Here is a 40,678-nt window from a genome sequence, read left to right as displayed (position 1 = left end):
TGAGCTTATGAGTTAGTCATAAAAAAGGCCATCCTATCTAGGGTGGCCTTTTTTTATTGGGATAGTGAAGCACGTTCAAAAATAGAATTAGACCTAGCGTGTATTAATGAATTGGCTATATGTGTGACAGATATAATTATTTGTTAGATAGCATATTGTAATCTACGGCATAGCTTGTTATATTATCGCTGCACTTAACGCTAGCAGTTATTTTAGATTGCGTCAGTGCAAAATCAGGTAAAATTAATAATTTTACCGTCAAGGGCTTGCATTCTATGCTAAATATTGTATAATGCTGTCCTTTACACCCATAGGCGATTGGCTCAATTGGTAGAGCATCGGTCTCCAAAACCGAGGGTTGTAGGTTCGAGTCCTACATCGCCTGCCATCTTCTTATCACATCTTTGTTGTACCCCACCATCTCCGAAGCGAGTTCTTTATGAGCAATGATCAAGATAACCTCGAGACTAAGTTATCTGATGCCAAGGCGGTTGCTGGTGGAATGCTGTCTAAAAATAAGCATGTTTCAGCTAGCGGTACTACTGCTGTTGAAGTGGCTAAGACTGGCTCAATAAAAGATTTGATTTTGTGGCTACTTGCCGCAGCTGTATTAATCGGTGCGACTCTAGTAAATCAATACTTACCAGGCTATTGGCAACCTGCCAATGATGTCTGGGTACGTATTGGTATTATTGTCGTACTTGTTGTATTTGCATTAGTCTGTTTGGCGTTAACGCATCAAGGCCGTGCTTTTAAAATATTATTAAAAGACGCTGCCGTTGAGCTTCGCCGAGTGACATGGCCAGGTAAAGATGAAACCTTTCAATACACATGGCAAGTAATTGTCGTGATTGCGATTGCCGGTTTCTTTATTTGGTTATTGGATAACTTTTTTAATTGGTTCGTTGGTATCTTTATCGGTTAATAGCACGTATTAGTGACTATTAGCGAGACATTTACTTTTAACGACTTATTTATAATGATCAGGAGCGTGATATGCGTTGGTATATTGTCCAAGCGTTTTCAGGATATGAAAAACAAGTACAACGTTCATTAACTGATCGTATTAACCGTAGTGACTTTGCTGAGTCATTCGGTGATGTATTGGTTCCTACTGAAGAAGTCGTCGAAATGAAAGACGGCAAAAAACGTAAGAGTGAGCGTAAGTTCTTTCCTGGATATGTATTGATCCAGATGGAGATGAACGATAATACTTGGCACATCGTAAAAGACTGTCCTCGTATTATGGGCTTCATCGGTGGTACGCCTGAGATGCCTGCACCGATTACGCAAGTAGAAGCTGATCGCATTTTAAACCGTTTGAACCAGACTGAAACCGACCCACGTCCTAAGACTCTATTTGAGCCGGGCGAAGAGTTGTTGGTTATCGATGGTCCATTTACTGACTTTAAAGGGTTGGTAGAAAAAGTGGATTATGAGAAGTCTAAACTACATCTAACGGTAAACGTATTTAATCGACCTACACAGGTTGAGCTTGAATTTAGTAAAGTTGAAAAACTAGACTAAATCAGCAAAAAATTCATCAACCGGGGAGCTGTTAGTCAATTAGGTATATACCACGTTGATTTGGCGCTATTACCCATTTAGGAGAGTATCATGGCTAAGAAGATTGATGGTTACATCAAACTGCAAGTGCCTGCAGGCAAAGCAAATCCTTCACCACCTATTGGTCCAGCTTTGGGTCAAAAAGGCGTGAACATCATGGCGTTCTGTAAAGAATTTAACGCTGCGACCTCAGGCCAAGAGCCAGGTCTACCGATCCCAACTGAGATCACAGTATACAGCGACAAATCTTTTACCTTCATCATGAAGTCACCACCAGCTGCATACTTACTACGTAAGGCTGCTGGTATTGCTAAAGGTTCAGGTACACCGAACACTGCTAAAGTTGGTAAAGTTGACCGTGCACAACTAGAAGACATCGTTAAGACTAAGAATGCAGACTTAACTGCAGCTGATCTTGACGCTGCTGTCCGTACCATCGCTGGTACTGCACGTTCAATGGGTATTACCGTGGAGGGTGTATAATGTCTAAGCTAACCAAACGTCAAAAAGAAATTCAAAGCCGTATTGATAACGAAAAACAGTACACTATTGAAGAAGCGGTTCAAATCCTAAACGATTTGCCAGCGCTAAAATTCAAAGAGTCTATCGATATCGCAGTAAACTTGGGCGTTGACCCACGTAAATCTGATCAAGTAGTTCGTGGTGCAACTAACCTACCTGCGGGTACTGGTAAAACCAAACGCGTTGCTGTATTTGCTCAAGGCGCTGCTGCCGAAGCCGCTAAAGAAGCTGGTGCAGACATCGTTGGTTTTGAAGACCTAGCAGAGCAAATCAAAGCCGGTAACATGGACTTTGATGTTGTTATCGCAGCTCCAGATGCAATGCGTGTTGTTGGTCAGTTAGGTACTATCCTAGGTCCACGTGGTCTAATGCCTAACCCTAAAGTTGGTACAGTAACGCCAAACGTTGCTGAAGCTGTGACTAATGCGAAAGCTGGTCAGGCTCAGTACCGTGTTGATAAAGCTGGTATCATCCATGCAACTATCGGCCAAGTTGGTTTCACTGCTGATCAAATCGAGCAAAACGCGCAAGCGATTCTTTCTGATCTAAAGCGTGCTAAGCCTGCTACTTCTAAAGGTACTTTCATTAAGAAAATTACCTTGTCTAGCACGATGGGTCCAGGTCTAACGATCGACGCTGTTCCTTATCGTACTGCTAAATAATTAAAGTTTTTATCTTCAAATATCTTGAATGATAAACACAAACAGTTTTTAAAGAATTAGGTCAGCGTAGTATTTGCTACGCTGTCTAAGACCGTAGGTAGAGAGTAGTTTAGAGTCATAATTAGCGATCTTCGGATAGTTGCTTATGATAATAAGTCACTTTTGTTAATCGACGACAGATGAAAATCTTAGTTGTCCTACGCAGACGGTGGCCCACACAGTTTAAGACACGAGCGAATAGGGCGATAAGGTTATTTATAGCCTTCAAACTATTACTCAACGTCATTCTGATAACGGTGCCGTAATCAGTCGTTACCAGTAGATGCTTTTTTTATTAATTGAATCCACTGGTAATGTGTCGTATCAAGTCAGTCTTAGCTTACAGTTTGAGCGCATAAAAACCTTGTTTTTGGCACTTTTATTATAAGTCGATTGATAAGATTAAAGGAGTCAACTTATGGCATTAACGCTAGAACAAAAACAACAAGTTGTGGCTGAAGTGTCTGAAGTTGCTGCTAATGCTTACTCAGCAGTAGCTGCCGAATATCACGGTATTGGTGTTGCACAGCTTACTAAGCTGCGCGAACAAGCTCGTGATAAAGGTGTCGTTTTAAAAGTGGTAAAAAATACACTAGCAAAACGCGCTTTTGAAGGCACTAAGTTTGAGAGCATGTCAGACCGTATGACTGGTCCACTACTTTTGGCTTTCTCTATGGAAGATTTGGGATCTGCTGCTCGAGTCGTTTTCGACTTCAGCAAAGATAACAAAGCTTTAGAGACCAAATTAGTATCAGTCGGTGGTGAAGTTTATGGTCCAGAAGAGCTAGAGCGCGTATCGAAGCTACCAACTCGCGACGAAGCAATCTCTATCTTGATGGCTACTATGAATGCACCAGTGACCAAGCTTGTCCAGACTATGAACGCTGTTCCTGGCAAGTTCGTTCGCACTGTAGCGGCAATCAAAGACGCAAAAGAAGCTGCTTAATTGCTTGTTTTAACGTAACTTTAACATCGCTAATTTTGGTTGCACTTTATTGTCACATTAGGCAAGCAATCAAGGCGATATTAGAATCAATTAATTTTTATCAGATAACGGAGAGTTCTCATGGCACTATCTAAAGATGACGTGTTAAATGCAATCGCTGAAATGTCAGTAATGGATATCGTTGAGTTAATCAGCGACATGGAAGAAAAATTCGGCGTAACAGCTGCTGTTGCTGCTGCACCTGCTGCTGCTGGTCCTGCTGCTGCTGCTGCTGAAGAAAAAGACGAGTTTGACGTAGTTCTTGCCAGCTTTGGCGAGAAGAAAGTTGGCGTAATTAAAGCCGTACGTGAAGCTACTGGTCTTGGCCTAAAAGAAGCGAAAGATTTGGTTGAAAGCGCTCCAGCTCCAATCAAAGAAGGCGCATCTAAAGCTGAAGCTGAAGAGTTGAAAAAGAAACTTGAAGAAGCTGGTGCAACTGTTGAACTAAAATAAGTTTAACACTGTACGAAAAAAAGCTGGTAATGCCTTGCATTACCAGCTTTTTTTTACTATAATTCGTAGCTTGACCTTTTGTGTCTGCCAACATACGTATGCAACATCACGGTGGATACCCATCAAAAGGACAGACGATATACATGCAAGCACACATGCCAGTTTTTGAAATCAGTTAATATGAGCTAAACGTCTGTAGATGTTTGGCATTTTTTTGTGTCTGCATGCTTTCCTATCAACACTATAGTTTATACTGATTCTAAAAGTTATAGTTACCCCGATTATTAATCCTGAAAAAAGCGGTATTCTTAAAAAAGCTGTTGATCATAAGTTGCCTACTTGGTGTGGCATGACTGTCGATATTCAGTCTCATAGACAGTTTGTATGTGTAGGGAACATAGTTCGGTAATAAGTAGTCTAGATGGCAGGTGGTATGGATGCCATCTTAATAGACATTATTTCCCAGCAATGTATTTGTAAAGTAAGCCTGATAGGCAATGCGTTATAGATTATATAATATTGAATTTTTTGGTTGCAACAGTCATATAGACTGATTCACTTACCATGAATCTAGCAAGCAACGACGAGATTAAGTGAAGTGTGCTAGGTAAGCACTGAAGAGTAAAGTAGTAATTGACAGAAAAGACATGAACTGAACACGAAAACCCGTTTTATATTATCGTTTACGTCGCCACGTTTGTATCGTATTTATGCATACTGGCCACGCTTTTAATTTGTTTCCACGTTTACTGTAAGGACTCTCGATGGCATATTCTTATACTGAAAAAAAGCGTATTCGCAAAAGTTTTGCTGAATTGCCCACTGTAATGGACATTCCCTATTTACTGTCTATTCAAGTAGATTCTTACGAGCAATTTTTGCAAGAGCACAAAAAGCCGAAAGCTCGTGAGAATACTGGTTTGCAAGCTGCGTATTCCTCTATTTTCCCAATTGAGAGTCACTCTGGTAACGCAGAGCTACAATTTGTTGAGTACTATTTAGGCACGCCTGAATTTGATGAGCGTGAGTGTATCTTACGTGGTTCAACGTTTGCTGCGCCTATGCGTGTCAAAATCCGTTTGATCATCAAAGACAAAGACAGCAAAGACAAAGATAGCAAAGCTGCTATCAAAGATATCCGTGAGCAAAGCGTTTACATGGGTGAGATGCCTTTGATGACGGCTAACGGTACTTTCATTATCAATGGTACTGAGCGTGTTATCGTATCTCAGCTACATCGTTCACCTGGTGTGTTCTTTGACCATGATAAAGGTAAGTCGCATTCAAGTGGTAAAGTGCTTTATAACGCACGTATTATCCCTTACCGTGGTTCATGGTTAGACTTTGAATTTGATGCAAAAGATTTAGTATTTGCTCGTATTGACCGTCGTCGTAAACTACTTGCGTCAATCATCCTACGCGCACTTGGTCTAACAACTTCTGAAATCTTAGATTTATTCTTTGATAAAGTTGCTGTTTATAAAGGCGAAGAGCAGTTTGAGATTGATTTAGTTGCTGATCGTCTACGTGGCGAAATGGCTCAGTTTGATATCGTATCACCTGAAGGTGACGTTATCGTCGAGCAGGGCAAACGCATCAACGCACGCCGTATCCGTCAGCTTGAAGAAGCAGGTATGACGAAGATTGCTGTGCCTGATGAGTATTTATATGAGCGTATCTTAGCAGAAGACATCGTTGTTAATGACGAAATCATCGCTAAAGCAAACACGCCAATCGACCATGAATTATTGGTTAAATTGAGCGCGTTTGAAGCCAGTGAATCTATCAAAGAATTCAGCATTCTATTCACCAATGATATCGACCAAGGTAGTTATATTGCCGATACGCTACGTGCTGATAGTACCTCAAGCCGTGAAGAAGCGTTGATCGAAATTTATAAAGTAATGCGTCCAGGTGAGCCACCAACGGTCGAAACTGCTGAAAAACTGTTTGAAAGCATGTTCTTTAACGCAGATCGTTATGACTTATCAAATGTCGGTCGTATGAAGTTCAACCGTCGTCTTGGTTTAGAATTTGACAATACTGATGATCCTGATATCCAGCGCGAACGCAGTGTATTAACCAACGATGATATCGTTAACGTTCTAAAAGAACTTATCGAGATTCGTAATGGTCGCGGCGATGTCGATGATATTGACCATCTTGGTAACCGTCGTATTCGTTCAGTAGGCGAAATGGCAGAAAACCAATTCCGTGTTGGTCTAGTACGTGTTGAGCGTGCCGTAAAAGAGCGCTTAAGCTCAGCGGAATCAGACAACCTGTCACCACAAGATTTGATTAACTCTAAGCCAGTAGCGGCTGCGGTTAAAGAATTCTTTGGTTCAAGCCAGTTGTCACAGTTTATGGATCAGAACAACCCGTTGTCTGAAGTTACCCATAAGCGCCGTGTATCAGCGTTAGGACCTGGTGGTCTAACTCGTGAACGTGCAGGCTTTGAAGTACGTGACGTACATGATACGCATTATGGCCGTGTATGTCCTATTGAGACTCCTGAAGGTCCAAACATTGGTCTGATCAACTCACTAGCAACATTTGCTAAAACCAACAGCTTTGGCTTCTTAGAAACGCCTTATCGCCGTGTGGTTGATGGTAAAGTTACTGACGTTATTGAGTATCTGTCAGCAATCGAAGAAGTAGGTACTGTCATTGCACAGGCCGATTCTCCGATGACTGAAGATGGCGCGTTATCTGACGAGATGGTCAGTGTGCGTAGCTATGGTGAATTCGTTCGTATGCCGCCAGAAAAAGTGACGCATATGGATGTGTCGCCAAGTCAGGTAGTATCGGTTGCAGCAGGTCTGATTCCGTTCCTAGAGCATGATGATGCTAACCGTGCCTTGATGGGCTCGAACATGCAGCGTCAGGCTGTTCCTACGCTACGTGCTGATAAGCCGTTAGTAGGTACTGGTATGGAGCGTCACGTTGCTCGTGACTCTGGCGTTTGTGTTATCGCTAAGCGTGGCGGTGTGATTGAAGATGTTGATGCATCACGTATCGTTGTTCGTGTAAACGAAGACGAGATGACTGCTGGTGAAGCGGGTATCGATATCTATAACTTGATCAAATACACGCGCTCTAACCAAAACACTTGTATCAACCAACGTATCATCGTTAACCAAGGTGACGAGATTGCTTTGGGTGATATCTTGGCTGATGGTCCATCAACGGATCTTGGTGAGCTAGCACTAGGCCAGAACATCCGCATCGCATTTATGCCGTGGAATGGTTACAACTTCGAAGATTCAATCTTGCTATCTGAGAAAGTAGTTAAAGAAGATCGCTTCACTACTATTCATATCCAAGAATTGACTTGTGTGGCTCGTGATACCAAGCTAGGTACAGAAGAAATCACTGCTGATATTCCAAACGTTGGTGAAGCAGCATTATCAAGTCTTGATGAAGCAGGTATCGTTTATATCGGTGCTGAAGTTGACGCTGGTGATATTCTAGTTGGTAAAGTAACGCCAAAAGGTGAAACACAACTAACGCCAGAAGAGAAACTACTACGGGCTATCTTTGGCGAAAAAGCGGCTGATGTGAAAGACACTTCACTACGCGTACCGACTTCAAGTAAAGGTACGGTTATTGATGTACAGGTCTTCACCCGTGATGGCGTTGAAAAAGACGCACGCGCAAGAGCGATTGAAAAATCGCAGCTTGATAGCTATCGCAAAGATTTGAAAGAAGAGCTACGTATCTTTGAAGAAGCAGCACGTGGTCGTATTGGTAATCTATTAGATGGCCAAAAAGTCAGCGGCGGTGCTGGTCTAAAAGCTGGTACGGTTATGGCATTGGCTGATATGAAAGATATGAGCCTTGAGACATTGCTTGATATCCAACCAGTAGAAGAAGAAATCTCTGAGCGTCTAACGCAAATCGCTGATTACTTGGTTGATAAGCAAAAAGACATCGATGTGAAGTTTGCTGAGAAAAAACGCAAATTGACTGCTGGCGATGACTTACAACATGGTGTACAAAAAATCGTTAAAGTATATCTAGCGGTTAAGCGTCGTATTCAGCCTGGTGATAAGATGGCTGGTCGTCATGGTAACAAAGGTGTTGTATCGCGCATCATGCCAGTTGAAGACATGCCTTATGATGAAAATGGTAATACCGTTGACATCGTATTGAACCCACTTGGTGTACCATCTCGTATGAACATCGGTCAGGTTCTAGAGACACATTTGGGTATGGCAGCGAAAGGGTTGGGCGAGAAGATTGACGGTATGCTCAAATCTCAAGCAGCAATCAAAGAGCTACGTGACTTCTTGGACAAAATCTATAACCAAGTAGGCGGTGAGCAAGTTGATCTTGATAGCTTGAGTGATGATGACATCATGGCGCTAGCAGGCAACTTACGTGGCGGTGTACCGATGGGCACAGCAGTATTTGACGGCGCAAGAGAAAGCCAAGTTAAAGACTTGCTCGAGCTTGCTGGTATGGATCGCGATGGTCAGCAGACGTTATATGATGGTCGTACAGGTCAGAAGTTTGACCGTAAAGTAACTGTCGGCTACATGTACATGCTCAAGCTTAACCATTTGGTTGATGACAAAATGCATGCGCGTTCAACAGGTTCTTATTCTCTAGTGACGCAGCAGCCATTGGGTGGTAAAGCTCAGTTTGGTGGTCAGCGCTTCGGTGAGATGGAAGTATGGGCACTAGAAGCATACGGCGCGACTTACACGTTGCAAGAAATGCTAACGGTGAAGTCGGATGACGTTGAAGGCCGTACTCGTATGTACAAAAACATCGTTGATGGTGAGCAGTATATGGATCCAGGCATGCCTGAGTCGTTTAACGTACTGACCAAAGAAATCAAATCACTGGGTATTAATATTGAGTTAAAACAAAGCAACTAGCCCGTTGTTTAACTTAGTTGTCCACTAAAGGCAGTCTGCTTTATTGCTGCTGCTTTTAGTGATTTGTCTCAACCCTATTCATTGCCTTCATTCATCTTATCTGCGTCAATGGTACGCTGTCAGATGATTATAAAGATAACGGAGAAGCAACTTGAAAGATTTACTCGATATCATGCAAAGCCCTACCGGTAACGGTAACCAAGAGTTTGATAGCATTCAAATTACTTTAGCCTCACCTGACGTCATCAAGTCATGGTCGCACGGCGAAGTCAAAAAGCCTGAAACCATCAACTATCGCACGTTCAAGCCTGAGCGTGATGGTCTTTTTTGTGCCAAAATCTTTGGCCCAGTAAAAGACTTCGAATGTTTGTGTGGTAAATATAAGCGCCGTAAGTTCCAAGGCGTTATCTGCGAAAAATGTGGTGTTGAAGTTACCACTGCTAAAGTCCGTCGTGACCGCATGGGTCATATCGACCTAGCCAGTCCTGTGGCACATATTTGGTTCCTAAAATCATTACCAAGCCGCATCGGTCTATTGCTAGACATGACGCTACGTGATATCGAGCGCGTTCTATATTTTGAAAGCTATATCGTTACTGAGCCTGGTCTAACTAGCTTAGAAAAGTACCAGTTGCTTGATGATGAAGATTATTACAAAGCGCTTGAAGAGTTTGGTGATGAGTTCACAGCCAAGATGGGTGCTGAAGCAGTTCAAGACCTATTAAAAGATATCGATATCGATCTCGAAATTGATGAGCTACGTGAAGCGATTCCACAAACTGGTTCTGAGACTAAGCTTAAGAAAATGTCTAAGCGTCTCAAATTATTAGAAGCATTCCGTGATTCTAATAACAAGCCTGAGTGGATGGTAATGAACATCTTACCAGTACTACCACCAGATTTGCGTCCTCTAGTACCGCTAGAAGGCGGCCGTTTTGCGACGTCAGATCTAAACGATCTATATCGCCGCGTGATCAACCGTAACAACCGTCTTAAGCGTCTGCTTGAGCTAAGCGCCCCTGATATCATCGTACGTAACGAAAAGCGTATGTTGCAAGAGTCAGTAGATGCGTTGCTTGATAACGGTCGTCGCGGTCGTGCCATCACTGGTAGTAACAAACGTCCATTGAAATCTTTGGCAGATATGATCAAAGGTAAGCAAGGTCGTTTCCGTCAGAACTTACTTGGTAAGCGTGTCGATTACTCTGGTCGTTCGGTTATCGTTGTAGGTCCAACACTACGTCTACATCAGTGTGGTCTACCTAAGAAAATGGCACTAGAATTATTCAAGCCATTTACTTATAACAAACTATTGTCTCATGGTTTGGCGACTACGATTAAAGCTGCCAAAAAGATGGTAGAGCGTGAAGAGCCACAAGTGTGGGATATGCTGGCCATGGTTATCCGTGAGCATCCAGTACTTCTTAACCGTGCGCCAACACTTCACCGTTTGGGTCTACAGGCATTTGAGCCCGTATTGATCGAAGGTAAAGCTATCCAATTGCATCCGCTTGTTTGTACTGCATTCAACGCCGATTTCGATGGTGACCAAATGGCCGTTCACGTGCCATTGACGCTAGAAGCACAGCTTGAATCACGTGCCTTGATGATGTCTACCAACAACATCTTGTCACCTGCGAACGGTGATCCGATCATCGTACCATCTCAGGATGTTGTACTAGGTCTATATTACATCAGTCGCTCATCTATTAATGCCAAAGGCGAGAGCATGATTTTTGCTACCGTTAATGAAGCATTACGTGCAATTGGTTCAAACGATCTACATGTAAACGCTAAGATCAAAGTGCGTGTTACTGAAACGCAAATTGACGAAGACGGTAACGAGACCAAAGAAATCAGTATCAAAGATACGGTTGCTGGTCGTCTACTTATCTGGAACATCATGCCTAAAGGTATGACGTTTGATGAGTGTAACCAAGAGATGACGAAGAAAAACATCTCTCGTTTGATTAACTCTTGCTACCGTAAAGTCGGCGTAAAAGAAAGTGTTATGTTTGCTGACCAATTGATGTATCTTGGTTTTGCTCAAGCAACGCTATCTGGTGTGTCTATCGGTATCGATGACATGGTCATTCCACCACTTAAGAAGCAAATCATCGAAGTGGCAGAAGGCGAAGTTCGCGAAATCGAAGATCAGTTCGAGCAAGGTTTCGTAACTGCTGGTGAGCGTTATAACAAAGTAGTTGATATCTGGTCACGTACCAACGACAAAGTCGCTAAAGCGATGATGGACAACTTGGCAACAGATAAAGTTATTAACGCACAAGGTGAAGAAGACGAGCAGAAGTCATTCAACTCTATCTTTATCATGTCAGATTCTGGTGCTCGTGGTAGTGCGGCACAGATTCGTCAGTTGGCTGGTATGCGTGGTTTGATGGCAAAACCAGATGGCTCAATCATTGAGACGCCGATTAAAGCTAACTTCCGTGAAGGTTTGACAGTACTACAGTACTTCATCTCAACTCACGGTGCACGTAAAGGTCTAGCGGATACAGCACTAAAAACAGCTAACTCAGGTTACCTAACTCGTCGTCTGGTTGATGTGGCGCAAGATTTGGTTATCACTAGTGATGACTGTGGTACTGAAGAAGGCCTACTCATGAAACCACATATCCAAGGTGGTGAAATCATTGAGAAGCTAGGTGAGCTAGTACTGGGTCGTGTGACTGCTCGTGATGTGACGTATAACGATGATGCTGATAAAGTATTGGTTCCAGCTGGTACTTTGATTGATGAGTATTGGGTTAACGTCCTTGATAGCAATGCAATTGATGATATCTGGGTACGCTCAGTTATTACTTGTGATGTTGAGCATGGTGTTTGTTCACAGTGTTATGGTCGTGACCTTGCACGTGGTCATAAAGTGAACATCGGTGAGTCAGTTGGTGTTATGGCCGCTCAGTCTATCGGTGAGCCAGGTACTCAGTTAACCATGCGTACGTTCCACGTGGGCGGGGCAGCGAGCTCAGCCTCTGTGGACAACAGCATCTCTGTACGTAATGCTGGTCAAGCACACTTTGAAAACATGAAAACAGTACAGCATACCGATGGTCACTTAGTCATCGTATCGCGTTCAGCTGAAATCGCATTGACCGATGAGCTTGGCCGTGAGCGTGAGCGCTATAAAGTACCGTACGGTTCAAGCGTACTTGTGAAAGACGAAGAGCAAGTAGAAGGCGGTCAAACTATCGCTAAATGGGATCCGCATACGCATCCAATCATCACAGAATTTGCTGGTACCGCACGCTTCAGTGACATCACTGATGGTATGACTGCAACAGTGAAGGTTGATGATGCGACGGGTATGAGCTCATTTGAGATTCTAGCTACTCGTGACCGTTCAAGTTCAGCAAAAGACTTACGTCCTGCGATTATCTTGAACACTGACGAAGGCAAAGAAGTGGTTTACTTCTTACCAGCTGAAACTATCATCCGCGTAAGCGACGGTGAGAAAGTAGCAGCAGGTTCGATTCTAGGCCGTGTACCACAAGCGTCTTCTGGTACCAAAGATATTACCGGTGGTCTACCACGTGTTGCTGACTTGTTCGAAGCACGTCGTCCAAAAGATCACGCCATCATGGCAGAAATGACTGGTGTGGTAAGCTTTGGTAAAGAGACTAAAGGTAAGAACCGCTTCATTATTACTAATGAAGATGGTGAAGTACATGAAGAGCTAATCCCTAAATGGCGTCAAATCAACGTCTTTGAGAACGAGACGGTAGCACGTGGTGAAGTGATCGCTGATGGTCCACAAAACCCACATGATATCTTGCGTTTGAAAGGTCAGACTGCACTTGCTGATTATATCGTCAACGAAGTACAGGACGTATATCGCTTGCAAGGTGTAAAAATCAACGACAAGCACATCGAAGTTATCATTCGTCAGATGTTGCGTAAAGTTGAAATCACTGACGGCGGCGACTCAAGTCACTTCAAAGGTGATCAGGTCGAGTATGCAGATATCAAAGCATTGAATGCGAAGCTAGAAGCGGAAGATAAATTCCCAGTACAGTTTGAGCGTCAATTACTAGGTATCACCAAAGCAAGTCTAGCAACTGAAAGCTTTATCTCAGCGGCTTCTTTCCAGGAAACAACCCGTGTACTAACTGCGGCTGCTGTGACTGGTAAAGTGGATGAGCTACGTGGTCTGAAAGAAAACGTGGTTGTTGGTCGCTTGATTCCTGCAGGTACTGGTCTTGCTTATCATAAAGCACGTAAAGAGAAAGCAGATCAGAAGCTACAAGATAAAGATTTGAATGCAGCTTTTGATATGACTGCAAGCACTGATAGCAAAGACTTTGCAAGCTTCGATGAAGCCTTCGCTCAAGAGTTAAATCAAGATAATTAATCGTATTAAGTATTTTGATTCATTCTTAATTTGATAAAAAAGCCAGCCTAAGTTGCTGGCTTTTTTGTGCGTATAAAAAACTGAGAAAGGCATGGTGCTATTATCTAAAAAAATAGTACACTGGAAATATGCTCTAATTCACTACTCATAGAAGGATAATTAGCAAATGGCAGGTAAAACTCGCGTCGCCAAATATCAAGCAGATCGAACCAATCAAAAGTTATATTTTTGTCGTTTATCTTGCCAATCTGCAGGAAGTACCAATGATAAGCAGTTATATCAAGCCCATTGCGAAACCGCTATTTTTCATTTACATGGTGCGCTGCTGGCATTTATTCAGGAGTTGGGTCATTTCTATAGCTTAAATATGACGGCGCCAACTTTGCTCGATATTGAACAAGCATTGAGCGAGCGTACCCAAGTATCTCCTGAGATTCAGCGTTTGCAGCAATTACAGCAGCAAGGTTTTATTGCCAATATAGAGCGTGCTTATCAGCGTTGTCTTTATGCAGTACCGCCAGATACTATCGTCGATGAAGCGCCAAGCAGTCATTCAGCGTCGCCAGACTTGATTGTCAATGTCGTCACCTTATCCAATCAATGGCTGCCTGATGAAGCAACGATACGGGAATGGCGTAATCAGCTCTTAGAGTTAATTGAACAACTGCGTGCAGGTATGGTCGAGTTCTAATAGGAAGTAAACTAGAAGATTTATTCTGTGATCGCTATTTATTGAACCATTTAAAAGTATGATTAAGTAGGGTAGATCATAGTCTAAAGCGCATAAAAAAGGCTTATCCAGTCATTACTGAATAAGCCTTTTTCTTATTAATTAAGAACTGTCTTGTTTATCACTTTGGCATCGGTGGCATACTTTCAACGGGTGTCACTGTTAATGGATTTTCTGGTACGCTGTCGCCACGACGATTGCTACTTGGTTTCGTTGATGGTGGAGTGCTCGTCTCTTCAGTAGGCTCTGGAGCCGAAGGCTTACGCTGCTGGGTCTGAGTCTTGACTGGTTTTGCTGATTTATTGGCATCATCGTTAACTAGGATGCCATCATCAGTCATCTCTATGATGCTTTGTTGTTGTTTTCTGGATTTTGAGCGATTGTTGATAGATACCCATTGGCTTGGCGTGTCTTTCAGCTGAGCTTTCATAAAGTCCATCCAGACTGGCAGTGCTGCCACACCACCATATTCACGGCGGCCCATAGTAGATGGTTGATCGAATCCCATCCATACTACTGTCGCATTGGTAGGATGAAATCCTGCAAACCATGCATCTTTGGCCTGATTGGTAGTACCAGTTTTGCCACCGATATCATCACGTCCTAATGCCTTTGCTCTTACCGCTGTACCGCGTTGGACTACATCGCGTAGTATATCGGCCATCTCAAAAGCGACTCTAGGTTGCAGTATACGCGGTGCTTGTTTGGCTCTTACATATTGTACGGCAGGTGCTTTCAGGCGGTCTGATTGTGGACCTGCGTTATATACCTTTAAATCAAGCTCTTTATCTGTTGTTTCGCTATCATCATTACCTTCTAATGATGAATTATCGGTAGTTATTTCATTAGTACTATCATCAAGCGCTTCAATTGACTTCTCATACTCTTCAACTAAGCTGCTATTAACCTTTTCAAGTTTTTCGTTAAAGCATAGTGCACATGCTTGACGTGGATTTGCCTGAAACAACAGCTCGTTTTTATAATTGTAAATTTGTTCAATAAAGTAAGGTTGGACACGATGACCACCATTCGCGAAAGTTGAGTAAGCCGTGGCCATTTGTAACGGTGTGGCTTGTCCGGCTCCAAGTGCTAATGATAATGTTGTTGGCAGCTTTTCTTTATCAAGGCCAAATTCATCTAATAGGTTGCGCGTACTTGAGATACCGATAGCTTGTAACAAGCGAATAGATACGAGGTTACGCGACAAATATAAACCACGACGTAAAGTGATATCACCTAAAAAACGTTCATCAGAGTTTTTGGGTTTCCAGTCACCTACTTGGATAGCTTTATCAGACACTATGGTATCTGGGCGATAACCTTTTTCTAAAGCAGCCGTATAAACAAGTGGTTTAATGGTTGAGCCAGGTTGACGCCAGCCTTGTAGAGCGCGGTTGAACTTACTGTGGTTAAAATCAAAGCCACCGACCAATGCATTTACAGCACCAGTCTCTGGATTCAACGAGACCAAACTTCCTTGAATTTTAGGTATTTGACCTAATTGCCAGTTGCCATTAGCCGTAGGTATCACACGAACAATATCGTTCTTCTTAACGACTTGACTGGCATTACTAGGGTAATAACCAATACGGTCAGCAGAAATATACTTACGTGCCCAACTCATACCAGACCAGTTAACAGTCACTTCTTCACCGGATTGCAGGACTGCTTTAAAACTACGAGAGTTGACTTTAATTACTTTAGCAGGAGACATGTTGCTGTAGCGTTGGAAGTTTTCAAGAGGCTCATCATTTGCTTCAGCCCCACGCCAACCATGACGATGCTCGTAGGCAATCAAGCCTGTCACGATCGCTGCTTCTGCATCTGTTTGTGCTTCACTATCCACCGTGAGACGTACGCGCCACCCACCATGCATAACTTGATCGCCATAGCGTTCAACTAAAGAAGCTCGCGTCATTTCTGCCAAGTAAGGCATATTTACATCGAGCTTTTCTTTATATAGATTGATACCTATAGGAGAGTTGACCGCTTCGTCATACTGAGCTTTGGTAATATAGCCAAGCTCGTGCATGCGTCCAACAATCCAATTACGGCGAGTCAATGCACGACTAGGATTGGCAACAGGGTTGTATTTAGAGGGGGCTTTTGGTAGACCTGCTAACATCGCCATTTCAGCAATAGTTAGGTTATCCAACGACTTGCTATAGTATTTTTTAGCTGCAGCACGGATACCATAAGCACCTTCACCTAAATAAATTTTATTGACATACAGTGTCAAAATATCATTTTTGCTCAGCTCGTCTTCAATTTTACGCGCTAAAAATAATTCTGTTAGTTTGCGGTTTAAAGTACGTTCCGGACTCAAGAAGTAATTCTTAGCGACCTGCATAGTAATAGTAGAGCCACCCGTCTGACCATCATCGTCAGTGACTGCCTCGGTGACAGCGCGACCAAGACCTTTAATACTAATTCCGCTGTGCTGAAAAAAAGAAGCATCTTCGGCTGCTAAAAAAGCATGGGTTAAATCTTCAGGAATTTCGTCAAAACTAACTGGTAAAGATAAACGATTGCCATATTGGCCAATCAATTTATCATCACTACTATAAATCTGTAATGGCATTTCTAGTTTAGCTGTTTTAATCTCTTGCGTACTAGGTAGGGTCGGCGACAAATACATCGCCATTCCATAAAAACCAATAGGTACAGCAAGTGCTAGAACAACTGCCAATGCTAGGCAAGCGATAAAGAGTCCCACCAAAAAGCGAATGAGACGAGCGGTAGCATTTTTTTTGGCCATAATAAGACTTATTAGTTAGAATTTGTAGCAGACAATATTATTATACATTGAACAAAATAGGCAGGTCATGATAAATGTGTAAGTTGGCCTTAATATATTTTTAAATGCTTGAATCTATCAATTAAGTAAAGTATTGTATTGAATTATTACAAATAACTACTAAATTGTACACTTAATATAAGGTATGGAGCTAGTGAGGCTATTTACTTCCAAAAGTCGACAGTTGATTGGCGTGGATATTTGTGCCACCTCAGTAAAGTTGGTTGACATACAGCGCCAACAAGGCATGTTTCATCTAAAATCTTATGGTATAGAACGACTACCGGAAGGAATCGTTGTCGATAAAATTCTAGTAGATACAGAAGCGGCTGGTAATATTATAGCGAGTTTGGCTAGGCGCTGCCAAGTAGCAGGTAGTAATGCAGCCGCAGCAGTCTCAGGTTCTGCAGTGATTACTAAAATCATAGACATGGAGATGGCACTGAGCGATGTTGAGCGCGAAGCTCAAATACGTTTGGATGCTGATCAATATGTGCCTTACCCATTAGAAGATGTCAATCTAGACTTTGAAGTCATGGGACCATCATTGGTTGGTGAAGATATGGTTCAGGTTCTGCTAGCTGCCTCTCGCTCAGAAAACGTAGATCAGCGTGTTGATGCTTTAGCATTTGGTGGACTGCAAACAAAAGTGATGGATATCGAGTCGCATGCTATCGAACGTGCCTTTGGATTAATGGTAGACAGTTTACCAAGTATGCCAGAGCTGGTGGCTTTAGTAGATATAGGGCACAATCAAACCACACTTTATATTGCTAAAAATGGAGAATTTATCTATAGCCGTGAGCAGTTATTTGGTGGTATCCAATTAACCGAAGCGATCCAAAATCGTTATGGATTATCAGCAGAAGAGGCTACTATTAGTAAGCGTGAACGTATCTTGCCTGATGACTATTACCCTGAAGTGCTAAATCCTTTTATAGAAAATACTATTCAGCAAATCACTCGTTCTTTGCAGTTTTACTTTTCATCAAGTCAGTACAGTAGTATCGATCATCTGGTGCTCGCAGGAGGAAGCAGTTCTATTGCAGGTCTCGCAGGCATGGCACAACAAAAATTAGGAGTGACTGTCAGCATTGCCAATCCATTTACTAATATGACGATCGCACCGAGTATCGATAATGGGCAGTTGGCTGTTGATGCGCCAAGCTTAATGGCGGCATGCGGTCTTGCGTTAAGGAGCTTTGACTAATGGCTCGTATTAACCTTTTACCTTGGCGACAAGAAGAGCGCGAACGCCGCAATAAAGAGTTTATATCTCTAATAGTAGCAATCACATTGCTAACGCTATTAACGGCTTTTGCTTCGTGGAGCTATTTTAACAATGAGCTTGATGAGCAGCTTGATGCTAATGCCTTGATCGAAGGAGAAAATGCTCGTTTAGATATTGCATTAACTGAAATTGACAGCTTAGAGCAGCGCCGTGAAGATATTATTTCACGTATGCAAGTCATTCAAGACTTGCAGGGTCGCCGTCCTGTTCCAGTACGCTTGTGGGATGATCTTGCTAGAGCCATTCCTCCTGCGCTCTATTTAAACAATCTAAAACGTGAAGGTGACACCTTAACGTTGACCGGCCTTGCTGATAATCCAAATATTGTGTCGAGCTTGATTCGCAATTTAGATAGTAGCAAATGGATGGGTAATTCAGCAGTTAGTAATATCCAGCAGAACATTACTGCTTACGAGCCGGCCCCTCCATTGAACAATACTGTCCCTACTGGCGAACAGCCACGCCCAGTGTATCCTGAAGACAGTTATGTACAGTTTGTGGTAACGACAAAAGTGGAATCAGAGACACCTGTCCCTGCTGAAGACGGTCTGGGAGGGGAGTTATGAAGCTTGTTCGAAAAAAAAATCTCATTAAAATCAAAAAAAGTACTCTAAAAACAAGGAAACCGTTCGATCTGAATGAGTTTCGCCGCAGCTTCGAGTCATTAGATTCAGAAAACTACGGTAGCTGGCCTGTACCTGTTAAGGTGACAGTGATCGGTCTCATTATTGCCTTTATCGCAGCATTATCGTGGGCACTACCGATAAGTAGCAAGATCGATGAAATTAACGCTGCTGAAAGTCAGCAACAGACTTTGCTAGATAGTTACCGTGAAAAAGAATCGCGCGCGCGTCACTTAAAAGCTTATCAAGCACAAGTGGTTCAAATGGAAACTGAGTTTAATACTCTATTAGATCAGTTACCCAAAGATACTCGTGTGTCAGAGCTGGTAGAAGGTATCAATATGACAGGTGTGGGTAGTAATATTCGTTTTCAAGATATTTCAGTAGAACCTGAGATTGAAAACGAGTTCTTTATTGAGCAGCCAATTCGTATCGCAGCTTTGGGTGAGTATCATCAGTTTGGTAGCTTTATCAGTGGTCTTGCCGCACTTCCTCGAATTATTACGATGCATGATTTTGAAGTCAGCAATCCACAGCCTACTTTGGATGTTTTGCCAGAGCTTAATTTAGTCTTACAAACTAAGACTTATCGCTCTAAAGAAGCGGCTCCTGAAGGTGATGAAGCCGTTGCAACTGATGCAAATACAGGAGGCAACTAATGAGCATGCAAAAAATGCCCATCCTGTTGGCTTTAGGTATTGCAGCGACATCTATGACTGGCTGTACTGATCGCATCGGTATGGCAGAGCAAGCGATGACTGACATCCGTAACCAGCCCGCTCAACCTATCGAACCACCGCCCAAAGCTGAATTAGTAGAAGATTTTGTCTATAGTGCAAGCTCACAGCGTAGCCCATTTTTACCCCCGAGTTTGGTCAATGTAGAAGGTCCGACAACTTCTATCGATGGAGTGCGCCCAGATATTACACGTATAAAAGAGCCCCTTGAGCAGTATGAGCTATCGCAACTGATCTTCCGAGGGGTCGTTATTTCACCTGAAGGTCAGCGTTATGCCTTGGTACAACGTCCTGACGGTTCAGTTGCTAGTGTTAAAGTAGGCAATTATCTTGGATTGAATGATGGCCGTATTGTTGAAATCACGCCGACCCAGATTAACTTGATTGAAATTGTGCCAGACAGCCGCGCAGGGTTTGTAGAAAAGCCCCAGTCGCTAGTATCCCCTATAAGCTAAGTCGGCCGATTTTTTGAGGAACAAATAATGACAGTACGCAATAACAAGGTAAGGACAATGAGCAACCGTGTTTCTTCTGCTTTTGCTGTTTCAGCATTGGCGCTCAGTGTGGTGGCAGTAACTAGTAATGCTCACGCGGCTCAGCGCATCAATAATGTTTCTGTAGTACAGACAGCGCCAGCAGTGACACAAATGCGTCTAGGGTTTACAGGATTGCCAGTGTTGCCAGCCGCTTATCAATTGGATGATCCTAGTCGATTAGTACTAGATTTCGAACAAGTACAGAATGGGCTTGCTAGCCGTTTTAACGAATACAACATCGGTGCGATTAATGACGTTACTACGCTAAGTAGTGACAGTACCACGCGCCTCATTGTTGGTTTAAAAGAATCAGGAAATTATACGACAGCGATTGAAGGCAATGATTTATTGCTGACCATCACTGATCCTAATCGTCCCGTCATTACCAGCGACCCGATTCAAGATGTACTTAATAACAATAATAGTATGACAACGACTGCAGTCGTTACGCCTATTGTTGAGAGCTCTACTGTACCGGTAGCACCTGTACGTACTACGAGCAAGGTTGTCGTGAAGAACGAAGTACCAGCTGATACGATGGTGGTCAGAGTTAATCCTTTGTTAAATCCTCAACTTGCGTCTGCGCAAGTGAGTAAGCAGTATAGTTATGATGGTTTAAGTGCGGTCAATTTTTCGGCAGGCAGTGATGGTGGTGGCAATGTCAGCATGGTACTTGCCAACGAAGCTATTCCAGTAGACGTACAGCGCCAAGGCAATAAACTTGTTGTACGTCTAACAGGTAGTACAGTCCCTAGAAACTTACTACGTCGATTGAATATCAATAGTGGTCTTGTCAGTAGTATTGATACTAAAAACCAAGGACAGAATGGCGTCGTTACCATTAACATGAATGACGATTATGAGTATCAAGCCTACCAATCAGGTAACCAGTTAAATATCAGTATCAAGAAACCTGAATTGTTACGTGAGCCGACATTGGAAGAAAGAGTATATAGTGGCGAGCCGCTATCTATGGAGTTTCAGGACGTTGAAATCCGCAGCGTTTTAGATATTTTGGCTCAGTTTACTGAGATGAATATTGTGGCTAGTGACTCAGTCACTGGTAATATGACACTACGTTTGATCAATGTGCCTTGGGATCAAGCGCTTGACATCATTTTAAAGAGTAAAAACCTAGGCAAGCGTGAAAATGGTAATGTGATTTTGGTTGCGCCATCTACTGAGCTGGCTGAGCAAGAAGCACGAGAGCTTGAAGCGCAGCAAGCGGTTCAATCTTATGCACCCTTACGTACTGAATATATTCGTTTAAGCTATGCAAAAGCACAAGATGTCTTAACGCTTATTTCTCAAGGTAGCGGTGGCGGCTCCTCTAATAGCAATAGTAGCGGTCTATCAAATCGTGTCGAAGATAATAGTACCTTGTTATCAAATCGTGGTACGGTAACGGTTGATGAGCGTACCAATACGCTCATTATTAAAGATGTGGCAGACAGTATCGAAAACATCCACAAACTAATCAGCAAAATTGATATTCCTGTGCGTCAGGTAATGATCGAAGCACGTATCGTTAGTGCAACTGATAGCTTCAGTAAAGAGATTGGTGTTCGCTGGGGTATCTTGTCAAATGGTGCAGCCAACAACCGTAGTTTATTGGTTGGCGGTAGCGATCAGACGCTATGGGATTTGAAAGATTTTGATGTAGAGACGACGACGGTAAATGGTCAAACAGTCTCTTATCCTTCTTATGACATTAGTCGTCCTGATAACTTAAACGTTGATTTGGGAGTAGATAACCCTGCTGGACGTATTGCCTTTGGTTTGCTTGGTATATCTGATTTTATGCTCGATCTTGAGTTGTCAGCTTTGCAAGCAGATAACCGTGGTGAAGTTATTTCTACACCTAAGATTTTGACAGCGGATAAACAAACAGCCAAAGTATCATCGGGTACGCAGATTCCTTACCAAGAAGCATCGGCCAGTGGCGCAACTACAACCAGCTTCAAAGAGGCAGCTTTGAGCTTGGAAGCGACGCCAAATATCACGCCTGATGGTAAGATCGGCCTACAATTGGTAATTACCAATGGTACACCCACTATTATCAATAATCAGGTGGCTATCTCTGAAGACTCAATTTCAACCAATGTGATCATTGAAGATGGACAAACCATTGTGCTGGGCGGTGTCTTTAAAAATCGTACCAACAACGGTGTAGATAAGGTGCCCTTCCTAGGAGATTTACCTTATATTGGTCGTGCCTTCCGTCGTGACGTACGCAGCAATGACAAAGAAGAATTACTTATTTTTGTGACACCAAAGTTAATTAATGATGGTATCAGTCGTTTAAATTAATCTTAGGTGTTAAGATTTTTATCAAAAAAAGCAAGCCATAGTGCTTGCTTTTTTATGCGCGAAATTAGTAGTTTTCGAGTTGCAATATCTATGTATATACCGATGAATGGTGTGCTCTAAATTTTACTCACAATAATCACGGCTCATTACTAGCCAGAATAACCATGACGTTGTATCATACCTAATTTAGCTGAGTAAGTATTATGGGGCAGGAATTACCGTCGGTGTTTTTAGTGGGTCCGATGGGAGCAGGGAAGACGACAATCGGAAAACTGCTTGCCAAGCAGTTAGGTCGCACTTTTGTAGACAGTGATTGGTATATTGAATCACAGACAGGTGCCGACATTGCTTGGATATTTGCCAAAGAGGGTGAAGTAGGCTTCCGTGAGCGTGAAACGCGTGCCATTGATGAATTGACCCAAAACTCTCAAATCGTATTGGCGACCGGTGGCGGTGCAGTCATGTGTGCTGAAAACCGAGAGTTCCTAAAGCAGCGTGGCATCGTCGTTTATCTTAATGCACCTGTCGATGTACAGCTGGCACGTACTTCTAAAGACAAGTCTCGACCATTATTACAGCAGCCTAATCCTAGAAAAATACTGCAAGATCTGTACAGCACACGCGATCCACTCTATCGCCAAGTCGCACATATTATTATGCCTACTGGTCACACGTACCCACGCCATATGGTCAATCAATTGATGCAGCAGCTAGAATCATTCGTCGACTGCACTACGGACTCATCGGCGCACCAAGAAGATTAGTAATAGACTGGCAACTACGATTGATATGCAGACTCAATTACTTTTACCTTATCGAAAATGCTTTAGGAGTATCACATGGTAATGCCGTTTCATGATGGCCTAATAGTTCATACGCAAAGTCATGATTATCCAATCGTCATTACTGAACAATCTGCGACTGAACATAGTAGTATGGCGAAGCAAATCGCGCCTTATATTAGCGGTCGGCAGGTACTGATTGTTACCAACGATACAATTGCACCTTTATACTTAAAAGCATTAGAAGATGAGCTGGCAGAGCAGTTTGTGGTAAAGGTGTGCGTACTGCCAGATGGTGAACAATACAAAAATCAGGCAAGTATTGATCAGATTTATGATGCACTGATGACAGATCACTTCAATCGCGATGTGACACTTATTGCTCTTGGTGGTGGTGTAATCGGTGATATGACTGGTTTTGCTGCTGCTAGCTTTATGCGTGGTGTCAATTTTATTCAAATTCCAACGACGCTATTGTCACAAGTAGATTCTAGTGTTGGTGGTAAAACAGGTATCAATCATCCGCAAGGTAAGAATATGATTGGTGCTTTTTGGCAGCCGCAAATGGTACTTGCTGATATGAGTACGCTCAAAACATTACCTGCACGTGAGCTATCGGCTGGTGTGGCCGAGATTATTAAATATGCGCTTATCATGGATGAGGCGTTTTTAACATGGCTTGAAGTGAATTTGCCTGCAATGATGGCGCTTGATTTGGCAGTACTTGGTGAAGCTGTAAAGCGCTGCTGTCAGTACAAAGCCGACGTAGTGGCACAAGACGAAAGAGAATCAGGTGTGCGCGCGCTATTGAACTTTGGTCATACTTTTGGTCATGTGATTGAAACGCATGAAGGTTATGGTAATTGGTTACATGGTGAAGCGGTGGCTGCTGGCATGATGCAAGCTGCAGAGTTGTCTCAAAAGATTGGTTGGTTGAGCTATGATGAGGTTGCACGTATCAAGCACATTTTGACCCTAGCTAACTTACCGACTACACCGCCTACCATTGATGTACAAACTGCCATAAACTTGATGGGTCATGATAAAAAAGTGAAACACGGACAAATTCGTCTGATTTTGCTAACATCAATAGGTAGCGCGGTGCTCACCAATGACTACGATGATAAGTTGCTGTCAGAAGTATTGGCTCAGCATTGCGTATAACGTCTCAGAATTTTGGCGCTTATCCACTCACACTGAAATCTGTTATTTACGAAAAAATGCTTCATAGCACCTATACCTGAATGAACATTAATATAATGATGCTCACACATATATTTTTATCAAGGACATCGCCCATGGCACCATCAAAATCGACGCCGCGGACTGCCAGTCAGTCGTATAGTCGTCAAGCATTGATTTGGCTGATAGTGACACTTTTACTGGGCGTTGTTACTGCATTATTATGGATGCTCAGCCAAACACCAGCGATGGGTGCCAAAATTGAAAATGAACCCGTATCTGCGCCGAAAATGTTGGCCGATGAGTTTGAGCAACCACTGAAAGTTGAATCACTACATGAGCTAGATACTGATGTACAACCTATTAGTTTTGATGCGACTGTTAGGGATCTGCGCAACTATCCTGATGAGTTCAAAGACAAGCGCTATCTACTTGCTAATAAAGGCAAATGGACAGTACAGGTTATGAATGTCGCTGAAAATGAGGTGGTTGTCAGCTATCTAGAAGGCCGTAAAGATCGTGATAAGTTTGCGTATTTTCGCTATCTTGATGAAGAAAACCAGGTCCGCTACATGCTCACTTATGGGATTATGAGCAGTCCACAAGAAGCGGTTGGTGCAGCAAAGCTCATAGATTTTAAACTACCTGCCAACGTGCGTGTGTTGCCAGAAGAGATTAATCGGTATGTCAGTATTATTGATAATTATGAGCGTCCTGATCCAGTAAAAGATTTAAGTACAAAACGTACACGTGCCGTCGATTTGAAACCTACCAAGCGTGAGATACCAGTACGTCAAAAAACTCAGGAAGTGAATAATACGACCAGTGAGCAGTCAGACAGTAGTGTCTCTGATCGGAGTAGTCAGAATGTCGCTAGTAATAGTAGTACAGAGGAAAGCATCCGCCAGTCAGTAGATACCTCGGCTACGTTGTCTGTTACTGAAGAGCGTATTGTGGGTAATGAGTCACAATCAGCCCCTGAAGCAAGCGCCAAAAAAGAAGGAAATACAAATAAACCTAAGCCGGACAATAATAAGTCTGTCTCTGTAGAAACAGAAAATAGTAGTATAGTTAAGAAAACGCCAGTAGCTCCTACGCCAAAACCATCAAATACCAACAATGGGAATACGACTTCGAATAATAATGCCAGCTCTACTACTAAGTCATCCAATGCAAATTCTGCTAAGAACGGTGGGGATAGTATAAAGACGCTAATAGAAGATAAAAGCAACTAGCTGTTCTCTACTTAATTCATAAAACCCATTAGCCCTTTCGTTAGTGGGTTTTTTTAGCACAATACAAAATAGTTTTATCGTCACAATAAGTGGCAAGCTACTATTGCTAAGTATTATCAAAGCCTTTTGCTAAATGTCATTTATATAGTTTGCATTAAAATTTTAATAGCAGTTTTATTTGTCTCATAACCAATAGTAATAAGTCCTCTTACAATTTATGGCTGATGAATCGATAGAAAAGACTAGATTTTTCGACAATCATTAACTAATATAACTGTGGGCGACGTTCTGTATAGTTATCGTAAAAAATGTCTATTTAACAACTATTTAGTGGTTTTTTCTTAGTTTTTAGAGTTCTTTACTAAATATTATTGTCTCAAGCGCGGTTACTTACTATCTATAATAAGGTTATCGTAAGTGACGCAACCTCTCTTATTGTCACTCTTTTTAGGGTAAACAAAGTGCTTGAATACAGAGCGTCAGATATTCAAGATAAACAAGTGCACCGTTATTAAGTTATTGTATGCGTAGCGCTAAATGCTAAACATGACAACATAACAAATGATGCTTAAATGAACGGCATTAGATATCACTGATTGAGTAACTGGCATTTAAGGGCGTAGATTCTCCCGTTGCCAAGGGCTGCTACTTACTATCTTTTGATACACGGACCACATGTCAAGACATCAGCTAATGACCAGGAGGGTCAAGGGTTTTACTTTCTCTTAGAGTATGATGTCTATCGAGCATTGCACTATTTGCTAATTCGGACACACGAATATCCACTATCAGCCCGTTCTGCTTACGGGTACCAACTTATACTCCGCATTGGAAATGTAAGTTGCCCGTCTACTTAAAAGGACAAGCTATGTCAATGATTTCCTCACAAACACACCTGGCCACGCCAGATGATTTTTCTGATAATTGCGGTTTTGGCCTAATTGCCCATATTGAGGGTGAAGCGAGCCATGATTTGGTAAAAACTGCCATTCATAGTTTAAGTTGTATGACACATCGCGGCGGTGTTGCTGCTGACGGTAGAACTGGTGATGGTTGTGGCTTACTATTAGCGACGCCTATCGATTTCTTTAAACAGATTGCTGACGAGCAGCAATTTGCCATTACGGACAACTTTGCTGTCGGTATGGTGTTCGTGAATTTAGATAGCGTTAAAGCCAAGCATAGCCAACAAGTATTAAGCGATGAGATTACCGCCCAAGGATTAGAGGTGGCTGGCTGGCGTGATGTACCACTCGACTTGAGTATTGTTGGTGAGATTGGTCGTGAGACATTGCCAGACTTTAAGCAAGTGTTCGTTAATGCGCCAGATGACTTGGCAGCTGATGATTTCAACCGTAAGCTGTTTGTTGCACGTAAAAAAGCAGAGCAGCGTTTGACGGATGATGAGCTATTCTATGTATGCTCATTGAGTTGTCAGACCATTATTTATAAAGGCTTGGTAATGCCTTCAGACTTGCCAGCGTTTTTCTTGGATTTGCAAGATGAGCGTTTGGCGTCACATATCGTAGTATTCCATCAGCGCTTCTCAACCAACACCTTGCCGCGCTGGCCATTGGCACAGCCATTCCGTTATCTTGCGCACAATGGCGAGCTAAATACCATTACAGGTAACCGCAACTGGTCTAAAGCCCGTACGCCAAAGTTAAAATCAGACAAACTGCCTAACTTGAATGAGCTGACACCACTTGTAAATAGTACTGGTTCAGATTCATCTAGCCTAGATAACATGCTCGAAGTGCTTATGTCTGGTGGTATGAATCTGTTCCATGCGATGTCTATCTTGGTACCGCCAGCGTGGCAGAATGTTGATAGCATGGATATGGATCTACGTGCGTTTTATGAGTTTTACTCACAGCATATGGAAGCGTGGGACGGTCCAGCAGGTCTAGTCATTCAAGATGGACGCTATGCGGTCTGTATGCTCGATAGAAACGGTTTGCGCCCGTCACGTTGGGTAACCACCAAGAACGGCTATATCACTGTTGCATCAGAAGTGGGCGTTTGGGATTATGAGCCACAAGATGTATTGGCAAAAGGTCGTGTTGGACCTGGTCAAATGTTGGTTATTGATACGTTGACTGGTCAAATTCTAGATACGACAGCTATTGCAACTTTACTAAAAACGGCGCATCCATATCGTAAATGGTTGCGTGAAGAAGCGACGCGTGTCCGTGATGATGAACGTCTAGAAGAGACGTTGGCAACGCAAGCGTGCCGCGGTGATAAGCTAAAAGCGCTACAAAAGATGTATCACATCACCAATGAAGAGCGTACAGAAATCATTCGCCCTAACGCTGAAAACGGTCAAGAACCAGTCGGCTCAATGGGTGACGATACGCCAATGGCTGTACTGTCGCAGCAAATTCGCCATGTCGGTGACTTCTTCCGTCAACAGTTTGCACAGGTGACCAATCCGCCAATCGATCCATTACGTGAATCAATCGTGATGTCGTTGCAGACTTGCTTAGGCGCTGAAACTAACGTATTTGCGCCATCTGCAAGAGATGCTCATCGTATTATTTTGTCATCGCCAGTATTGTCAGCCAGTAAAATGCAGCAGCTTGAAACCTTGGATGATCCAGCGTTCAAGATGGCACGCATTGATCTGAATTATGACCGTACTCTAGAGCTATCTGATGCTATCGTCGCTATTTGTGAGCAAGTGGCAGATAAAATTCGCTCAGGTCATACGTTGATTGTCTTATCTGATAAAGATATCGATGCAGACAAAGTACCAGCCAACGCTATTATGGTTACTGGCGCTGTGCATCATTATCTAATCGCGCAAGGTATCCGTACCGACGCTAACTTAATCATTGAGACAGGCCTTGCCCGTGACTCGCATCAAATAGCAGTATTGATTGGCTTTGGTGCGACTTGTGTGTATCCATATCTGGCATATGATGTCATTGATGATTTGGTTGCGACTGGTGAGCTACTTGGTGACCCAATTCAAGCCCGTGTTAATTTCCGCAAAGGCTTGGATAAAGGTTTGCTAAAAATCTTATCAAAAATGGGTATATCTACCATTGTTTCTTATCGCGGTGCACAGTTGTTTGAAGCAGTAGGCCTCTCAGAAGAAGTCGTAAGCTTATGCTTTAAAGGCGTACAAAGTCGTATCAAAGGCGCTACCTTTGCAGACCTTGCTGCTGATCAAGCCCAATTGGCTGCCAACGCATTTAAGCGCCGTGCACCTCTAGATCAAGGTGGTCTGCTGAAGTTCGTCTTTAATAAAGAGTACCATGCCTTTAATCCTGATGTGATTAACAGCCTGCATACTGCAGTACGTACGGGTGATTACGATAATTATCGCAATTATGCTGATCTAGTTAATAGCCGTCCGGTCGCGACTTTACGTGACTTGTTGCAACTGAAAACCGACAACAGTATCGATGTCAATGAAGTAGAAGATATCTCTGAAATCTTGACGCGTTTTGATTCAGCTGGCATGTCACTAGGCGCGCTGTCTCCTGAGGCGCATGAGTCGATTGCGATGGCGATGAATACCATCGGTGGTCGCTCAAACTCTGGTGAAGGCGGTGAAGATCCTGCGCGTTATGGCACATTACGTAACTCAAAGATCAAGCAAGTTGCTTCTGGTCGTTTTGGGGTAACGCCTGCCTATCTTCGCTCCGCTGAAGTGATGCAGATTAAAGTAGCCCAAGGTGCCAAGCCTGGTGAAGGTGGGCAATTACCTGGTGGTAAAGTCAACGCGCTGATTGCACGTTTGCGTTATTCGGTGCCAGGTGTGACCTTGATTTCACCGCCGCCGCATCACGATATTTATTCTATCGAAGATTTGGCACAGCTGATTTTTGATTTAAAACAAGTCAATCCAGATGCATTGGTATCGGTTAAATTGGTCTCACGTCCAGGTGTTGGTACGATCGCGACAGGCGTTGCAAAAGCCTACGCCGATTTGATTACTATCTCGGGCTATGACGGTGGTACGGCAGCGTCTCCGCTATCGTCTATCCATCATGCAGGTTCGCCATGGGAGCTAGGTTTGGCTGAGACTCACCAGTCTCTACGAGTGAATGGGTTACGTGATAAGGTACGTGTCCAGACTGACGGTGGTCTAAAAACAGGACTGGATGTAGTAAAAGCTGCTATCTTGGGTGCAGAGAGCTTTGGCTTTGGTACCACGCCAATGATTGCAGTTGGTTGTAAGTACCTTCGTATCTGTCATTTAAATAACTGTCCAACAGGTGTTGCAACTCAAAAAGCCAAGCTGCGTGATGAGCATTTCATTGGTGAAGCAGAAATGTTGATTAACTTCTTTAAGTTTGTCGCAACTGAGACGCGTGAATGGTTGGCGGCGCTAGGTGTTCGTAGTATGGAAGAACTGGTCGGTCGTACTGACTTGCTTGATATTCTAGAAGGTAATACGGACAAGCAGCGTCATCTTGATTTAACGCCATTGCTATTTAGCCACCCAGCCAGCGTGGGCAAAGCACAAACTTGTCAGGTTGAGCGTAATGAGCCGTTTGATAAAGGCTTGCTTGCTGAGCAGATGATTAGCGATATGCTTGTGAACATTCGCAAAGGGGCGGGCGGCGACTATAGCTATTTCGTTGGTAACTGTGACCGCTCTATCGGTGCTCGTATTTCTGGTGAGATTGCGCAAGTCTGGGGCAACCTTGGCATGAGCGATATGCCAATTAAGCTTCGTCTAACTGGTACGGCAGGGCAAAGCCTAGGCGTGTGGAATGCTGGCGGCCTAAATATCGAGCTTGAAGGCGACGCCAACGACTATGTGGGTAAAGGTATGGCAGGCGGTGAGATTGTTATTTATCCGCCGAAAGACTCAAACTTTATAGCACAAGAAACGGCCATCATTGGTAATACCTGTCTCTATGGTGCAACTGGCGGTAAGCTATATGCTGCTGGTACTGCAGGTGAGCGTTTTGGCGTTCGTAACTCTGGTGCACACGTAGTCATCGAAGGCACAGGCGACCATTGCTGTGAATATATGACTGGCGGTATCGTCACGATTCTTGGTCGTACTGGACTCAACTTCGGTGCTGGTATGACGGGTGGTTTTGCGTATGTACTCGATATGGAAGGCGACTTCTTTGACCGTTGCAACCATGAGCTAATCGATCTAAACCGTATTTCAAGCGAGCAAACAGAAGAGCATCGCATTCATTTGCAACAAGTGATTGAAGCTCATGTAGATAAAACAGGCAGTGCATGGGGTCAGACAATTCTGAACGACTTTGAGCACTATGTTCGTAAGTTCTATTTGGTTAAGCCAAAAGCGGCGAACATTGCAAGCCTTCTTAAAACTACCATGGCCGACCCACAATAGCCGATACATGACTGTCTATCATATCAATGGAGTGCATTGATGGAGTGCATTGATGGATTGTATTGATGGATTGTATTGATGGATCGGCAGTCGCTTTGATTAGGTTAGCCAGCGTTCCGTTTTTAGAGACGTTTTAACTCACAGGTTTTCAGCAGGTACGTGACAGCAGCGATACATGTCTTAAATTTTAGACAAACCAAACATCGCTGACTGTCGCCACCCACTGCAAAAGAGCCTTATATAAAAGAGATAGCACCATGGCAAAACGCTTAGAAAATAACTTCCAGTTTTTAGATGTACCAAGATTTGATCCAACCAAAAAAGACATTGCAACGCGTTCAACAGAGTTTGTTGAAATTTATAAGCCTTTCGAAAACGAAGCCGTTGCTCAGCAAGCGCATCGCTGTCTTGAGTGTGGTAACCCGTACTGCGAGTGGAAATGTCCAGTACACAACTATATTCCTAACTGGCTAAAGTTGGCGACAGAAGGTCAGATATTTCAGGCAGCTGAATTGTGCCACCGTACCAATACCTTGCCTGAAGTGTGCGGACGAGTTTGCCCACAAGATCGCTTATGTGAAGGCGCTTGTACGCTAAATGATGGCTTTGGAGCAGTGACCATTGGTAATGTTGAAAAATATATCAACGATACCGCGTTTGCACTTGGCTGGCGCCCAGATATGTCTGAAGTCGTTTGGACAGATAAAAAAGTCGCTATCATTGGCGCAGGACCAGCGGGTCTGGGTTGCGCGGATATTTTGGTCAGAAATGGTGTCAAACCAGTCGTCTTTGATAAGCGTCCTGAGATTGGCGGCTTACTAACATTTGGTATCCCTGAGTTCAAAATGGAAAAAGATGTCATGCGCAACCGCCGTGTGATCTTTGAAGACATGGGTATCGAATTCCGTTTAGAGACAGAGATTGGCACAGACATCACCATTGATGAGCTATTGGCTGAGTATGACGCAGTGTTTATGGGTATGGGCACATACACCTATATGCGCGGCGGCTTTGCTGGTGAAGAGCTGACGGGCGTCTACGATGCACTAGATTACTTGATTGCTAATGTGAACCGTTGCAATGACTGGGAAAAAGACGCTGAAGAGTACATCGACTTTAAAGGTAAAAAGGTGGTGGTACTCGGTGGCGGCGACACAGCAATGGATTGTAACCGTACCAGTATCCGTCAAGGCGCCGAAAAAGTAGTTTGTGCCTATCGCCGTGACGAAGAAAACATGCCAGGTTCACGCCGTGAAGTGGTCAATGCTCGTGAGGAAGGTGTAGAGTTCTTATTTAACCGTCAGCCAACCGAAATCATCGGCTTAAACGGTAAAGTTAACGGTGTAAAAGTCGTCACTACTCAGCTGGGTGCACCAGACAACCGTGGTCGTCAACGCCCTGAACCAATTCCTAATTCTGAAGAGATTATCCCATGTGATGCAGTCATCATGGCATTTGGTTTTAGACCAAGTCCTGCTGATTGGTTTGAGTCTCAGCAAGTGGCGATGGACAGCTCTGGTCGCGTATTAGCAGCCGAAAAGCAAACCTTCAAATTCCAGACTCAGAATCCTAAAATCTTCGCTGGTGGCGATATGGTGCGCGGTTCTGACTTGGTTGTGACCGCGATTTGGGAAGGCCGCGAAGCTGCGGAAGGTATTCTAGACTACCTAGAAGTGTAATACGCTAGCGCAATAGACTGTTATTCATTAACACTGAAGCAGTTCTTGATAAGTAATTGTTGAATAATCTTCAATAGCGTAGATTTCAATATAGTGTGCTAGGATATTTTTTATAACGCCTTTTACCTGTGAATAATAGGTAAAAGGCGTTATTTTTTGCCCGTCATTTTGCTGATAGAATATCCATTTATACTTACCGCTAGTTATTGAGATTTTTTAATAATCCTTTACTAAAATATCTCATCTAAATCTTCCACCTAAAAAGAGTAGCCTTGCGTGAAACCCACCCTTTATCAGCGTATCACTGCTCCATTTATCGAACCCTATGTTCGCTACCAACATGCAGATATCCTACATGCCACCCGCCTAGGCACGGCTGTGATATTGGCTTTATTAGTCAATAAAATCACCAACCTTCCGCACGGTGAGTGGACAACCATCACAGTATTTATCATTTTAGGGTTATTGCAATACCAAGGCGCTATTTATACTAAGGCGAAAGAGCGCGTAATCGGTACTTTGTTAGGTATTGGTACTGCGCTTGGGGTGTTATGGTTTAATCAAAATGCAGGTGCATGGCTATGGGTAGACTATGCCCTCATTGGTCTGCTCAGTGGCATTATTGGCTATCTAGCCGTCAGACAGCTCGGGTATACAGGACTGTTAACGGGTATCACTATGTTGATGATTGTCTCTGATTTAGGCAATAATAGCATTGGTCAAGATGGTATCTACCGCGCCTTAAATATCTTACTGGGGACAGGCGTTTCGGTAGCAGTGACGCTAATTTTGCCGCTCAAATCAACGTTGATGTGGCGATTCTTATTGAGTAGTAACCTTGACGCTTGTAGTAGCCTCTATGCAGGCGTAGGTCATCATATTGACGCAACGGATGGAGTAGTGGACGACTCTGTTCAAAAGTTAAACCCAGTAGCCTTTCCTGTTAAGGAAGTACCTGTTGATAGAGCATTGGTCACAGCGTTACAGCAGATTAATAAACGTCTGCTAGCCGTGCGACCACATATCGCGGCGACAGCCAGTGAGTCAGGAATCGAAAAAGAAACGCTAGAGACGATTCAGCGTACGCATCGTAATATCATTGGGACGATTGATTTATTGTTAAGTGCGGCTCCGCGCTTGGCGAATATTGAGATTGATGAAGAAAACCATGTTTTATTGGTACATTATCAGCATGAGCTAACCCAAGCGATGCAGCATATGGCAGCGGTATTACGTAGTCCAAGTGATGAAGTATTTCGACCCATTACTCGTATTGCTGTCTCAGAGTATCCAAGCGTACAGCACCTAGCATTTGAGTGGCAGGGCTATTTCTGGTTGACTCAAACCTTGCAGACTCAATTGCAGCAGCTAAGTGATTTACTGCAAACATCGAAGCCTCATTGGTTTGCTGCATCTGGTCTGGGCTATCAGCGCCGCGAGCAGCGCCGGATGAAAGAGCAGGGCGGCGAGACGGATTTGCATTTATGACATACAAAAAAACGCTGACCATTTAGGATAAGCGTTTTTATTTTAAAAGACTACTTTATTTTAAAGTGCTACATCAAAACTATACTATTAACGCCCCGTCTTTAGCTTGTCCCAGTACTGTTGATATACTTGCAACGCCTCATCGCCTACATCTTCTTGGAACTCAGCTTTTGCTAAGACTTCTTTAGAAGGATAAATCGTTGGGTTGTTTTGGACGCTCTCATCCATCAGCTCACGCGCTGCTATGTTTGGTGATGCGTAGCCGATCTCTTCGCTGACGATTTTTGCATTTTCAGGACGCAATAAGTAATCAATAAATTTATGTGCTGCATCAACTTGCTTGGCATTTTTTGGAATGACAAAATTGTCCATCCATAAGATAGCGCCTTCGGTTGGATACTTATAGACCAAGCTAGTCAAACCTTCGTCATTGGCCATGACTGCTTCACCATTCCATGTCATACCAAGCGAAGTCTCACCTTCGATATATGGCATACGTGTCGCATCAGAGTTAAAAGTTTTGACGTTTGGCATCAACGTGGTGAGCTTATCGTAAGCGGCTTCAATTTCGTCAGGATTGCTACTATTGCCTGAGTAGCCAAGAGTCAGTAGTGCCATACCAAAGACTTCGCGGACGTCGTTAGTCAGCATCACTTGACCTTTATACTTAGGATCCCATAGGTCATTCCAGCTATTGACAGTTTTCGGATCGACACTGTCACCGTTAATGGCTAGACCGGTGCTGCCCCACATATAAGGGATAGAGTATTTGTTATCAGGATCAACTTTGGTATTGGTAAATGAGGTATCAAGGTTTTTGAAATTGCTCAATTTGGATTTGTCCAGCTCTTGCAGTAGTCCTTCTTTCGCCATTTTTTCGACATAATAAGTCGATGGAATCGCTAAGTCATACTGACTAGAATCATCCAATAGTTTGAGCTTGGCATACATCGCTTCATTAGAGTCAAACGTGGTGTAATTAACTGAGATGCCAGTCTCTTCTTCAAAGCCATCTAGTATCTCTTGCGGCATGTATTCTGACCAGTTGTAAAGGTTCAGCGTCTCATTGCTCGCCGCAGCACTGCCATCCGCTGCATTGTCAGAGTTGCTACAGCTGGCAAGCACCAAGCCGACAGCCGCTGCTAATAATGCTTTTGGCACTATGCGACCGATACTAGCCAAGGTGTGAGTAGTTGGATGGGACGATGATAAATGGGTCAAAATATCTCTCCTAAATAAAGGTAATGCAAATTAGAAAAATTCAATAAAAAAGCCAAAAGGATAAAAGCCTGACATGACCAATAAAACTATTATGGTCATTAATTTATACAATTTAAAGGGTTGTTATTAGGGCAATGCTTAATAATACTAATAAAAATAGCCAGTTGAGCTAATAAGATGAATAGCAAAACTAACTTAATGACAGGTAATTTTGGGTAGAATTATTAGCGAGCTGCTAACGTCGAATCGAAAAAACATAGTATATAACCATGCTATGATTGGCGCAGACCGAAGTATGACGAACATCATCTAAGCAGATATCAGCCTTTGGCTCTAAGACACCAACCATACCATAATAATAAGGGATACAGCACAATGACCGAAAGTACCTCAACTCAAAACGCTTTGAGTAAAAGCCACTCAGTTATACCAGCATTGCTTACGGATAAAGTCGCCATAGTCACTGGTGCCAGTCGCGGGCTTGGTGCACAGATTGCTCAGCAAATGGCAGCAGCAGGTGCTATTGTTTGCGTCAACTACCTCAATAGTAAACAGGCTGCTGAGACGGTAGTGGCTGATATCATCGCGACAGGTGGCCAAGCATTTTCTTATCAGGCGGATGTCACCGAGCTTGAGCAAGTACAAGCCATGGCAGCTGAAGTCATCACTCGTCATGGACGTATTGATATATTGGTCAATAATGCTTTACCAAGTTATCAGTTCAATCCAAGTGCTGCGTACACCAGTATCGAAACAGTAAAGTGGTCGCATTTTTCGCAGCAAATGGATGGTATCGTTAAGGGTGCAGTCAATACAGTACAAGCAGTGTTGCCGCAAATGAAAGCGCAGCAAGTAGGCAAAATCATTAATATATCGACCAATCTTGTCTACAACCCAGTGGTTACCTATTATGATTACACCACGGCTAAATCAGCATTGATTGGACTGACGCGCAACCTAGCAAGTGAGCTTGGTCAGTATGGTATTCGGGTTAATTTGCTGGCAGGTGGCTTATTAAAAACTACCGACGCAAGTAGCTTAACTACTGAAGAGGTATTCGACTATATTGCGACTACAACGCCGCTGCGCCAAGCGACTTCGGTGGCTGACTTTGCCAATTCAGTATTGCTCATGGCGTCTGATTTGAGCATGGCTATTACTGGACAATCTATCGCCGTCGATGGTGGCTTGACCATGCCTTAATCGAGGCCTTAATTGACGCCTTAACGTTCGATTGGATTTGTAGAAGGAATGAAATGAATACTCGACAAAGTATTGGAATCATCACCGCTACAGTTTTCAGTTGAAACGTCTATATAAAATTAGACCATAATAAAAAGCCCTTACTAGTCAGCTAGTAAGGGCTTTTTTTAAATGAACATTAATTAAATGAACGTTAATGGCTTTATGTGCCTGAACAGTCTTATGACCTCATTTCTAACTGATTAAGCACGGTTTGAATACCATGCTCTTCAATCGTTCCAGTAACGAAGTTAGCGCGTTCTATTAAAGCTGGCTGGGCATCTCCCATGGCCACAGCAAATCCAACTAAGTCGAACATTTCTAAATCATTCATACCGTCACCAAATGCCATACACTCGCTTGCATCTACTGCATAGTATTCGCACATATCTTTGATACCGCGCGCTTTTGATGCATCTGCTGGCAATATATCGGCACCAATCTGATGCCAATGTACCAGCTTTAAATCATACTGGGCAAAGTTGATATCCTGCATTTTTTCTTGCTGATTGTTAAAAAATACCGAGCACTGATAGACGGTATTTGTTTTGTAGTAATCAGGGTCAAGGATCGAATTGGGCGTGACCGCATTGAACTCGCGCAAACGTTCATTTTCACCTGACCAAGCGATATGAGTAGCAGAGTCAAACTTATGAATCAAATCACTTTGCTGGCACAGACGCACGATTTTATCTGTCTGTTCAGCAGTTAATGGGTAGTGGCTGATTTGGCCAGTTTTATCAAAACTATATTGTCCATTCATACAAATAATGGCATCCAATATATCTGCATCAAGCAACGCTAAAATGTCTTCAGGCAATATGGCTTTAGAACGACCAGTCGAAATCACTAGCTTAATATCGGTATCTGCAAGCTGCTCAAGCGTCGCTTTATTGTGTTCAGCGATAATGCCGTTACGGCTCAAGGTATCATCGATGTCAAAAAAGATGATTTTGGGTGTCGAGATCTTAGTAGTCATACTTTCTTTGGCAATCTTATCTTCGATAAACATGCTGATCCTATTGTTTTTAGTTGTGTAGATACAATGATTCAGATACTACTACAACATACCCAATCAGATAAATACCTATCGAGTAACCTATGATGCTGCATGCATATCTATTTAGACAGTATCCATATGATTGTCTTTGAAGGGGCTCAGCGCTTGCCCAGAGGGTTAACAAAAATCCTAAACGATATGGTTAACTTAATAGTGTTGATTTATTATAAGGTTATATTCAGCTATCAAAACTAATCTACAAAATAAGATGATCTATCGTTATTAATGCATCAACTACCTAAAGGAATAAGTATGAATTTTTTTATCTTAAAATCAGCCGTCACTTTGACGGCCTTTGCAATATTGACTTTTTATTGAGAGTAAATGGTGTTTCACATACCTATAAGAAGTGCTAGCTCGATAAGTATTACAAGCTTTGATTAATGCTTGTAATATCTCACCAGTGAGTAAGCGTGGGTCAGTCATATAAATAAGTTGAGGCAGGGTGGTAGGAAAATATAGATTAGGCTAGTTAACTATTAGAATAATGCCATTACACTAAGCATGGCAACTTTGTAGTACAATTTTACTGTGATAGATATCGGTATGGTATATCATTGAAGCTTCTATGTCATAAATCTAAAAAAATCATAGTAAGTGATAAAAAATATTATTAATTATACTTTATCTTAAAGTATACTTTATCTTAAAGTATACCTTGATTTAAATGAAGTTTTTATAAATAAGGTTTCTTATGAACATAACGACAAGCCAACCTTCAGAAAATAGAAAAAGGCATGGCGAGCATATTCTTATCCACATGACATATATCGCCAAAAATGTCGATCTAGATTCGGGAATTGAGCTGACTCGCGCACTTGAGTATTGGCGCAGATATTTTGAAGAAACTAATATAGTTTCAGCTTTAGTTATTAGTGAAGGTTATTTCGTTCAAAGTTTTCAAGGGACAAGGCCTGCTATCAATACTGCCTTAGAAAAAATACTTGACGAGCATTCAACCATTTTTCCTAATATCGTTAATATAGAGGAAATAGAATCGCGTCAATGGAGTGGGTTTTTAGTCAAACATCTAACATCAAGCGTTGAAGATGAAGAGTATGCCCTAAAGAGCTTCTCAGCAGGTTCTGACTATAACCCTTATCTTATGAAAAGCACTCAAATTGAAAGCTTCTTGAAAGCAATATTTAAAGGTCCTGAATACAATAAATTTTAAATGAATAGTATTTAGTTCTTAGTTATCTGTTTCTTAAAGATACCTGCTTCTTAAAGACATCTGCTTCTTAAAATAGTCACTTATTCTAGCTAGAATAGAAAAGCCGTCTATACGTTTGTATAGGCGGCTTTTTGGTGAAAGCAACTTACCCGTTTGGTAAAGGGTGTGTCCTTGGCAATTGGACAAAATATTAGTTGATGTTCATAAGTGATTCGCGCAATATTTGACGACTAAAGACGACTTGGTATATCGGTAAATACACATGAGAACTCCTAGCGATTAGAGTGATGCTCTCACGCTGAGTGAGCTAGTTTTTGTAGTTTTATTTTAAAATAATAGATGATAAAAAAACTGGTCAACTCCCAAGAGTCTTATTGATTATACTTTATAATAAAGTGTATATTAATTTATATACCTATTATATAAATGGATTTTCTTATGCATATAACAATAAGTCAAACTTCAGGAAGTAGGAAAAGACATGGCGAGCATCTGCTGATTAGCCTAACGTATGTTGGCAAAAACATCGAATTAAAAACGGGTATAGAATTGACTCGTGCTCTTGAGCAGTGGAGAAGATACTTTGAGGAAAGTGGGTTAGTTGCAGCGCTTGTGATCAATGACGGTTACTTTGTTCAAAACATTCAAGGCTCAAGACCAGCTGTCAATGCTGCTCTAGCGAAGATAATTGATGAGCATTTCAAGATTATCCCTAATGTTGTCAAGGTGGAAGAAATAGAAGCGCTTCAATGGGATGGGTTCGTAACCAAATACCTAACGGAAAGTGCCGAAGATGAAGAATATGCCTTAAAAAGCTTCTCAGCAGGTTCTGACTTCAATCCCTACCTAATGAAAAGTACTCAGATTGAAAGTTTTTTGCATGAAATTTTTGCAGACCAAAAAATTTTATAACTATTAAGAAAGATCGGTTGAGAGAACTTTGATGAATTATTTTTACTACATAATTCTCAGAAAAAAAACGATCTTGTGAGGTCTGTTTTTAGAGCTTAGTGAGTTAGATTCGAATAAAACAACAAGTTGGGTTTCCTGAAATTAATAACTTAATATTATCAGTGAATAGTCATATAACAAAAAAATAAGGTATTATTTATTAGGATGATTCTAAGATAGTATCTTAAGCTAAATGGATTTTTTAATTAGATATCTTATGCGTAGATTTATTGAATTCTAATTCAGAAGAGAGAAGGAAATGATTTCAGACGAAAGAAATAACGATTGTGCTCACATTCTCACCAGCCTAACGTATATCGGTAAAAACCGTGAAAAAGACAATGGTGTCAAAATGGCTCGTACTTTTGAGATAGCGCGGCGAAACAACGAGCAAAGCGGTATAACGTCAGCACTTGCTATCAATGATAACTATATTATTCAAAATATTGAAGGCTTGAGACTCGATGTCAACGAGCTTCTAACCAGAATCATCACGGAACGTCCGCATTTATCTATTCATGTAGTAGAAATTAAAGAGGTAGAGATGCGTAAATGGGACGGCTTTTTGATTAGATATCTAACGTCAGGTCCTGAATACGAAGTGCATACCCTCAAACATTTTTCGACAGGTACTGATTTCAACCCTTATCTCATGACAAAGGATCGTATCATAAACTTTATGGATGCGCTCTTTACAGATGAGCGGCTTAACGAGATTTAAACTGAGCGTATTTGTTCATCACAACCGTATTATGTCACTCTAGTCTCTACATTCAACATGGTCAGCTACTTTTCTTGTGTAGTACAAATCTCTAGTGGTACAAAAAAT

At 42.5% G+C, this 40,678-nt stretch carries 27 protein-coding genes and 1 tRNA gene; 25 read left to right on the top strand and 3 right to left on the bottom strand.

The window, feature by feature from the left end:
- Positions 1–312 precede the first annotated feature (312 nt).
- From DXK30_RS10405 to DXK30_RS10360, 10 genes are all read left to right on the top strand, one after another.
- Positions 313–388: transfer RNA gene (locus DXK30_RS10405), tRNA-Trp, on the top strand.
- A gap of 51 nt (positions 389–439) precedes the next feature.
- Positions 440–925, top strand: a complete 486-nt coding sequence (secE, locus tag DXK30_RS10400; RefSeq protein ID WP_101204291.1) for a preprotein translocase subunit SecE — start codon at positions 440–442, stop codon at positions 923–925.
- 71 nt (positions 926–996) lie between these two features.
- Positions 997–1,527 (top strand): transcription termination/antitermination protein NusG, encoded by a 531-nt coding sequence (gene nusG, locus DXK30_RS10395; protein ID WP_057761729.1) that lies wholly within the window; start codon positions 997–999, stop codon positions 1,525–1,527.
- 90 nt (positions 1,528–1,617) lie between these two features.
- The gene (gene rplK, locus DXK30_RS10390) at positions 1,618–2,049 is read left to right on the top strand and encodes a 50S ribosomal protein L11 (RefSeq protein WP_057761727.1); all 432 of its coding nucleotides are present in this window, start codon (positions 1,618–1,620) and stop codon (positions 2,047–2,049) included.
- Complete coding sequence (gene rplA, locus DXK30_RS10385; protein WP_057761725.1) at positions 2,049–2,750, top strand: 50S ribosomal protein L1; 702 nt, start codon at positions 2,049–2,051, stop codon at positions 2,748–2,750. Before rplK ends, rplA begins: the two co-directional genes overlap by 1 nt.
- Positions 2,751–3,207: 457 nt before the next feature.
- Positions 3,208–3,735: a 50S ribosomal protein L10 gene (gene rplJ / locus DXK30_RS10380; protein WP_057761724.1), complete on the top strand. Its 528-nt coding sequence runs from the start codon at positions 3,208–3,210 to the stop codon at positions 3,733–3,735.
- 120 nt (positions 3,736–3,855) lie between these two features.
- Positions 3,856–4,227 (top strand): 50S ribosomal protein L7/L12, encoded by a 372-nt coding sequence (gene rplL / locus DXK30_RS10375; RefSeq protein ID WP_057761722.1) that lies wholly within the window; start codon positions 3,856–3,858, stop codon positions 4,225–4,227.
- A 764-nt stretch (positions 4,228–4,991) separates the two neighbouring features.
- Positions 4,992–9,110 carry a DNA-directed RNA polymerase subunit beta gene (rpoB, locus tag DXK30_RS10370; protein ID WP_114701648.1) on the top strand — a complete coding sequence of 1,373 codons (4,119 nt, stop codon included), beginning with the start codon at positions 4,992–4,994 and terminating at the stop codon, positions 9,108–9,110.
- Between the two features lie 151 nt (positions 9,111–9,261).
- Positions 9,262–13,479 (top strand): DNA-directed RNA polymerase subunit beta', encoded by a 4,218-nt coding sequence (gene rpoC, locus DXK30_RS10365; protein ID WP_114701647.1) that lies wholly within the window; start codon positions 9,262–9,264, stop codon positions 13,477–13,479.
- Between the two features lie 166 nt (positions 13,480–13,645).
- Positions 13,646–14,170, top strand: coding sequence for a DUF6586 family protein (locus DXK30_RS10360; RefSeq protein ID WP_114701646.1), 525 nt, complete (start codon positions 13,646–13,648; stop codon positions 14,168–14,170).
- Positions 14,171–14,330: 160 nt separating this feature from the next.
- On the opposite strand, the gene DXK30_RS10355 is transcribed toward DXK30_RS10360, so the two are convergent.
- The gene (locus DXK30_RS10355; protein WP_114701645.1) at positions 14,331–16,967 is read right to left on the bottom strand and encodes a penicillin-binding protein 1A; all 2,637 of its coding nucleotides are present in this window, start codon (positions 16,965–16,967) and stop codon (positions 14,331–14,333) included.
- A 184-nt stretch (positions 16,968–17,151) separates the two neighbouring features.
- Between DXK30_RS10355 and pilM the strand changes: the two genes are divergently transcribed.
- From pilM to DXK30_RS10300, 11 genes are all read left to right on the top strand, one after another.
- Complete coding sequence (pilM, locus tag DXK30_RS10350) at positions 17,152–18,216, top strand: type IV pilus assembly protein PilM (protein ID WP_201507813.1); 1,065 nt, start codon at positions 17,152–17,154, stop codon at positions 18,214–18,216.
- Complete coding sequence (locus tag DXK30_RS10345) at positions 18,216–18,863, top strand: PilN domain-containing protein (protein WP_114701644.1); 648 nt, start codon at positions 18,216–18,218, stop codon at positions 18,861–18,863. Before pilM ends, DXK30_RS10345 begins: the two co-directional genes overlap by 1 nt.
- Positions 18,860–19,579: a type IV pilus inner membrane component PilO gene (pilO, locus tag DXK30_RS10340; protein ID WP_114701643.1), complete on the top strand. Its 720-nt coding sequence runs from the start codon at positions 18,860–18,862 to the stop codon at positions 19,577–19,579. Before DXK30_RS10345 ends, pilO begins: the two co-directional genes overlap by 4 nt.
- Positions 19,579–20,112: a pilus assembly protein PilP gene (locus DXK30_RS10335; protein WP_114701642.1), complete on the top strand. Its 534-nt coding sequence runs from the start codon at positions 19,579–19,581 to the stop codon at positions 20,110–20,112. The genes pilO and DXK30_RS10335 overlap by 1 nt, the downstream gene beginning before the upstream one ends.
- 27 nt (positions 20,113–20,139) lie before the next feature.
- A complete protein-coding gene (pilQ, locus tag DXK30_RS10330; protein WP_114701641.1) occupies positions 20,140–22,503 on the top strand; it encodes a type IV pilus secretin PilQ in 2,364 nt (787 codons plus the stop codon).
- A 203-nt stretch (positions 22,504–22,706) separates the two neighbouring features.
- Complete coding sequence (aroK, locus tag DXK30_RS10325) at positions 22,707–23,267, top strand: shikimate kinase AroK (RefSeq protein ID WP_114701640.1); 561 nt, start codon at positions 22,707–22,709, stop codon at positions 23,265–23,267.
- Positions 23,268–23,342: 75 nt separating this feature from the next.
- Positions 23,343–24,449 carry a 3-dehydroquinate synthase gene (gene aroB / locus DXK30_RS10320; protein ID WP_114701639.1) on the top strand — a complete coding sequence of 369 codons (1,107 nt, stop codon included), beginning with the start codon at positions 23,343–23,345 and terminating at the stop codon, positions 24,447–24,449.
- A gap of 134 nt (positions 24,450–24,583) precedes the next feature.
- On the top strand, positions 24,584–25,702 hold the full coding sequence (locus DXK30_RS10315; RefSeq protein WP_114701638.1) for a hypothetical protein: 1,119 nt from the start codon (positions 24,584–24,586) through the stop codon (positions 25,700–25,702).
- An 868-nt stretch (positions 25,703–26,570) separates the two neighbouring features.
- Complete coding sequence (gltB, locus tag DXK30_RS10310; RefSeq protein ID WP_114701637.1) at positions 26,571–31,034, top strand: glutamate synthase large subunit; 4,464 nt, start codon at positions 26,571–26,573, stop codon at positions 31,032–31,034.
- Between the two features lie 257 nt (positions 31,035–31,291).
- Positions 31,292–32,713 carry a glutamate synthase subunit beta gene (locus tag DXK30_RS10305; RefSeq protein WP_114701636.1) on the top strand — a complete coding sequence of 474 codons (1,422 nt, stop codon included), beginning with the start codon at positions 31,292–31,294 and terminating at the stop codon, positions 32,711–32,713.
- Positions 32,714–32,989: 276 nt separating this feature from the next.
- Positions 32,990–34,201 carry an FUSC family protein gene (locus tag DXK30_RS10300; protein WP_114701635.1) on the top strand — a complete coding sequence of 404 codons (1,212 nt, stop codon included), beginning with the start codon at positions 32,990–32,992 and terminating at the stop codon, positions 34,199–34,201.
- A gap of 87 nt (positions 34,202–34,288) precedes the next feature.
- Here the strand turns inward: DXK30_RS10300 and DXK30_RS10295 are convergent, their stop codons facing one another.
- Positions 34,289–35,422 carry an ABC transporter substrate-binding protein gene (locus DXK30_RS10295; RefSeq protein ID WP_114701634.1) on the bottom strand — a complete coding sequence of 378 codons (1,134 nt, stop codon included), beginning with the start codon at positions 35,420–35,422 and terminating at the stop codon, positions 34,289–34,291.
- Between the two features lie 375 nt (positions 35,423–35,797).
- Here DXK30_RS10295 and DXK30_RS10290 point away from each other — a divergent pair, with 375 nt between their 5' ends.
- Positions 35,798–36,625 (top strand): 3-oxoacyl-ACP reductase, encoded by an 828-nt coding sequence (locus DXK30_RS10290; RefSeq protein ID WP_114701633.1) that lies wholly within the window; start codon positions 35,798–35,800, stop codon positions 36,623–36,625.
- Positions 36,626–36,845: 220 nt separating this feature from the next.
- Here DXK30_RS10290 and DXK30_RS10285 read toward each other — a convergent pair whose 3' ends face one another.
- Entirely contained in the window at positions 36,846–37,676 is an 831-nt protein-coding gene (locus DXK30_RS10285) for an HAD family hydrolase (protein WP_114701632.1), read from the bottom strand.
- A gap of 742 nt (positions 37,677–38,418) precedes the next feature.
- Between DXK30_RS10285 and DXK30_RS10280 the strand changes: the two genes are divergently transcribed.
- The 3 genes from DXK30_RS10280 to DXK30_RS10270 all read left to right on the top strand — a co-directional run bounded on the left by DXK30_RS10280 (position 38,419) and on the right by DXK30_RS10270 (position 40,570).
- A complete protein-coding gene (locus DXK30_RS10280; protein ID WP_114701631.1) occupies positions 38,419–38,898 on the top strand; it encodes a BLUF domain-containing protein in 480 nt (159 codons plus the stop codon).
- A 438-nt stretch (positions 38,899–39,336) separates the two neighbouring features.
- Entirely contained in the window at positions 39,337–39,810 is a 474-nt protein-coding gene (locus DXK30_RS10275; RefSeq protein ID WP_162799529.1) for a BLUF domain-containing protein, read from the top strand.
- Positions 39,811–40,108: 298 nt separating this feature from the next.
- Positions 40,109–40,570: a BLUF domain-containing protein gene (locus DXK30_RS10270; protein ID WP_114701629.1), complete on the top strand. Its 462-nt coding sequence runs from the start codon at positions 40,109–40,111 to the stop codon at positions 40,568–40,570.
- Positions 40,571–40,678 lie beyond the last annotated feature (108 nt).

This window comes from Psychrobacter proteolyticus, from assembly GCF_003350005.1.
In the GTDB taxonomy this organism is placed as follows: Bacteria; Pseudomonadota; Gammaproteobacteria; order Pseudomonadales; family Moraxellaceae; genus Psychrobacter; species Psychrobacter proteolyticus.
The sequence above is the reverse complement of the archived record's forward strand: the minus strand, read 5'-3'. Positions and strand labels throughout refer to the sequence as shown.

Excerpts from the sequence above, each read along its gene's own strand:
- secE (WP_101204291.1), top strand. The coding sequence starts at position 440 with ATGAGCAATGATCAAGATAACCTCGAGACTAAGTTATCTGATGCCAAG.
- nusG (WP_057761729.1), top strand. The coding sequence starts at position 997 with ATGCGTTGGTATATTGTCCAAGCGTTTTCAGGATATGAAAAACAAGTA.
- rplK (WP_057761727.1), top strand. The coding sequence starts at position 1,618 with ATGGCTAAGAAGATTGATGGTTACATCAAACTGCAAGTGCCTGCAGGC.
- rplA (WP_057761725.1), top strand. The coding sequence starts at position 2,049 with ATGTCTAAGCTAACCAAACGTCAAAAAGAAATTCAAAGCCGTATTGAT.
- rplJ (WP_057761724.1), top strand. The coding sequence starts at position 3,208 with ATGGCATTAACGCTAGAACAAAAACAACAAGTTGTGGCTGAAGTGTCT.
- rplL (WP_057761722.1), top strand. The coding sequence starts at position 3,856 with ATGGCACTATCTAAAGATGACGTGTTAAATGCAATCGCTGAAATGTCA.
- rpoB (WP_114701648.1), top strand. The coding sequence starts at position 4,992 with ATGGCATATTCTTATACTGAAAAAAAGCGTATTCGCAAAAGTTTTGCT.
- DXK30_RS10360 (WP_114701646.1), top strand. The coding sequence starts at position 13,646 with ATGGCAGGTAAAACTCGCGTCGCCAAATATCAAGCAGATCGAACCAAT.
- DXK30_RS10355 (WP_114701645.1), bottom strand. The coding sequence starts at position 16,967 with ATGGCCAAAAAAAATGCTACCGCTCGTCTCATTCGCTTTTTGGTGGGA.
- pilM (WP_201507813.1), top strand. The coding sequence starts at position 17,152 with ATGGAGCTAGTGAGGCTATTTACTTCCAAAAGTCGACAGTTGATTGGC.
- DXK30_RS10345 (WP_114701644.1), top strand. The coding sequence starts at position 18,216 with ATGGCTCGTATTAACCTTTTACCTTGGCGACAAGAAGAGCGCGAACGC.
- pilO (WP_114701643.1), top strand. The coding sequence starts at position 18,860 with ATGAAGCTTGTTCGAAAAAAAAATCTCATTAAAATCAAAAAAAGTACT.
- DXK30_RS10335 (WP_114701642.1), top strand. The coding sequence starts at position 19,579 with ATGAGCATGCAAAAAATGCCCATCCTGTTGGCTTTAGGTATTGCAGCG.
- pilQ (WP_114701641.1), top strand. The coding sequence starts at position 20,140 with ATGACAGTACGCAATAACAAGGTAAGGACAATGAGCAACCGTGTTTCT.
- aroK (WP_114701640.1), top strand. The coding sequence starts at position 22,707 with ATGGGGCAGGAATTACCGTCGGTGTTTTTAGTGGGTCCGATGGGAGCA.
- aroB (WP_114701639.1), top strand. The coding sequence starts at position 23,343 with ATGGTAATGCCGTTTCATGATGGCCTAATAGTTCATACGCAAAGTCAT.
- DXK30_RS10315 (WP_114701638.1), top strand. The coding sequence starts at position 24,584 with ATGGCACCATCAAAATCGACGCCGCGGACTGCCAGTCAGTCGTATAGT.
- gltB (WP_114701637.1), top strand. The coding sequence starts at position 26,571 with ATGTCAATGATTTCCTCACAAACACACCTGGCCACGCCAGATGATTTT.
- DXK30_RS10305 (WP_114701636.1), top strand. The coding sequence starts at position 31,292 with ATGGCAAAACGCTTAGAAAATAACTTCCAGTTTTTAGATGTACCAAGA.
- DXK30_RS10290 (WP_114701633.1), top strand. The coding sequence starts at position 35,798 with ATGACCGAAAGTACCTCAACTCAAAACGCTTTGAGTAAAAGCCACTCA.
- DXK30_RS10285 (WP_114701632.1), bottom strand. The coding sequence starts at position 37,676 with ATGTTTATCGAAGATAAGATTGCCAAAGAAAGTATGACTACTAAGATC.
- DXK30_RS10280 (WP_114701631.1), top strand. The coding sequence starts at position 38,419 with ATGAACATAACGACAAGCCAACCTTCAGAAAATAGAAAAAGGCATGGC.
- DXK30_RS10275 (WP_162799529.1), top strand. The coding sequence starts at position 39,337 with ATGCATATAACAATAAGTCAAACTTCAGGAAGTAGGAAAAGACATGGC.
- DXK30_RS10270 (WP_114701629.1), top strand. The coding sequence starts at position 40,109 with ATGATTTCAGACGAAAGAAATAACGATTGTGCTCACATTCTCACCAGC.